Raw genomic sequence first — 57,671 nt, 5'->3', positions numbered from 1 at the left:
GCGCTCCAGGGCTTTTTCCAGCCGGAACACCAGGGTTTCATGGTCAAAGGGCTTGGTGACAAAATCATAGGCCCCCTGCTTCATGGCCTGGACCGCGTACTCAATGGAGCCGTAGGCAGTCATCATGACAACTGTGAGTTCCGGCCATTTTCGCTTGATGAGTTCCAGCAATTCAAGGCCGTCCATGCCCGGCATCCGGATATCGATAAGGGCCAGATCAAAAGGGCTTTTTTCCAGGGTCTGCAGGGCGGACTTGCCGGAATCCGCGGTCCTGACCCGGCAGTTTAAATCCGGCTCCAGGCTCCGGGCCAGCAGTTCGAGCATATCGGGCTCATCATCAACGACCAGGATATGGTGTTCATCCATTTGCGCCACCTCCTTCAGAATCGGAGACAGGCAGCAGAAGCGTAAATACCGAGCCCTTTCCGACACGACTTTGCACGCGGATATCTCCGCCGTGGCTTTTGGCAATGCCGTAGCTTACCGCAAGGCCCAGCCCTGTGCCCTCGCCTGTGGATTTGGTGGTGAAAAAGGGATCAAATATACGGGTCAGATTCTTTTCCTCAATGCCATAGCCGTTATCGGCGATATCGATTTCCAGCCGCCGGTTGGATTCATCAAAGCGGGTGGCAATGGTGATGGTGCCGTCCTGCTCCACGGCATGTGCGGCATTCATCAAAAGGTTGACCAGCACCTGCTTTATCTTTTTTTCATCCATGCGAATGTTGGGCATATTTTGGGAAAACTCCTTGTAAATCCGGATGTTTTCCATCTTTGAACGATGCTGAACAAACACCAGCGTCTCCTCGATGACTTCGTGAATATTGAGATCGGCCATTTCCGGCTGAGAGCGGCGGGCAAAATTCAGCAAATCCTCCACAATGGATTTGCAGCTCTGTGCATGCTTTAAAATCACCTGCAGGTCTTTTCTGCGCTGGGAATCCTCGGATTCTCCCCGCAGCAGCAGCTGGGTATAACCCTGAATAACCCCCAGGGGATTGTTGATCTCGTGGGCAATTCCAGAAGAGAGCTTTCCGATGGAAGCCAGTCGATCTGCATGGGCCATCTGCTTTTCCTGGTGGATTAAGGCATCCGTGCGATCCTGAATCCGCTTTTCCAGATCCTGGTTTAACGCAAGCAGTTCCTGGTGTGTATCCTGAAGGGCCCGGCGGTCCATGGTGATTTGCTGATAGACGTGCCACACTCGGTTGAAAAACAATGTGGCCGCAGCCACGATGATGAGCAAAAAGGTATTGATGCCGCCGGCAAAAGGCCGCAGCCCGTCCCACAAATCCGGCCGGCCGGCCAGGGAGAAAAACTGTTTGAGGATATGGCCGCCGGAACGCGATACCGCAAACCCGGCCAAACAGCAGCAGAGCCACAACATATAAGTCCACACAACATTGTCTGCCTGGCTTCTGCGCAACCGGACAGCCCTGCGCACACACAAGAAGGAAAAAACAATCATCAAAGCTGAACCGATCATGTCCACCAGGCGGATTGGCACATCCGGTACAATCATGAGCTGCCTTCCTGGCCCGGGTCCATACTCCGAACCGGATCGGTCAGGCGCCGCAGCCCCATGTAAAGGAAAACCATGCCGGGCACACAAAGCAAATGGTCCAGCTTCATAAAATAGTACAGCAGGCCGAGCCAAGCCCGGTCACCTGCGGCGTAGATATGAATCTGCCAGTCCGAGGCCCGGGCAACCCGGATCAACTCCGTCTGCTCATCCATATAATGCACCAAGAAAGCATCCAGGGACCAGAGGATAAAAAATACCGAGGCATATTGGATCAGCCGCCATCCGGGCTGGCGCACCAGATGCCTGGATCGCAGCCAATAAATCAGGATACCCATGGCGACAATAAAAAAAATATGGGATAGCTGATGGGTATACAGACCTTCCGGGGCCCCGTGGGCCTGAGTGGCATAGGCCGGCGGGGCAAGCCGAAACAAAAAAATCCACCCCAACCAAAACAGCCTGTTTATCTTCATAACTTGCTTTCTCGCCACCCGGGTGCCATAATTATAGAAAGGGCCTGTCAGAAGCATCCCAAAAGCATTATTGTTGTTTGTTTGCTCAAGGCCTCGCAAAAAAACGAAGGACGGAATGATTTTGCTAAACATAGAAGCAATTTCCGTACCAAATTAGTATTTTTTCTATATTCGGACCCGAAAAGGGTTTTTTCCTTTGTTCACGGGCACCGGCATTGCAAAAACATTCCAGGACAGCCGGTTACCGGGAATTTTTTGCGCAACTTTTTTATTGCGATCCACAGGCAATGCCGGGGCATTTCAGGAGAAAAACCTTGCACAATTTTCATGGCATCGCAATAAAAAACTTGCATTTAATTTTGCCAACCCTCGGAAAGCCCCAGGCAAACGCAAATCAAGAAAGACACAATATGATATGATTTCAGACAGCTTTAACGCTTGCTGAATTATTATTGCACTCAAAGAACCAAACTTTAGGACGTTTCGCATGGTATGATTATTGCTTTCACACTTTAAATCTTTTTGGTTGCACCCATGCAACCCATGTTTGCGGAGCAGAAATCCGGATACGGCAATAAAAACAAGAAAAGCGAACAGGAGGTGTACATGTCGGTACGCAGAAACAGAATGCAAGTTTTTTGGATGGTGATTGCAGCCGCCCTTGTATGGTGCGCGCAGCCCGCCCTGGCACAGGTCCAGGCGGAAATTGACAAGCAGGAATACCTGGCCGGTGATACAGTTACCATTTCCGGCCAAATCGAGCCGGGAAAAGATTTATACATTGCAATCGCTTCCCAGCGCAAATTTGCTCCCAACGAGGCCGGCGGCGTCAATGAAATCAAAAGCCTGAACGCTGCTGTAGAGAAAAACGCTTTTGAGGCAGACACGTCAGTACCTGTATTTTACTACATGCTCACCAACAACCCCGACCAGTTCGGCACAGTGGAGAAAAAGCGCTTTGGCGGCCCCTCCTTTGTCAAGGGCATCTACAGCACCACCATGTTTAAGCTCGCTGACTGGCAGGGGCTGGACCAGGAAGCCAAAGGCATGCTCGGGCCCTTAAAAACCCCGGAAGAATGGGCTTTTTACAAATACAACCATGAAAACAGTTATGGGATCAACACCATTACCAAGGAACGCACCCAGGTGGGCAAAGTCACCATTTTTGCCAGAAGCGTGCTCACTGATTCTGAAAAAAGCGGCAATTACTGGGACGAAGGCACAACGATCGACCTGGACAAAACCACGGGCGAATTTACCGCCACGTTTGAGTCCTTCCGTCACACCCCGCCTGACACTGCCTTTAACGTGGTTGTCAACGGAGAAGAAATCGGCGAATATACCCTGGCCGGAAACGGCTTTTGGCTGTCTCTGGGCGGCCGGTACATGAACCCGCTCTGGATTATTCTCGGTGCAATTCTGGTGGGCGCATTTTTCTCGCTGATCGGGGCTGCCGGCGGCATGCTCATGGCCGCCTACCAGGTGATGGTGGTCAACACCATGGGACCTGTGGGCATCAACGCGGCCAACGTGCTTCGCCCCTCCAACGTGGCCCTGACCCTGTTTTCGCCCCTGGGCTCGTTTTACCGTTACGCGATCAAGGAACGGCGCGTGGCATGGCCCGTGGGTCTGTCCTTTGGCGTGGGCATTCTCATCGGCTCCATCTGGCTGGGCAAGTACGTAACCGAGGTGCTGCCACTTGCCTCTTACAAGGAATGGCTGGCCGTGCTGGTGGTACTCATGGGCCTCCGGACCCTGTATGAGCTCACCCCCCAGGCCATGAAAAAACGCCAGAACATCAAGGCCATGACCAAGAAGTTCAACGAGGAAGTCCAGAAGGCCAAGGAAGAAGGCCGGGCTGCCCGCATGGGCCGCATTGAGCCCATGTCCACCGGTGCCAACAAACTGTTTAACTACCAGTTCAAGTTCTGGGGCGAGGAATTCAAGATCAACCCCTTGCTCTTTGGCATCATCGGCCTCGGTATCGGCATCGTGGCCCGGGCGTTTGGCATCGGCGGCGGCTTTTTGCTCACCCCGATCATGACCATGGTTGGCGCGCTGCCCATGTACGTGGCCGTGCCCGTGGCCCTGGTTGGAACCTGCTTTTCCAGTATCGGCTCGTTTATCGGCTACCTGTTAAACGGATACCTGCCCGACCTCTGGATCGCCATCGCCATTATCATCGGCGGTTTTGTGGGCGGATACCTCGGCAGCCGGATGCAGAAGATGTTTACCGAAGTACAACTCAAGGTCATCCTGGCGGTTGTGCTGTTTTTCCTCTTCTTCCGGTTTTTCAAAATCGAAATCTGGATCTAGGGTGTTTCAGCAATGATGGACACACTCTGGATGTTTATTGTAACAATGGTACAGCATGGGCAGCAAGGGCTGAACATTTTGTTCGGCCCCCTGCACATGCTGGGCCCGACCGCTGCTGTGGCCGGCATTGCCGTGCTCACAGCAGCGGTTACCAGGGTGTTTGGCAAAAAGTTCAAGACAAAGCGTTACAAGGAACTGGAGCAGGAGTTTTATTACTGGTATGATGTCAAGCAGCAGGCGCTTCAGCTAAAAGACGCGGATCCGGAAAAGGCCAAACAGCTCGGGCGCAACATCGACCAGGGGCATCTCAACAAGGTCTATTACGACTTTTTTTTCGAAGGTTTTTTAAAAAACCTTTTGACAATGTATATTCCTCTGTTTCTGATGCTGGGATACGTCAATGCCACCTATGCGCCTGAAGCGCTGGAAGCCATGACAGGCAAAAGCCACCTGTTTATCCTTCCCTGGTTCAACGGGCAGCAGTATCCCATTGGCGCTGTTTTCTGGTTTGTCTGCTGTGTTTTGTTTTTCTATGTCGCCGCATTCGTTATCCGGATCAGACTTGAAAAGAAACAAAACAGCACCGCTTCGGCGGAAAAGGCAGTATAATGCAGTCTGTCCGAATGTTTACAGAATGGATGGATGCGGTATTTCCCGATTGGTATGCCCTGTTGTCCGCACTTCTTATGGGCGTCTTTGGCGTTATTGCCATTGGTATTGTGGTATGCGGCCTTGCCCCGGACCTGTTGTTTGCCTGGCTCCCCCCTGTCACGGCCTTTTGCGGCGCTGCTGCAGGCTACAGGTTCCGGGAAAAACGTTTTTCAGCCAGCAGCACAGCCAACCGGCTGCTGACCCTTGGCGCCGGAACAGGGCCGGCAATCGCTGCAGCCGTTCTGCAGGTCATCGTGGACCGGAATTTTTTCGGCACCCATCCATCCTTATCTCTGCTGGCCGTTTTTTTTGCCTGCGGAATTTTCGGCGCGGCCGGCGGGCACTGGCTGTACCGCAAATATGAAATGATTGACCCAAACCGCCCGGCAACAAAGGAGTTACCAAAATCATGAGCAAATACTACCTCTTTCAGGATCAAAAACGATGCATCGGGTGCATGGCCTGTGTGGCGGCCTGCAAAAGCCGGCAGGCCCTTCCCAGGGGCCCGTTCCCATCCCTGGTGGTTGCAGTCGGCCCCCGGCGGGTGGGCAACCTGCCCAGAACCGCTTATACCTTCATGCCCTGCTTTCACTGTGAAAATCCGTGGTGTGTGGCCGCCTGTCCCACAGGTGCCATGCGCCCCCGCACAGAAGACGGCATTGTCACAGTGGATCCGGATCTTTGCGTGGGATGCAAAACATGCATATCCGCCTGTCCATGGGGGGCGCCGCAATGGAATCCGGAAACCGGCAAAGCCGTCAAGTGCGACTACTGCTACGAACGGGTCGAAGCGGGTCTGGAACCGGCCTGCGTGACGGTGTGCCCGACAAAATGTCTTTATTTCGGCACCCCGGATGAAATCCCGGAAGTCAGGCGGGAACGCTATGCCAGGGCCCGGGCCCAGGATTTATAATTAGGACTTATAACCGGACCAGCACAAGGCGGTTGAAATGGATTCCCAAACCTGCAGTGTCAAAAAACTGCACGATCAAATCGAGCAGACCTTAAACAACGGATCGCTGTCCCATCCCCGCTGCCGGCAGCGGGCCACTGAGATTTTCGACCTGGTCCACGATGTTTCCCAAGGCCTGGCCGGCGACGATCATTTCGACAGCATCCTGGAACTTGCCCAAAACATGGTGAATGAGGGGCTGACGCCCTCCTGCCGGGAATTTGGCGAGCATGTGGCGTCATTTGTGGATCAGCACCAGGAAGAGTTTATAAGCCACATCCGCACCCATACCTGCCCCACAGGCCGATGCCCCATGCTGACTCCGGCGCCCTGCCAGATGGCTTGTCCTGCAGGCATTGACATTCCCTCATATGTGACCCTGGTGGGTCAGGGCAAATATGCAGAAGCCATTTCCGTGATCCGCAGGGACAACCCTTTCCCCTGGGTTTGCGGACTGGTGTGCACGCATCCCTGCGAATTCATGTGCGTGCGTGGCCGGATGGACAAATCCATTGCCATCATGGACTTAAAAGGATTTGCAGCCGAAAAGGCCATGTCTGCCCAGAGCTATCAGAACCCGGAACCCAGTCCGGACAACGGGCGCAAAATCTGTATCATCGGCGCGGGTCCCGGCGGGTTAACCGCTGCTTATTATCTTGCCCTTCGGGGATATCGGGTGACGGTGATCGAGGCCCTTCCAGTGGCCGGCGGCATGATGATGGTCGGGATTCCCAGATACCGGCTGCCCCGGGAGGTCATTGACCGGGAAGTGGCCATGATCGAATCGCTCGGAGTGGAAATCCGCCTAAACACCCGGCTGGGAAAAGATGTCACCATTGAATCGCTTCGCTCCGAGGGGTTTGAAGGCTTTTTGCTGGCCATTGGCGCTCACGGTTCCTACAAGCTGATGATTCCAGGAGAAGACGATTATGAAGGCGTCATTCCGGCCGTGTCGTTTCTGCGGCGCGTAAGCCTTGGCGATCACCGGCGGCCCGGCAAAAAAGTGGCCGTGGTCGGCGGCGGCAACGTGGCCATTGACGCGGCCCGTACCTGCCTGCGCCTGGGCTGCGAAAGGGTGACCATTCTTTATCGTCGGACCCATGATCAGATGCCGGCCCATCACGAGGAAGTTGTGGAGGCTGAAGAAGAAGGCGTTTCCTTTTCTTATCTGACCATTCCCAAGCAGGTCCAGGGAGCCGAAGGCCGGGCCACCGGCATTGTCTGCGTGCGCGCAGAACTGAGCGAACCGGATGAATCCGGGCGCAGGCGTCCGGTCCCGGTGGAGGGAAGCGAGCACGTCATTGAAGCAGACGTGATTATCCCGGCCATCGGCCAGGAAATCAGGCCCCAGGGCCTTGAAGCCTTTGAGGAGGTGGACTGGACCCGGCGCAATACCATCCGGGTCCATACCGTGACCATGCAAACCAACCAGCAGGGCGTTTTTGCTGTTGGCGATGCGGTTACCGGCCCGGCAACCGTTGTGGAAGCCATTGCCGGCGGCAAAAAGGCCGCTTCGGCCATCCATCGCCACTTTGAAGGCATTGCCCAGCCCGCCCTGCCCCGGGTTCCGGTCCGCCGCAGGCGCCTGCCGCACTTTGACCTTCCTGCTTCTTTGAAAATGGACCTGGACCGGCCGAAAATGCACCAATTAAGCAATGACCGGCGGCGCATTACGTTCCAGCAGGTACACCTGGGATTCAATGAGCAGCAGGCCCACGAAGAGTCCAAGAGATGCCTGCGCTGTGACATCTGCATCCGCTGCGGCCGGTGCGTGGAAATCTGCCGGGACAAAATGGGCATTGAAGCCCTTCGCCTGGGATATCTGGATTTCGACAACCCCGGCCCCACGGATCTGCGCATCACTGCCGAGCGCTGCATCGCATGCGGCGCCTGTGCCACCAACTGCCCCACCGGGGCCATGCAGATGACAGACCGCGACGGCTACCGGGAGCTTTCCCTGTGCGGAACGGTGCTCAACCGTCTGCAGCTTGAATACTGTGAAGTCTGCGGTGCGGTTCTTGGCCCGGCCCGATACCATGATTATATCGTCAAACGCGTGCGGGATGTCAGCCCCACGTCAAACGGCAGACGCATATGCCTGGAATGTGCCAGGCGTCAAAGCGGCGGGCAGCATGCGGAAATCACTCCGCCGCCCAGATAGTCAAACTCGGCAACTTGCCCGCAATCCCGTCAGGAGGTAAGGATCATGACATTTCGACAGGGCCAGAAAGTGGAAATTTTTCAACGCTCCACCGATGAGAGCTGGGAAGATTACATGGAGGCATTTATCGGGCTCCACGGCATTATCACAGATCCGGATGTCAGCAAAAACGACCCGGATGCGTTGATCGAGGTAAGCCTGGATGAAAAAGGCACGCACCGGCTGCCCCAGGACTGCCTGCGCATCATTGAACAATAGGCACGCACCTGCGGGGGGAAAAACAATGGTTGAAATCACTGTCAATAACCAAAAAATCCAGGCAGATCCGGAAAAACGACTCATCGATCTCCTTCGCAAACAGGGCATCGATGTACCGGCCTTATGCTACCATCCGGCCCTTTCTCCTGCCGGGGCCTGTAAGCTCTGTGCCGTGGAAGTGATGGTTCCGGGCAAGCCTTCCCAGGTCAAACTTTCCTGCATAGCCAAGCCTGTTGAAGGCATGGAGGTGAACACGGACAACGAGCGCGTGCAAAAAGCCCGCACCACGGCCTTTCGAAATCTTGCCAAATATGCGCCCGAAGCACCTGCGATATGGAAACTGGCAGAAAAGCACGGCATTGACATGGGCTCACCCCCGGATGAATGCATCCGATGCCGGCTCTGCGTGCGCGCCTGCAAGGAACTGGTGGGTGCCAACGCCTTAAAAATGGAAAAACGCAACGGGGTCTCCTATGTTGTGCCCAGGCCCGAAAACCAATGTATCGGGTGCGGCACATGTGTGAACATATGTCCCACAGGCGTGATTCATCAGAAGGATGAAAACGGGCTTCGCATCATTTCCATCCGCGACGAGGTGATCGGTCAGAACCCGCTGCTGCAATGTGAAGCCTGCGGCCGCTATTTTGCCACGCCAAAATTCATGAGCCGGGTGGAGAACAGAACCGATGATCATCCACACGTCAAGGAACATCACCGATACTGTCCAACATGCGCGAAACTGTTGTCCGACCGGATAAAAAGCGCTTCGCGCATCAAACGGATGTAACACCGGAGGAAACCATGACAGAGGTCAGCTGCAGATCCATGCACGATGTGGTGGCATTTGCCATCAGCCGGGAAGAAAAGGCCCGGGACTTTTACCGTGACTGTGCAAATTCTGCCACAAACAAAGGCATTAAAGAATTTTTCCGGGAAATGGCCGAGGAAGAATCGCGGCATCGCCAGCTACTGGCCGACCTGGACCTGAGTGCGGAAAAGCCCTTTTCCGACCTGGATGAACACGGCAACGTCAGGGACCTGCACCTGAGCGATTTTATGATCGATGTCCGGTTTTCACCGGATATCGGCTATCAGGAGGCCCTTGCCATGGCCATGAAAAAAGAGGAAAAGGCGCATGCCTTTTATGAAGCCTGGAAAGGCCGGTGCGCCAGCGAAAAGTCCGAAAAGCTTTTTTCGTTTCTGGCCGAAGAGGAACTCAGGCACAAACGCCGGCTTGAGGAAATTTATGACAGTGAAATCCTTCAGGAAGGATGACATACTGAACAATTTGAGCGTTTGCGGTTTTATGGACAAAAGGAGACAATTGATATGACAACAGAGAACGTTTACACAATCTGCGGGATGTGCACTGTTCGATGCCCCATGGTGGCGGAAGTGGAAAACAGCAACATCCGGTTTCTTCGCGGCAACCCCAATGCCTCTGGTATGAAAACCTCCCTTTGCGCACGGGGTGTGGCCGGAAAAGCCCTGATCAATGATAATGAACGCATCCGCCATCCCATGATCCGCGACGGTCAGCGGGGTGAGGGCAAGTGGCGGAAAGTCAGCTGGGAAGAGGCCCTGGACTACACCGCAGAGAAGTTGCAAAAAGTGGTGGATCAGTACGGCCCCCGGGGCGTGGCCTTATCCGACCGGGGTGGTCCGTTTCGGGATTTCCACCGGGCGTTTTTAAGAGGCCTGGGATCGCCCAACTATGTCAACCATGATTCCTCCTGCGCCCGCAATGTCCAGCACGCCGCCAAATCCGTCAGCGGCGCGGGACGCAAGGAAGTGGCCTATGATTACAGAAACGCCAAGCACGTGATTCTGCAAATGCGCAACGTGTTTGAAGCCATAGGGGTCCAGGAGGTCAACGATCTGACCGATGCCATGAATGAAGGCTGCCGGCTGACCGTCATTGATATCCGGGCCAATGTGTCGGCCACCAAGGCGGACCGGTTTTTCATGGTTCGGCCGGGAACCGACTATGCCTTTAACCTGGCGGTCATCAACGAACTGCTCACAAAAGACCTTTACAACAAGGATTTTGCCCGCAAATACATCCAGGACCTGGAAGCCCTGAAATCCTTTGTCAAGGATTACACACCCCAGTGGGCGGAAAAGGAAACCGGTGTGCCGGCGGCCCAGATTTCGTCCTTTGTCCATCAACTGGCAAAGGACGCTCCGGCCGTGCTCTGGCATCCGGGCTGGATGATGGCCCGGTATGACACCACCTTCTATTTGTGCCGTTCCATTTACATCATCAATGCCCTGCTGGGCTCCTACGGCGCCAAAGGCGGCCTGCCCTTTGTCAACAAACCCAAGGATGCGGGCTATTCCGGGTTGAAAAAATTTATGGATCTTTTTGAAAAGCCCAAGGAAAAACGCGCCGATGGCGTGGGGTGGCGATACACCCACTTTGACGAGGGCCCGGGACTGGCCCACCTGCTCTACGAAGCCATGGAAACCGGAGATCCGTACCCGGTAAAGAGCTATATCGCATTCCGGCACGATCCCTTGATGGCTTATCCCGAGCCGGACCGCCTCAGGCAGATCTTTGACAACCTGGATCTGCTGGTATCGGTTACCTTTACCTGGTGTGACACGGCATGGTATGCTGATGTTGTGCTGCCTCTGTCCCCGTATTTGGAACGCGACAGCGTGCTTGCCGCCAAAAATGCCATCCAGCCCTATTTCTTCATGCGCCGCCGGGCGGTTGAGCCCCGGTTTGACACCAAGGCCTGCTGGGAAATCTTTTCCGGCCTGGCCCGGCGTCTGGGCATAAACGAACTGGCCTATGACAAAATCGAAGACGTCTGGAACTTCCAGCTCCAGGGCACAGGGGTCTCCATTGAGGATTTTAACGAAACCGGCATGGTCAAGTTAACCGAAGGGCCGGTTTACAAGGACCGGGATAATTTGAAATTCGGCACAAAGAGCGGAAAATTTGAAATTATATCCCAAAAGCTCGAGGACCTGGGAATGCCTTCCCTGAAACCCTATGAATCCGCTCAAAGCCCGCCGGAAGGCTCTTTCCGGCTCACATTCGGCCGCTGCGCGCAGCACACCCAGGGCCATACGGTCAACAATCCGGTTCTGGGCGAACTGGTGCCCGAAAACGTGCTCTGGATTCATACTGATGCAGCGGAAAAACTGCATATTGAAAACAATGAGACTGTCAATGTTTCAAATAACGGTTACACCGAACAGATCAAGGCAAAGGTGACCGATTTTATCCACCCGGAAGCCGTGTTCGTGCTGCACGGGTTCGGTCACAAGCTGCCAGTGGAAAGCCGTGCCTACGGCAAAGGACTGGCGGACAACAAGTTCATGCCGGGCGCGCTGAAAAAATGGGATCCAGTGGGCGGCGCTGTGGCCCTGCAGGAAAACTTCGTGAAAGTAAGCAAGGTCAAATAGATACTGCTCAATGGCCTGCCCGGCTGCGGGATGGGGAGGCCGGGCTCAATCTTCCGGCACACCCGTGTAACCGCATTTGCGGTCCACCTTGTCGGTGAGTCGATTGAGCTCGGCTTCCAGGTCCCTGCAGATGCGGGCAAATTGCTCATCTGTGGCATCTTCCGGGATTTTCACCGGCTCGCCGAAATCAATGACCACCTTGCTGAAGGGCTTGGGAATGATGGTTTTGTCCCATGCCCGTTTAAACGTCATCACCCGCGTACCCGAGCAGGCCATGGGCACGAACCAGGAGCCGCTTTGCATGGCCAGCACGGCCATGCCTTTTTTCATTTTCCGCGCCGGGCCCCTGGGACCGTCCACGGCGGTTCCGCAAAGCCGTTTTTCCCGCCCATCCTTCAGGTAATCCACCATGGCGGAAAGCGCCTGGATTCCCCCTTTTGACGAAGATCCACGCACCGGTGTATAACCCAGATGTTCGGCAATCCTGGCGGTAAGCTCTCCATCGCGGCTGCGGCTGATCATAATGCCCCGGGGCCCAAGGGTTCGGAAAAAATAAAACAAAAAAATCGCATGTCGATGCCAGGATCCGGCCACCACATTGCCGCTGTGTTCATCCCTGAAGTATTTTTCATACACCGGCCGGTTCAATATTTCCACGCGCACGGTGCCAAACCACAGGCGCACCAGGTTGACCGCCAAAAACGCGGTGACCTCCAGTTTGATTCTGTCCTTCCAGGAAAAGTTATTCATATTGCAGTGCTTTATCCTTTCACGAGAATATGATATAAAATTCGGAAAATCCGAAACAAGTACAAAAGGGTCCCGGTCATGGCTGACAATTATGAAAAAATCGTCATTGACAATCTCCGGCGCCTGTATGCGGACATGCCCGCCGATCTTGCCCGCAGGCTGCCTGCAGAAAGGCAGGGCAGCCGTTTCAGATTCCCGGCCTTCGGCCAAACCTGCACCATATCCCCTGAGGGCATTGACATGGACGGCCAAAAATGTCCTTCCGTGCTTGGAATTCTGATATCCCTGTATGCCATCAATGCCTGTGATGCGCCAATGATTGCCGAACCGTTTTGCGCTTTTAAGGAAATGCCCGGCAGCATGCCCTATTCAGGCGCATTTGCCACACACACCGAACAGATCCTGGTTGCCCGGGTTGAAGATCTGGATAAGGCCCGGCCCCGCATTCGGGATCAGCTCTGCGGCCGGGATGCACCACCGGCAGTGAGCGGCGATTTTGCGTTCGTGGTACAGCCGCTTCCCAAAATCGCCTTGTGCTATATTGTCTATAAAGCGGACGAGGACTTCCCGGCTTCCGTGACCTGCCTGTTTTCTGCCAATGCCCACCGGTTTCTGCCAACAGATGCACTGGCGGACACAGGAGAATATACGTCCAAAAAAATTCTTGAGATCACAGACCAATAGTCCGGGGCCGCCATGAACGACTACCAGATGGAACAGCGCGAGACACTGCAAATCGTACGCCGGCATCTGCATCAAATTCCGCTTGAGGATCTTGAAAAACAGATCACCGCGTACCTGGACTTCCGGCAAAAAACCGCCCGGTTCTACAATGCCCACATAGAGCCGGTGTGCGAAAAAAAATGCTTTACAACCGGCATCAGCGGCTGCTGCACCAAAGACGGCATTATCGTGTTTTTTGCCGACGTGGTCATCAATGCGCTCCAGTCCACAACCCGCCAGCTCGACCATCTCGAGCTGGCCATCGACTCTCCGGCCCCTGGCGGAAAATGCATTTTCCTGACCCAAAGCGGGTGCGCCTGGCAGGTCAAACCCATTGTTTGCGAAATGTTTATCTGTCATCCCGCCAGACAACAGGCATTTGCCCCCAGCCCGTCCAAAGCCCAGGAGTGGAAGGCCCTGGAACAGGAACGCAAAACCTTTACCTGGCCGGATCAGCCGGTATTGTTTGAACGCCTGGAGAGCGTTTTTTTAAACCTTGGCCAGCGCTCAACACTCATGCACATCCACAAAAGCCCCGGTTTGCTGCGGGTCAAACAGAATCGCGACCGCTAAACCCCCGCTGGTCCGCTTTTGCTGCCAGCCCGGCGGACCGGTCTTTTTCCGGATCAGACCGATTCAATCTCCTCATAGAGAGTAATTTCAGGCTTTGCCGCCCCGAATTCAGCCACTTTGGACATAAACGCCTTGAAATGCGGAGTGGAACTATGGGCGCTTACCGCCTCCATGTCTTTGTAGCGCTCAATAAAAACCAGGGTATTGGGATCCTGATCACTGACATTGACACTATAGAAAAGGGTGCCTTCCTCGTTGGCCACTTCCTTCATCAAATTCCGGATCACTTCCAGGGCCTGCTGCTTTTTTTCCGGCACAACCGGAATTTTGGCGATAACGGCAATCATTTCGACTTCTCCTTGGCTTTGCGTGAAAAGGATTCTATTTCCTGAATTGAGGCATCTATTGGCTGCTGGCCTGCTGCGAATTAGCGTCAGCGTTGTTAAGATCATTTCTCAAAATATGCCGGTATTCACGAATGTTTCGCACATAGCGCACCGGTTCATATCCCCGGGCATAACCATATTTCAAATCTTTATAATACTCCTGATCGGCCAGCAACGGCAACACCTGCTTAAGATCCCGCCATGAATGCGGACTTAGACCCAATTTCCGGGCCAGTATCTGGGCATCGTGCAAATGACCCCGGCCCACATTGTAGGCCGCCAGGGCCAGCCAGGTCAGATCCGGTTCGGTCACTTTTTCGCTGAAGCTTTTTTTGAGCCGGGCCAGATATTTGGCGCCGCCGAATATACTTTGCCTGGGATCCAGGCGGTTGGACACGCCCATTTCCCTGGCTGTTGTCAGCGTCAGCATCATGATGCCGCGAACACCCGTGGGGCTGACGGCATGCGGATTCCAATGGGATTCCTGGTAAGCCTGGGCCGCGAGCAGATCAAAGGGCAGATCATATTTTTCCGCAGCCTGGCGGAAATACTCCCGGTACTTTGGAAACCGTGCCTGGATCCGCCGCAGATACCGCATGGTGTCCACGTAATCAAAGGCCTCAAAAAACCCATAGTATTTTTCATGGACATGATCCATCTGCCCGGTCTGCTCAAAATCCTTCATCCATTTGGCAATGGCCCGGGAAAGATCACGCCTGCGGGGTGCCATGGCCCATCCCAGCTGCTGGGCGCGTCCCAGGTTGATGGGGGCCATAAGCTGCGGGTAATAACGCCGGTTGATATCCACGATATTGGAATCGGCAATGGTGCAGTCAATATTGGCCGCCCACACATCAAAAAGGAGCTGCTCGGTGGCCAGATCCTGAGCCTCCTCCCACTGCAGCTCCGGATACTCGGTGTCCCTGAGATGGGCCAGCCGTTCAGCATAGCTGCTGCTGGCAATGACAACAATTTCGATACCCAGCAGGTCTTCAATGGATTCAGGCTGAATGCGGTCCCGCCGGGTGACCACCTGGGGAGTGATTTCCTGGTACGGCGGAGAGAACCGGAACTTTTCCTCCCGGGCCTCGGTTATGGTCAGACCGGCGGCGGCCAGATCTCCCTTTCCCTGTTCCAGATCGGTCAAAACCTGATCAACAGTTTGGCAAATCTGATATTCGACATCCACTCCGAGAAATTCTGCAAAGGATTCAACCAGATCATATTCCGGACCAGTGGGTTGGCCTGTTTGATCAATGTAATAGGTAGTGGGGGCATTGCGGGTTAACACAACCAGCTTGCCGCTGTTTTTGATTTCCGCCAGGGACCGGGATGGCATGGAGCCGGTTAATTGATCGCAGCCATATGTCCACAATACCAAAATGCCGCAAAAAACTGCAATACTGTACCATATCCGGCTGTTGAACAAAAACAAACACGCCTCCTTTGCGGACGCAAAAGCATCAATGGCTTCTGCTGGTTTTTCAAAATTGATGCTCTCGTAAAAGTCTGATTTTAGATGGTGCCGTAAAAGTTCCCGTATTTTTATTTATACCCTGTCCTGCCCTGATTTTCAAGCACGCCGTAATTTTACTCTTGTCCTGAAACCGATTTCACCCCCGCAACCGCCAGAGATTTTCCTCTCTGGAATTATCTTTGTATTTTTTTGTATACGTAGTTGTATATTTCCATACAACAATCAGGGCGTTTTTTTGCCTTTTTTATCAAAGTATCCTTTGAAGAAATTTTTCTGCCGTACTACGATAACAAATCGAAATAAAAGAAAATAATTTATATTGATTATTATGTCCTCACCTGAAAATCCCACTTGGCACATGCCTTGCTAACATTACCCGCGGAAACCTGACACAACTTTATCAAACCGCTTGAAAAAGGCAATTCACCTGAAAAGGTGAGACGCAAAGGAACCGGCCTAAGTCCTTTCAAAGGATACGGCGGCGGGCCTGCCGGGCGGATGCTCCACCTCCTTGAAGGTGTTGGTATCTCCACGGCTCAAACAACACCTAGGAGGCTGGAATGCGCACGGACAAACACAGAACAAAAAGTTTTACTTTAACAATCGGATTATTTTTTTTATTTTCCCTTTTATCCTCAACTGCCTTTTGTGCTGAAATCACCCTTTCCTGGAGCCGGCCGGATGACGACCGGGTTGCCGGGTATAATATATATCACGGGGAAACCGGAACCAACTTCAAGTCAGCGCCGGGCCAAAGCATTGACTCCCCGGATATCACCAGCTGCACCATTTCAGAGCTCAAAGAAGGGCAGACATATGATTTTGCCGCCACCAGCCTGGATGGAAACGGCAATGAAAGCGATTTTTCCGAAACCATCAATCATACCGTAGGCTCCACGGAAACCACAGACGACGAAAACCAGCTACTGGTATTCGGAGATACCGCGGATGCACATGAGCTCGGGACCCTCACCGATACCTTTATCAACATCAATGAAGAAACCAATAGTGCCAGTGAGCAGCTAAACACCTATACCTGGCCGGAAAATACGCCGGCCAACGCCATTTTGCTTAAGGCCGATCTTTCCGCACTGCCTGACGGGGCAGAGATTCAAAGCGCCGTGCTGCATCTGTATCAAACTGCTGCCGGCGGGGACGGATCCTATGACCTGTCCGTACATAAGATCCTCAACCACAACCCGGAATTCAACGGCGCCAACGGCTACACCTACGACGGGGTCAAGGAGTGGACCGCCAACAGCGACTGCTACAACGACATCCCCCTGGCCCAGGCCGATATTACCGCAGCAGAAGATGTCAAGACCCTGAACCAGGAGCCCGGATACAAGCAATGGGACATTTCCGGCATGGCCAAGGCCTGGGTGGACAACCCGGATGCCAATTACGGCCTGATGATCAACTCGGATGACTCGGCTGCAGCCAACAGCCACCGCTATTTTGCCGCATCCGAGGCAGCTGACGCCAATACAAGACCCAGGCTGGAAATCACATTTACTGTTGACCCGGATGACGCTGACAATGACGGTGACGGCTACAGTGTCAACGACGGGGACTGCAATGACAACGACGCTTCTGTTTATCCCGGCGCAGAGGAAATCTGCGGCGACGGCATTGACCAGAACTGCGACGGAACCGATGCCGCCTGCACGGAAGAAAACGACGATACCAGTAATGACGGCTCGGATTCGGAATCCGGAGATGATGGCAGCAGCGATGATGGCAGCTCGGATGCAGACTCCGGAGACGACAGCGATAATACAGATGACCAAACCGACGGCACCGTATCCGAAGACACCCAGTTCGGGGATGTCACCCTTTCCTGGAGCCGGCCGGATGACGACCGAATCGCCGGATACAACCTCTACTATGGAAAGTCCGGCACCGACTTCAAATCCGCACCCGATGTCACCATTGACGCTGCAGACACTACCAGCCACACATTCTTTGATCTCGAAACCGGATATGAATACGCATTTGCCGCCACCAGCCTGGATGGAAACGGCAATGAAAGCGATTTTTCCGAAACCATTTATTATAGCGTGGACCCCGAAGATTCCAACGAAACTGACAATGACGGTTCGGATTCGGAATCCGGAGATGATGGCAGCAGCGATGACAGCAGCTCGGATGCCGACTCCGGAGGCGACGGCGACAATACAGATGACCAAACCGACGGCACCGTATCCGAAGACACCCAGTCCGGGGATGTCACCCTTTCCTGGAGCCGGCCGGATGACGACCGGGTTGCCGGATACAACCTCTACTATGGAAAGTCCGGCACCGACTTCAAATCCACACCCGATGTCACCATTGACGCTGCAGACACTACCAGCCACACATTCTTTGATCTCGAAACCGGATATGAATACGCATTTGCCGCCACCAGCCTGGATGGAAACGGCAATGAAAGCGATTTTTCCGAAACCGTTTATCATACCGCAGGATCCACCGATGAAACCTCCGATAATACAGCGGACACAAGCGATGATTCCGGAGAGGACACCACAAATGAGCAGGAGACAGACAGCACCGATCCGGAATCGGACAGCGGTACTGACAGCTCTGATGATGAAAGCACAGATGAGCAGTACATCTCAGAAGATGTCTTTGAAGACTCCATAGAATTTGCAGAAATCGAGATCAATCATGAATGGCAATCCGTGATCTTTGAAAAAATCTTCTATGATCCGGTGATCGTGGCCAAGCCCATGAGCTTAAACGGAAGCGATCCCGGGGTGATCAGAATCAAAAATCTAAACTGGGAAGGTTTTGATATCCGGATTCAGGAATGGGAATACCTTGACGATTGGCATGTTAATGAAAACGCCAGCTACCTTGTCGTTGAGGCGGGCAGACATGAACTGCCAAACGGCATCCAGATGGAGGCGGCAACATTTGAAACCAACAGCACCCAAAACGTCAGTTTCAGCCGGCCGTTTAACCAAAAACCGGTTGTCATCTGCTCAGTAACGACTGAAAATGAAAGGACTGCGGTCACAGGCCGGATCCATAATATAACCAAAGACAGATTCGACTTTGACCTTCAGCAGCAGGAGGCCAATAAAGACGGCCATAACGCCCTGGAGACAATCTCATTTATCGCCTGGGAACCGTCCTCTGACACCATCGCCGGCATCAGTTATATCGTTGATACAACCTTTGACGAGGTCACCGATGAACTGCATGCCATCACATTTTATCCGTCATTTGAAACCAGCCCTGTGTTTGTGGCAGACATGCAGACCAAAGACGGCAGGGATACCGCCAACGTCAGATGGCAAAACAAAAACGCAGGCGGAGTAGAAGTGTTAATTGACGAGGAACAGTCCAAAGACAGTGAAGTGAAGCATATAACTGAAGCGGTGGGCTACATGAGCTTTAGTCTTTCCCCATAATAATGGACAAGGCCATGTGACCCTGGATATCAACTGCCGGGACACAAAAAACACCAAAGGGGCGGACACACAGTGTTCGCCCCTTTGGCTTTCAGCACCGCTTATCCGGTTTCTCCCCGGATCTTTTGGAGAAGCTCTCTGGCTTTTTCGCGTTCAGGGAATTGCTGCTCAGATGCCAGGCACTCTGAAAGCGCCTTTTCCGCAGCTTGTTTCTGCCCGTCTTTGTAGAGTGCAAGGGCCAGGTGATATCGCAGGATCGGAAGGTCAGGCCTTTTTTCAACTGCAGTGCTGAACTGGGTCAGGGCCAGTCCGTAAGACCCCCTCTTGTAATGCACCCACCCGAGTGTGTCTGCAATAAACGGATCATCCGGAAAGGCTTCCTTGGCACTCATGGCCAGGCGCATGGCCTCGCCCAGATCCGGCTCTGATTCGTTTGCCATAAGCCATGCCAGGTTGTTGGCTGCAGCGGCAAAATCCGGTTTTTCTTCAAGAGCATTTTTGTAAGCAGCCTTGGCGCCTTCAATATCGCCTGTCTGCTCCAGCAGGGTGCCCAGGGCCATATGGCCGGCAACAAAACCCGGATCTTTTTCAGTTGCCTCCCTGTAAGATTTTATGGCTTCATCGATCCGGCCGGTACGGGCCAGTATTTGCGCTGAGGCCGCGTAAATCCCCGGATTTTCAGGGTCCGCCTCCCTGGCCCGCTCCAGCAGTTCCAGTGCCCTGTCAGGAGCATTTTCAACCCTGTCGTAAAGCCGTGCCAGCAGCATGAGATTTTCCACGCTCTCCGGGGCAATCTCCACCTGCTTTTCAGCCCTGGAAACCGCAAGATCGGCCCTGCCCTGCCGGAGATAAATACCGGCAAGCATGCCCAGCGCCGGGTTAAATCCCGGCCGTACTGAAAGAAGTTTTTCCAGGGTTTCAATGGCCTGGTCCGCATTTTCCTGCGCCATATAAACATTTGCCAGATTATACAGGATCTCGGGGTTTTCAGGAATCTGCCGGTTGATTTCCTCAAAAAGGGCTGCGGCATTGTCGGTCTCGCCGGCGGCCAAAAAGGATTTGCCCAAAATAACAGCAGCGCGGATATTTCCGGGATCGAGCTTAAGCGCCCTGCCTGCATGCTCTTTTGCTTCTTCTTCGTCCCTTTTCATCAGCATGTGCTGAGCCATGAGCGCCCAGGCCTCTGAACGATTCGGGGATAACTTGAGCGCCTCTTCCGCGGAGCTGAACGAAAGCTTTGTATCCCCCAGATTCAGACGGGCCCTGGCCTTTACGTAATGGGCCATCCCCATTTTGGGGTAATCTTCGGTGAGGCGTTCGGCTATCCGGAGGGCATCCGGGTTTCTACCCTCCCGGATGAGAAGCCTGGCCTGGACCAGGCTGGCAAGAGGGTGGCCCTTATTGATCGAAAGCGCTTTGCCGGCCATTTCAGATGCCTGCTCCATTCTGCCCGTCTCATAGTAGAAGTCGGCCAGTTTTGCCATTGCATCGTCTGCCTGTTCTGATTTTTCAACCGCCTGGACATATGCCTTCTCTGCTTTTTCAAGCTCCCGGATACCGCGGTAGAAATTGCCCAGCAGGGTATGGACGTGCGGCGAATCAGGATTTTTTTCAACAGCCGCCAGAAAATTTTCCTCTGCCTTTTCCATTTCTCCCAGAGACAGGTAGAATTTTGCCAGTTCCAGGTAGGGTTCAGAACTGTCCGGATCCAATCCAGCCAGTTTTTTTATGGTTTCTTCAGCCTTGTCCTGCAGACCCCGGCTTCTGTAGAAAGATGCGAGCTCTGTCAGGGCAGTGATGTCAGGATCGAGTTCAACGGCTTTTTCCAGGGCCTGGCCGGCTTCTTCCATGCGCTCCTGCCGGCCCATTACCCTGGCTTTGATAATGTGATACCGGCTTTCTTCGGGTTTCTTTTCAAGCGCCTTTGCAATCAGGCTTTCGGCCGCATCAAGGTTGTTGTCCACAAGTTCGAGCTGGGCCATTAAGGCCAGAGCGCCGGGATGGTCTTTTTCGGTTTCAAGGACCTGTTTCACCGTTTGCCTGGCCTCGTCCGGATGCCGGGACATAAGATACATTTCCGCGGTTTTCATCAGGGCGTCCGTGTTTTCAGGATCCAGGCTTGCCGCCCTTTGCAGCTCCCGAAAAGCCCTTGCCGGCTGGCCTGTCTCCAAATACGCAAGCCCCAGCTGATAGCGGGCATCTGCAAACCTGGGATCAATTTTGACGGCATTGCGAAATTCGATTACGGCTGAATTGTAGTTTTCTTCCTCGGAATACTTCATGCCCTTATTATAATGTTCGATCTTTTTTCCCTCAGGAGAACTGCAGCCGGACACGATGATCACAATGAAAAGACACAATGTTGCAAAACAGGAGCTCTTTTGATAAAATTTCATAACAATGTCAGCCTTTGTTTACAGGGTTCAGTGCATGCAAGTTTTTAATTTACTTTAATGAAGGTTTTCTTTTATAATATATTCTGCAGAAATAATGCCAGGTTTCTTGATTTTCGTTTTCTTAAAATCAACCTTAATTCCATCCCCAGTCAGGAGCAAACAGAATCAAAAAGATTTTTTTGTTCCGGCATCGGCCCGGAGCGGTAATTGCATTGAGTGCATACAGCAGTTAAAGTTGGTCAAACGAATTTTCAATCTTTTCTACATCAGGGAAAGGGAGGATGGCCCATGGTTTTATCAGGACGCCTGAAAAGTATGATTTTTCTGTTTCTGGCGCTGTGCCTGATCAGCACCCCGCAGGCTGGAGCCCAACAAAACGCGGAGGCGGGGGCATCATCGGGGCAGTATATCATTGGCGCCGGAGATGTTCTCGACGTCATGGTGTACAGTGAATCGGAGCTTTCCAGGGGTGTATTTGTCAGAATCGACGGCAATATTTCCCTGCCCCTTGCAGGAGAGGTCGAGGCCGCGGGGGCAACGCCTGCAGAGCTTGCCGAAAGAATAACGGCAAAACTGGGGCGCTTTTTGGAAGATCCGGAAGTTACCGTGATTCTTGCAGAAAGCAGGAGCAAAGTCTACTACGTGCTCGGCCAGGTAGCCAGTCCCGGAGAGTATTCCATCACCCGTCCGGTCACGGTGATCCAGGCCATCGCCAGGGCCGGGGGTTTTGGCGAGTGGGCCAAAAAAGACCGGATCATGATTGTAAGCGGTCCGGGCGAAGAAGAGGAAAGCGTTTCTTATTTCAATTATGACAAGTTCTTAAAGGATGAGGCCGAAGGGCGGAATGCGGTTATCCAGCCCGGGGACACAATTGTAATCCCCTAAAACAAAAGGAAATAATTGAGATGATTTCCCTGGGAAAACAGGGCAGGACGCTGCCCCTGGTTTTTGTCTTTTTATTGCTGTACGCATCTGCAGCCCTTGCTGAAAGCACTCTTCGCGGCGGGATTTCCCTGGAGCACGGATATGATTCCAATATCAACCGGGAACCGGATAATGAGGTGGATGAATCAACCACCACTTTGTCCCCGAGCCTTGATTATACCCTGAAAAGCCGGCGCTCGAATTTTTCCCTCGGATATTCCCCAGGCTTTGTTTACAGCTATTTAACAGATGACGTGCGGACAGATCACTATGCTTCTGCGCGATATGATGTCCAGGCATCAAAGAGTTTGACACTGAACTTCAGTGACAATTTTGTCAGAACCCAGGATCCTTACGAAACAGACGAAACCACAGAGAGCGAGATTGAGATATCAGACCGGCGTGGGCGGCGGACCTACTGGAGCAACAGCTTTTCCGCAGCTGCTGCCTACACCTACGGCAGGGAAAGGGTGCTGAAAATCGGCTATCGCAACCGGGTGCTGGAAAACAGCGACGATCAGTATTCCGATTATGTCCGGCATTCTCCGTATGCCTCTGTTAACCACCGGATCAATCACCAGTGGGAGGCGGGACTCAATTACAACTTTTCCAGGGGCGATTTTGACGAGCCCGATGAATCCGCCCTGTCCGAAGACCTGACCACAAATTCCGGGGACTTTTATCTGTATTACAGGCTAACCCGGAAAACCCGGATTTTCGGTCATCTCGGGTATACGCACAGCGACTATGATGAAGAGCCCAATGACTACGAGGTCTATACCGCTTCGATGGGCATAGACACCCAGTATTCCCCCAGCCTCAACCTGAGTGTGAATGCCGGGGCGTCCAGGGTGGAGCGGGAGTTTTTTTCAGATGAAGATGCGCTGTATCTCAGGGGGGAAATGGAAAAAAGCTGGCGGAGAACCTCCTGGTATTTCAGCGCCGAAAGCGGGCTGGATGCCAGGGAGTACACAGGAGTCGACAATCTGGGCCTTTCCCGCTACTGGACCGCAGCCACCGGTATGGACCGGACCCTGCTCCGGGACCTTACGATCAACGTTGATATCCGCTACCGGGATGACACATACCTGGAGCGCGAGCCAAGCGCAGATGAGCAAAGATTTGTGGCTTCAGCCGGCCTGTCATGGGCATTTTCCCGCTGGTACAGGCTCTACGGGAAATATAGCTTTGTTGATAACAATTCGGATATTGAAAGAGACAATTATGTGGACCACCGCGGCAGCATCGGAATTTCCGCGGAAAAGGATTTATTCCGGTGGCAGTAAGTTGAATCAAAACACCATCGATTTTCAAAACAGGAACATTTTCTAAATGGAAAAAGAACAGCCCCAGCAGGAAATTTTCAAGAGATACCTCAACCTGATCTTCAGCCGCCACAAGTTTATTTCCGCCTGCGTTCTGCTGGCGGTCTCCGCGGGACTGTTTTATTATATCTCCCAGCCGGAAATTTACCAATCCAGAGCCTCTATCATGTACCAGCAGCAGCGGATCAACGTATCCAGGTCTATGGGAGACGATAAAAGACAATTCGATGAGATGGTAAAGACCATAAGCCAGCAGGTGTTGAGCCGAAACAGCCTGGAAAAAATCATCAAAGAAAATGACCTGTATTCGGGGATGCGGCAGGAAGTTCCCATTGAAGACGTGATTGAGCAAATGCGGGAAAAAGACATTGTCGTAAGGCTGGAAAAAGACAGGGGCAGTGTTTTTACCGTTTCTTTCAAGGGGCCTGACCCCCGCAGGGTGGTGCGGGTTACCAATTCGCTGGCGGCCCGGTTTATAGAAGAAAACCTGCAGTTAAGGGAGGAAAGAGCCAGTGAAACCGCCAGCTATATCCAGGATGAGCTGGAGATGGCCAAGGAGAAGTTAAACAGGCAGGAAGCCCAGATGCGGGATTATAAACAGAAACATTACAACGAGATGCCCGAGCAGCGCAGCGCCAACATGAGCCGTTTAAACGCGCTGCAGGAGCAGTACCAGGCGGTTCAGGGCAATATTAATGAACTGGAAAATACCCGATTTCTGGTGGCCGAGCAGCTTGATCTCCGCCGGAAAATCCAGAAAAAATCCGGCAACTCCGGAGATTTTGAAGCCGAAGGCGCCGGGGAGGAACAAAACAGCCTTGCCGCAGCGCGAAACAGGCTTCAGCAGCTTTTGACCCGCTACAAAGACGACCACCCTGCGGTAAAGCGTCTGAAAAAGCGGATAGAACAGCTTGAATCAGAACAGGGGGAAATGGCTGCAGGCGGCCAGGATCAAGAGGCCGGCTCCGGTATTCCGGACAGCAGGGCCGGACAGCTTGCCGCTCAGTTAAAAAAAATCGATGCCAGCCTGAAGGACAAGCGCAGGGAAGCCGAAGAGATCAGGAAGAAAATTGCGAAATACGAGCAATGGATCGAGGCGGCCCCGAAAAGGGAAGCCGAATGGTCGGCCCTGACCCGGGATTATGGCAAGTTAAAGGAATATCATGACAAGCTTCTTGCCCAGAGCCTTTCTGCAGACGCCTCCCAGAGCCTGGAGGCACGTCAGAAGGGAAGCCAGTTTAAAATCGTGGATTCGGCCTATACGCCCAGAACCCCCATGAAGGGGACTTTTTCAAAAATCCTGCTGGTCTGCCTTGCCATGGGGCTTGCTGCAGGCGCAGGATTGGTTCTGGGAGTAGATCTCATGGACACCTCCTTTAAAAGGGCAAATGAAATCGAGGCAGAATTGGGTGTGCCGGTGGTATGTGCCCTTCCCCTGATTGTCACAAGAAAGGAACAAAAGCGCAACAGGATCAAAAACGCTGCATGGTATTTTGGACTGGCAGCCTGGCTTGTCGCCCTTTCTGCAGCAGCGCTGTATTTCTGGCTGCAGGGAGATATCATTATATAAATCCCAATACCGAAATCCGAAACAGTAAGAGCATTTACATGAACAATCAGCATCAGGACAAATAACATGGGAAAATTTTCAAAAGCGCTGGAAAAATCCGCTGATCAGCCAGGCCCCAAAATGAGCCGCATCACTTCCGGGCCTGAGCCGGGGCAGCCGGCAGAAGAAAATACATCCGGGCGGGAGCAGACATCGCCGGCCCCGGAACCGGCCGCGGATTTTGTCAGGGAGCGCTGGGACAGGCGGCTGCAGCTTTCCGCAGACCCGAAATCGGAATATTTTGAAAGTTTCCGGCGTCTCAGGTCATCGATCGTGTATCCCGCATCCGGCAGCCCCCCCAAAACGCTTTTGGTGACAAGCACGGTTCCCCACGAGGGAAAGGGTTTTGTCTGCGCAAACCTGGGCGTGGCCCTGGCCCGGGGAATGGAACATCACGCCATGATGGTGGACTGCGATTTCAGGAACCCCACCCTGGCAGGGCTCTTCGGGCTTTCAAACGAAACCGGCCTTGCAGACCATCTCCGGGAACAGGCGGATCTTTCCCTGCTTATCAGAAAAACCGGACAGCCCAAGCTTTCCCTGCTGGCCAGCGGCCAGCCCCCGAAAAATCCCGCGGAAATGCTCTCATCCACCCGGATGGCAGCACTCATAGACGAGATGGCAGAGCGCTACCCGGACCGCATTGTCCTGTTTGACAGCCCGCCTGATGTGATCGCATCGGAAACAAGTGTGCTGGCAAAGCGCATTGACGGTGTAATTCTGGTGGTCCGCTACGGGGCTTCAAAAAAAGAGGACATAAAAAAATTCGTGGAAGCCCTTGGCAGGGAAAAGATCTACGGCGTCGTGTTTAACGCCTTTCCGGAAAACACCATGGAAGACTTCCTCGACCGGAGGATGGGACACGGATACGGCTATCACAGGTACTCGTACAAGGGTTATTAGGTTAACAACAAAAACGCTGATATCCCTAAATGGCGAAAATGGCAAGAACTTATGGAACTATAAAAAGGATGTTTTCCTTATTTCTAGTTTCCAGTATATAGTTTCCAGTATATAGCTATGCCCTACATTCTTCAAAAATATTATCCCTGGCGCAATATTTTGTTTGTTTTAAGCGAGGGAGCGCTTATTTTTCTAATCATAAACGCAGTCTTTCTGTCCTGGGCCGGTGCGGCCGAGTACCGGGAATTTATCGGGGTGTATGTTTTCCGGGCGCTTGTGGTCACCTTTGTGTTCCAGCTCTGTTTTTATTTCTTTGACCTTTATGACCACACGATTATCCCCAGGTTCCCGGACCATATGCTCAAGGTGCTCCAAACCTTCGGACTCGGATGCATCGTGCTGGCGTTTATTTATTACCTGTTCCCGGCGCTTATTATTTCCACCCGGGTCTTCTGGACCGGGCTGTTTGCAGTGGGCCTGGTGATTCTGATCTGGCGGTTTACTTATTTCAGGCTGCTGGAGCACAGGATATTCGATCAGCCGGTGGCCCTGGTGGGAACCGGCCGGTTTGCCAGCCAGGTGGCTTCGGCCATAGAGGGAAAAAAGGACTCGGGTCACAGGATCGTGGCTTTCGTGGGAAACCCGCAATCCCCGGTCGCCAGCGGGGGTCAGCCGGTTTACCAGGAGGTCAAAGAACTTTATCCGCTTTGCGCAAACAGGGATGTTGAAAAAATCGTGCTGGCCCTGGATGAAAGGCGTGGCACCATGCCCATGGGCGATCTGATTCAGTATAAATTCATGGGCATTGAGATCCTTGATGCAATGGGGTTTTACGAAAAACTCACCGGAAAAATCATGGTTGAAAGAGTCAATCCATCCTGGCTGCTGTTTTCAGAAGGCTTTTATGTAGGCCGCCTGACGCGGACACTAAAGCGGTTAATGGATATCTTTGCAGCAGCCGGTCTGCTGGTTGTATCTTCCCCGGTTTTTCTTTTGACAGCACTTGCTGTAAAATTTGAATCGCCCGGAGGCGCTTTTTACCGACAGGAAAGGGTGGGGCAAAACGGCCGGGTGTTTAACATTGTCAAGTTCCGGTCCATGTACAATGATGCGGAAAAAGACGGGCCGGTCTGGGCTTCTGCCGGCGACAGCAGGGTCACCCGGGTGGGCGGGTTTATCCGCAAAACCCGGATAGATGAGCTTCCCCAGCTGATAAACGTCATCCGCGGGGACATGAGCTTTGTGGGACCGCGCCCTGAGCGGCCGGTTTTTGTCTCTGAGCTTGCCGAAAAGATACCGTTTTATACCATCCGGCAGGTGGTAAAGCCCGGAATCACCGGCTGGGCCCAGATTTGTTATCCCTACGGCGCATCCGCAGAGGATGCGCTTCGCAAGCTCGAATATGACCTTTATTACATAAAGAATCTTTCCATCGGTATGGACCTGGCCACCATTTTTCAGACCGTTAAAGTGGTGCTTTTCCAAAAAGGGGCCAGGTAGCCGCGGATGGTCCATCATTTTTGAAATAACGGAGTGTTATCATGCAGAAGGCCCTTTCAGATCCGCAAAAGGAAGTATTGCGGCTGGCGCATAACAACCGGGCCTTATTTGACCTGTTGCCGGATATGCTTTTTATTATAAAGGATGATTTTATAATAGAGCATATGAATCATGCTGCGATTAAAAGGTTTGGCAAAAAAGACGGCAGCAGCTGCCATCAGGTGATAAGCGGTTCTGGCACCCCCTGCGATCTGGATTTATGCCCGCTTGGCTGCAGGGACACTGAAAAAAATCACGGTCAGGTCTCTGAAAGAAAGCTAAATGATGATTTTTACGTGGAATATGTCCATATCCCGTTTCAAGGCTACCGCCAGGACCGGCTCTTTCTGCTCATCCTGCGCGATATCACCCAGAAGAAAAAGCAAAAGCTGGAACTGGAAAAATACAGCAAAAATATCGAGCAGGTCCTGAAAGAAAAAATCGCCATCCTGCGTGAAAGTGAAAAAGAACGCGAGCAACTGTCCCACGAACTCAATCACCTGAAAAAAGAAACCGAAAGACTCACCTCCTCTGACAGTCAAATGCTTGGGGACAGCAAGCCCATACGCGAGCTAAGGGAGATGATCTACCAGGTGGCGGCATCCAGTGCCACGATTCTGATAACAGGCGAGTCCGGAACCGGCAAGGAACTGGTGGCCGACCTGCTGTACAAGCACTCTGACAGGGCTGATAAGCCCTATCTGAAGTTTAATTGCGCCGCTGTCACAGAGACCCTTCTGGAAAGCGACCTTTTCGGTTATGAAAAGGGCGCGTTTACCGGGGCGAATGCCGCCCGCAAGGGCAAGTTCGAGGAGGCAGACGGCGGCACGATATTTCTGGATGAAATCGGCGCCATCAGCCCCAGGATGCAGACGGCCCTTTTGCGGGTGCTTCAGGACGGCGAAGTAATCCGCGTGGGATCAAACCACAGCATTTCCGTGGAGGTCCGGGTGATTGCCGCCACCAACTCCGATCTTGCAGCAGAGGTTAAAGCCGGCCGATTCAGGGAAGATCTCTATTACCGTTTAAACGTGATCAACCTCCGCCAGGTCCCTTTGCGGGAGCGCAAGGAGGATATCGTACTGCTGGCCACCAACTTTTTGGTAAAATACCGGGAACGCTTTAAAAAGGAGGTCACCTACCTGCCAAACAGTGTGGTTGAGACGCTTCTTGCCTATGACTGGCCCGGCAACGTGCGCGAACTGGAAAACGTCATCCAGCGCGCCGTGCTCATGTCCAAAAACGGCATGATCACCCCCGGGCACCTGGGCATCGGTTTAAACGGCAGCCCGGGCAAGGCGGGCGGCAGCAGCAGTACTCCGGAGTCAACCCCTTTCACCAGCAGATCGCTAAAGGAAAGCGTCAGGCTCTTTGAGGCTGAAGTCATTGCAGGCGCTGTTAAGGAGCACGACGGGAAAATGGACGAAGTGGCCCGGCAGCTCGGTGTTTCCAAAACCACGCTATACGATAAATTAAAGCTCTACAACCTGACACCCAAACAGCTTCTAAAGGATTAATGGCCTGTTATTTGCAGGAAACAATATTAAAATTTTGCTCCTGCTTATCTGAGCCTTTATGAGATTGGAAAATATAATGGATGACACATCCGAAAACGGTCCGCACGCAGGCTGTCCTCATTTCCTGCACAATATGCAGGCCTGCGGGCTGCATACGGATGGGATCTACCTGCCGCCCAGGGCTCACGTGCTGACTTTCTGCCTGACCCCGCACTACAAAAAATGCACCACATATGAAAACTATTGCTTTTTCCAGGAAAACGAATCAGACCCATCCTCTGGCGATGGTGCCGGCCGGCGCCGCTTTGCCCGCATTGCCGGCCGCCGGCAAGTTCGGCTTCGAAGCTGCGATGATCTTGGCATTGTTACAGGAGCGTTTGAGGAAAAAGCCACCACCGTGGATTACAGCCGGGGCGGCATGCGCATTATTACCGAAAAAGCAATCCCCCGGGACAGCTTTGTTCTTTTCGATTTTGGCGAGGATTTTCTCATTCCCGGCCTGCAGGGCGTGGCCGAGCTGAGCTGGCACAGGCCCTACCCGAACAACTCCCGCCGATTTGAGGCCGGACTGACCTTTAAGGACCATTTCAGCGGGGCAGCCCTTGCCCTGGAGCTGGAAAAGTAATCCCTCCCTTCTGTTTTTTTCTGCAAATTCTTCCGGAATTCCGGATAATTCATTCCGGATTTCCGGAATTGTTTTTTTCTGCCCTTTCTGTGCATCTGCGGGTCTTCCGGGCCACTTTGTTGTTCCGGGTTCCCGGAACAATCCCTGAAAATTCCGGTTAGCGACTTCTGCTGCACCCGGGAAGCGGCTCTTAAAAGCCGTATTTGTGAGGGATGAACAAATTCCGTCTATATGGCACAAGCCTTGCAATATCTGTATCCAAAAAAGTCAGGAGAAGCTGGCTGCTTCAAAGGTATAAAACTGATACTTGTGCTTGCCTGACATTAAACGACAAATAAAGGAGAAGAATTATGAAACAGATCAAAGTCAGTAAAATTATTTTATCTTTCTCGTTGCTGCTCTTCTTAGCTCTGCCGCAAAGTGCGCTGGCATTGAGTATTGACGCCTATCAGGTGGGTGTTGATGACACTGCTATCACTGATTGGTTAAGCAATTATGGCAGCTCCAAAGTCGTAGAAGACTTTGAGGGTGCAACCCCTGGCTGGTACCAAAGCCTTGGTACCAATATCGGTACTTTTAGCATCACGGAAAACACCCTGCCCGGAACCGGAAACACATCATACAATGTGAAAGTGGAAAATTCTAACGAGCCGTTTTTCGAAATCCGTAATTATGACGCAGACGGCCGTTTCAACACCACACCCGAATCGGGTGGTGAAGGGTATCTTGATTCAGCAGATATCACAGAAATCAAGCTCGCCTTGGATAGTGGTTATAGGGCCCTGTATTTCTACATGACTGATCCTGGCGATGTCGGGGCATTTACCTCCACATCTGCTGATGGTGTTACTAAAACCATTGGTCCGGGCCAGGATAATGCATCTCTGTGGTTTGTTGGGATTGACGCCGGGCTTGACAACATTTCAACCATAACATGGTCAACCAATGACCATACCAATGACGGTTTTGGGCTTGATGGGTTTACCCGGGTGCCCGAACCCGCTACCCTGCTTCTTTTTGGTGCCGGCCTTGCAGGCCTTGCCGGTTTTGCCAGGCGCAGGAAATTCAACAAAAGCTAATATACAAGTTATCAAGTTATATTGTAATTCAAAAAAATCGTTCTGCAGGAAGCTGCAGAACGATTTTTTTTCCATAAAACCGAGTGCATAAATCCCATAAACATGTTATATGTCACCTGTCCGGGTCAATCTATACCTTATGTAGGCCTGCGGAAGTCTTCATTAACGGCACGACTGTTGCTTTAACCTGAAACGGTCATATGAAAAATTTCCTTACCATAGATGTTGAAGACTATTTCCAGGTGGCGGCCTTTGCAGACATTGTTTCCCCGGATAACTGGGACTCCATGGAGCAGCGCGTATCCGCTCCGGTGGAAAGGCTTCTGCAGACCCTGGACAAACACGGCGTTAAGGCCACCTTCTTTATCGTGGGTTGGACCGCGGAAAAGCACCCCGGCATTGTCCGGGCCATTGCCGCACACGGCCATGAAATAGGGTGCCACAGCTACTGGCACCGCAAAGTATACGAGATGGCCCCGGAAGCTTTCAGGGCGGATACCCGCAGGGCCAGGCAGGTGCTGGAAAATCTTTCCGGCAGAAACATCACGGCCTACAGGGCCCCCAGTTATTCCATTACCGCCAAATCCATGTGGGCCATAGACATTTTGAAAGAAGAAGGCTTTACAGCGGATTCAAGCATTTTCCCTATCGTCCACGACATGTACGGAATCCCGGATGCCCCACGCTTCAGATACGAACTGCCCCAAAAGGGCATAGAGGAATTCCCCCTTTCCACTGCGGTGATTTTCGGCCGCCGGATTCCGGTTTCAGGGGGCGGATATTTCCGGCTGTTTCCCTACTGGTTTACAAAAACCGCGCTTAAAAGAATCAACCGGCAGGAAAACCAGCCGTTTGTTTTCTATATTCATCCGTGGGAGCTTGACCCGGGCCAACCCAGGTTTAAAAACGCCCGGCTGCTGTCCCGTTTCCGGCATTACAACAACCTGGGCAAAACCAGGGAGCGCTTTGAGCGCCTGCTTTCTGATTTTGATTTCATTCCCCTGCCTTCCAAAAACAGCAGGGGAAATCCATAAACGACTTTGCCGCAAGCGGCATTTTCGGCCTGATCTGAATAGTTAGTGCCCGAACGAAAACCAGGATTTTTCGTCAAGGTCAAGGACGGTGAAAATTTTAACCGCAGGAATACTCGACGTATTTTGAGGATTAAAATTTGAGCCGGACGCAGAGATTGGCGCAAAAGACGGTTTTCGTTCAGGCACTAGTTAAAACCCTGTAGGGACCGGCGGCAAAAAGCTGCGCTGCCCCCGAAAGGGACGGAGTGCGCCCAGCCTTGTTTTAAAGAATCGGAGATCATGACGGCCAGTCGAATTTCCCTATACTTTCCCGTATATTTGCGGCATGCTGTTTTTTTCGCTGCATTTGCGGCCGCATTTGCGCTTTTGTACCATTCGGCCATTGCGCACATGGTAAAAGACTGGAGCACGCCTGACGGCTCGCACGGGCCGCTTATCCTCGGGGTGAGCCTTTACCTGGTCTGGCTTAAAAGACACGAGCTCCGCCAGATTCGACCCGAACCCGCCCTGCTTCACGGAGGCCTGCTTCTGGCAGCCGGCTGCTTTATGCATTTTGCGGGCGTCATCAGCAGCACCATCCTTGTCCAGATGATTTCAATGGTGCCCGCCCTTCTGGGCGCAGTGCTGCTTTTCGGGGGCTTTTCCTTTTTCAGGATTTTATTTCTGCCCGTGGGCTACCTGGTTTTTCTGACAGGGCTTGTGGAGCAGGTCCTGGGCGGTTTTGCGATCTATTTCCAGAATTTTGCGGCATGGTTTGCCGCCCTGTTTTTCCGCCTCATCGGCATGCCGGTTTTTCATGACTACACGATCATCGAACTGCCCCATATCACCCTGGAAGTGGTGCGCGCATGCGCGGGCATCGGCCATCTCGTGGCCCTGTTTGCACTGGCTGTGCCGCTTGCCCACCTGGCCCAAAAGACCTGGCCCAGGAAAATCATACTGGTGTTTTCTGCCTTTTTCATCGGCCTGGCAGCCAACGGCTTTCGTATCGTTTTGATAGGCCTGTATACCCGATTTTTTCCGGGACAGGGCGTTCACGGGCCTTATGAGAGTTTCCAGGTGGCGATAATTTTCCTTCTGGGGCTTTTGCTGCTCCTTGTGCTAAGCAGTCTTCTGGATAAAAAACCCGGCGGAAACAACCCCGGGAAAACAGGTAATGACGGGCATGACAATCCCGGAGACCCGCCGGCAGACCTGAATCCCAGCGAAAACCGCCCCGCACGCCCCAGGCTGTATTCTTCCTACGTCATCGGCGCGATAATTTTGGCGGTGACGCTCGGGTTTGTGCATTTCTACACCCCCAAGGCGGTTGCCCTGCAGCGGCCGCTTGACCAGTTTCCGAAACAGATTGCAGGCTTTGTTGGAAAAGACATCAAAAGCATTCATCAGCAGCTAAGACCCTTCCCGGCAGACGCCGAGCTTCTGAGGCGATACGAAAACAATGAAAACCATGAAGCCGAGGTTTACATCGGCTATTTCAGGCTCCAGACCCGAAAGAGAAAAGTTATTGATTGGCGCCGCGACTGGATGCACGCGGAAGCCACAAAAGTACAAGTTTCATCCGGCGACAACGAGTTTGTCATAAACCACACCCGCCTCAAAGACAAAGACGCCGCTTCGGACGTATATTTCTGGTATTTGATGAACGGCCGCATTGTAACAAACCAGTATGCCGGAAAGCTGATCACATTTCTGAGCAGTTTTTTTACAAGAAGCAACAACGCCGCCGTAATCGTTGTTGCCACCACCAGCACGGAAAAAGAAATCCTGCCGCTGCTCTCGGGCCTGGCAGAATCAGCCCGAAACCATCTTGACCCCGACGTTAATGACTGAAATCCGGCTAATAGACTCATCTGAGGACAACACCTGGGATCAGCATGTGCTGTCACATGACTTTTCCGGCCCGTATCTTTTAACCGCCTGGAAAAATGCAGTTGAAAGCGCCTACGGACATGATACTTTTTACCTGGCCGCCTGCAGCGGAAATGAAATAACCGGAGTGCTGCCGCTTGTTAAAGTCAAACCTCCCCTTACAAACGGCGTGCTGGTCTCCCTGCCGTTTTGCGACTACGGCGGAATACTGGCGGACGGCCGCGATACAGAGAAAGCCCTTCTGCAAAGGGCCGTGGAACTGGCAGACAAACTCAAAACAGCCCTTGAAATCCGGACCCCGGCCAGGTGTCCCGCAATCGAGGAAAACAAAAAGTTCATCCAGGTAACGGATAAATGCCGGATGCTCCTGGAGCTTCCCGGAAATTCGACGGTTTTATGGAGCGGTTTGAAGTCAAAGCTGCGCAGTCAGATAAAAAAGCCCTTAAAAGAAGGGCTCACCGCCAGACTGGGCAGCCGGGAAATGACCGGGGATTTTTACAGGGTTTTTTCCCGCAACATGCGGGATCTGGGCTCGCCTGTTCATTCCCGCAGATGGATTGAAACCGTCGTAGATACTTTCGGCGAAAACGCCTGCATCGGCGTGGTATACAGGGACAGTCAGCCGGTGGGCGCGGGCATCATCCTCTTGCATGAAAAAAACATAACAATTCCGTGGGCCTCAACCCTTAAGGAGTTCAACCGGTTTAGCCCCAACATGCTTTTATACTGGACGTTTCTGGAATTTGCCGCGGACAATGGCGGCCGGTTGTTCGACTTCGGCCGCTCCACGCCCGGCGAGGGCACATATGCGTTTAAAAAGCAATGGGGCGCCCTGCCCGCCCCGCTGTTCTGGTACCGGTATAACAGCCGCGGTCTGCCTTTAAAAAATCATTCTTCTGAAAACGGCCGGCTGCGAAGCGCCCTTGAAGGCGCCTGGCAGCGGCTTCCGCTCCAGGCGGCAAACGCCCTGGGGCCGCGCGTAAGAAAATATATCGACAAATGATGCCCTATGCCCTCCCGCCTGCTGAAACAAGGCTGTCCGCACACGCCCTTGCCGGCGGGTACCTGGAAAGTTCCTCGGATTTTGCCGAAACCCTGAACCGGCTTCTTGGCGTGAACAACTGCGTGCTGGCAAACAGTGCCAGGACCCTGCTCTATCTGCTGTTTTGTTTTCTGAAAAGCCGCGCCGGCACGGAAAAAACAGAGGTGCTGATCCCCGGCTACACCTGTTACACGGTACCTGCTGCTGCTGTAAAGGCGGGCTTAAAGGTTTGCCTGTATGACATGGACCCGTATACCTTCCAGCCGGACGCAGATGATGCGGCAAAAAAAATGGGCCCTGCCACCCTGGCCGTGGTCGGCCAGCACCTGCTCGGGATCCGTTCGGATATGGCAGGGCTTGCAAAAGCAGCCCGCCAAAACAATATATACTGTATTGAAGATTCTGCCCAGCTTCTCAAAGCCCAGGGCCCGGAAACGCAGCCCCAACCCGGCCCGGATTTTACGCTGTACAGCTTCGGCCGGGGCAAGCCCCTGCCCCTGGGCGCTGGCGGTGCGCTGACTTCCGCAAGATCCAAAGACTTAACAAAATTTACCGGCAGCCTGAAAGCCGACTCCCGGACAATGCGGGACGGCTTTCTGCCCTTTGCTGTTCGGTTTTTTTCCCATCCGCGCTTATACTGGCTGCTGGAAAAACTGCCCCTTGGCCTGGGCAGCACAATATACGACCCGGATTTTGCCGTGGGGCCCATGCCCCGGCTGTACCGACGCATGGGCGTAAGGGCTGTAAAAGAGCTGGAAAATCTGAACAACCACCGGCAGGCCATCAGCCGGATCTACCGGGATTTTTTTGCAGGTAAAACCAGCTCCGGGCCGGCTGAGCCTGTTTCAACATGCCTTAGGTACCCGTTTTTTGTGCGCAATCAAAAAGCCGCACCCCGGCTTTTTAATCTGGGTGTAAGACAACTCTATCCCCTTGCCCTGTGCGATCTGCCCGAACTGCAGAAAAATACAGCGCCGCACAGGGCAGACACGCCCGGCGCCCGCAAAATCGCCGAAAAACTCGTCACCCTCCCGACACACCTGGCGGTAAGCAGAAACCAGGCGCTTGAAATCGCTGACAGGGCCGGGAAAACCTTTACCCTAAACTGAGCGATTTTCAAGTTTTAAAGCTGAAATTGATTGAAAATCTCTAAAGTAATAAAAAAACAAAATCTTTAAAAATTTGAAACGCTCAGTTTAGGTTTGCAATAGAGTCGATATGAAATTTCTTTTCTGGTTGTCATTATTTGCGATTTTTTATGCGTACTTCGGCTATGCCCTTGTCCTGCTGGCAATGGATTCAGGCCGCAGGCTGCTTAAAACCCGGCAACGCAAAACGTCTCAGCCGGCCCAAGAAGGGAACTTACCAGACCATTTATTGCCGCAGGTCTCATTCATAATCACCGCCTATAATGAAGAGCAGCGCATGGCCGGGAAAATCGAAAACGCCCTTGAGCAGATATATCCCAAAGAAAAACTGGAAATCATCGTGGCCTCTGACGCCTCCACAGACCAGACCGACGACATCGTGCGGCAGTATTCAAACCAGGGGCTCAGGCTGGTCAGGGCCCCTGAAAGAAAGGGCAAGGAACATGCGCAGATGCATGCGGTCCGCGCCGCTGCAGGCGATATCCTGGTTTTTTCTGACGCAGCCACGATTCTGAAGCCGGACGCGCTTCGACGGATCGCTGTCAATTTCCACGACCCGGATATCGGGTGTGTGTCAAGCGAGGACCGCTTTATCGACCGGGACGGAAACGTAAGCGGCGAAGGGCTTTATGTCAGATACGAGATGTTTATCCGCGCGCTTGAATCCCGCGTCAACACGCTCGTGGGGCTCAGCGGATCCTTTTTTGCCGCCCGCAAATCCGTATGCCGCAACTGGGCCCCGGATCTGCAGAGCGATTTCAACACGGTTTTAAATGCTGTCCGGATGGGCTTAAAAGGCGTTTCAGACCCGCAGACCAGGGGCTATTATGAAAACATTGCAGATGAGCGCAAGGAGTTCCAGCGAAAGGTCAGAACAGTGCTGCGCGGCATAACCGTGCTCATGCGAAACCGGGAGTTTCTAAATCCACGGAAGCACGGCCTGTTTGCCTGGCAGCTCATAAGCCACAAGCTTTTTCGCTGGCTGGTGCCGTTCTTTCTCATCATTGCCTTTGCGGCAAACATTGCCCTGTTATCCGCCGGGCCCTTGTATATCGTTTTCTTTGCAGGCCAGCTCGTCTTTTACGCATCAGCACTTGTTTATAGCCTTCAGGCAGTACCGGCCCAAGGCAAAAAAAGAGCAAATTTGCAAGCCTCCCAAAGCCAGGCAAAAGAAAAGTTTCCTGCCCTGGAAACTTTAAAAAAAATATTTCTCCGGCTCTCGGGCATCGCATATTATTTTACCTCGGTGAACGCCTCCATTTTAATAGCCTGGTTTAAATTTGCCGCCGGCAAAAGGGCAACCACCTGGGAGCCGTCCAAAAGATGACCCCCAAACCGCTGCATAAAACCATATGAAGCTTGTCGTCACAATCGATACAGAAGAGGACAACCAGGGGCGCTACAGCGCCGTGGACAATCCTGTTAAAAATATTGAGCGCCTCCCTGCTTTGCAGAAGCTCTTTGACAAGTACGGCATAAGGCCAACTTACCTGATATCCTACCCGGTTGCTTCCAGTTCAAAGTCAGTGGCGGCCCTAAACGAAATCCTGGCCGGCGGCAGTTGCGAAATCGGCATGCACTGCCATCCCTGGAACACACCGCCTTTTCATCCAAATGAGCCCGTGGCAAAGCGCGACACCATGCTTTGCAACCTGGACGAGAACCTGGTGCACGCAAAGCTGGGCTTTCATCACGAGACCATACAAAAGAATTTCGGGATAACCCCGGTTTCGTTCAGGGCCGGGCGGTTCGGCTTCGGCCCGGCGGTTGCCAAATCACTGCTTCATCTCAACTATCGGGTAGACAGCTCTGTAACCCCTTTCGTGAGCTGGGAAAAACATTATGGTCCGGATTTTACAAATTTTTTTCCGGATATCTTCAGGTTTTCCGCCCACGGCCTGGCATATAAGGAAGAAAAAGGCCCCTTGCTGGAGGTCCCTGTAACCATAGGTTTTCTGCAGAACGATTTTGCAGCCGCCAACCAAAGGCATAAGGCCCTGGAAAAGCCGTTTGCCGGTAGGCTCCATATACTTGGCATCCTTGGAAGTCTGGGTTTGTTAAACAAACTGTGGCTGTCGCCGGAAGTGGCAAGCGCAAAAGAGATGATCCGGCTTGCCCGAAAAATGGAGGAAAAGCAATACCCCTTAATAAATCTAACGTTTCATTCAACCAGCCTGAGGCCCGGTTCAGGGCAATTTGTAAAAAACAGCCATGATGAATTTTTGTTTTTTGAAAAACTCAGCACATTTCTGAACCATGTATATGATGCCGGGTGGGACAGCCTGACGTTGGCAGAATTAGACGGAAACATGGATTTATATACAGAAAAACCAGAATCTCTCCAAAACCTTTCCAATTATTCCCGACCAGCCGCCATACATGCCCGAACCGAATATGCCGCACCAGGGTCTGAAGGCTGCGGTTTCGATGGAGGACTGCACCAGCAAATTAAAAGCCTGTTTCCCCGGTCGCTTAAGCGGAAATCGAAAACTGGTTTTCAAAATGTTCTCCAATCAGCAGGTTACCGATGGTCCCGGAAGCGAAATGCAATGAAAAAGGCGGATCATATTGTTTTTGTCTGCAAGGGAAACATCTGCAGAAGCGTTTTTGCCGAGCACGCCCTGAAAAACATGCTCCCCCGGACCGGGATAAAAGTAGAATCCTGTGGCCTCGATGTTGACCGGCAGACACCTTCCCCCCAGGAGGCTGTAGAAGCCGCAGGGAAATTCGGGGTTGATTTAAGGGGCCAGCTTTCAAAAAGACTTGAAAACTGCAATTTGCAAAATGCCGACCTGATCGTGGCCATGGAGTATGACCAAATTGGGCGCCTAACCGGCTTGTACCCGGAATATAGAAACAAAACCGTCCTTTTGCGCGAATTCGCCCCTTTTCCTGTGAATGTGGTATGCAACATTAATGATCCCTATGGACTGGAGCCCAAAGAGTTTGCACGCTGTTTTGGCCTTATAAACAAATCCCTCCGGGGATTGATTTCCCGCACAAAGCTTAAACAATGACCGTCTCAACAATCGATCTTTATAAGCTCAGGCCCGGGAAAATCTGGCGGGCTTTTGCAACAGAAGGCTTTGCCTTCTGGATGTCCTGTCTGTATCTTTTTTTCGAGTATGTGCGGCCCCAGGCGATATGGGAGGGTTTGGACGCCTATCCCTACTGGGCGCGCACTTTTGTAATACTCGCATTTATCGGATGGCTGTTTGACACCAAAAGGCAGTTTGTCTGGACCAAAATCACCACGGGCGTATGCGCCTTTATGTTCCTGATCGCCATGTCCTCGTTTACCGCCTATTGGCCGGCGACTTCCTGGGAAAATTTCATGAAATCATTTAACTGGGTGGTGATTTTCTTTGTCCTGACCCAGACCGTCACCACGCGGCAGCGCTTTTATATTATGCTTCTGATTTTTTTTCTGGCAAGTTTCAAGCTTTCCCAGCACGGTGCAATCGTTTTTGCCAAAAGAGGATTTTCGTTTGCAAGCTGGGGAATTCGGGGGCCTCAGGGTTTTTTCGAAAATCCCGGCGAACTTGCTATTCAAATGGTTGTTTTTGCACCGATTGCGCTGTTTTTTATCCAGGGGATCAGGGAGCACTTAAAGCGCTGGCAGGTATATGCCCTTTATCTGATGCCTGTAACCGCTGCTCTTACCACCCTTGGCACCAATACCCGGGGCGGCCAGCTCGCCCTGGCCGCCCAGGTGCTGGCCCTGATTTCGGTGACAAAGCACCGGTTCAAAATGCTGCTTGCAGTCGCCCTGATTGCCATTATCGGGTTCCAGCTGCTCCCGCCTGAGCAAAAAGAACGTTTCGAAAATATCGGCAAGGACAGCACCTCAATCCAGAGGCTTCTATACTGGGAAAACGGCTGGCAGATGATGAAGGATCACCCTTTGCTGGGGGTGGGGTATTTCAATTTTATACCGTATTATAACCGCTATTATCCAGAAGATCTTGTATTATCTTACAGAAGGGGAAAAGGGGCGGAACTGCCCCACAACATTATAATCCAGGTCGGCACGGATACCGGTTTTGCAGGCCTTGCGGTGTATATGGGCTTGATTGCAGCAGCTTTTTTTCGTATGCGCAGAATCGGAAAAGAGGCCGAGAAGGCCGGGGACACTTTTATTTCAAACCTCTGCAAAGGAATGAACCTGTCACTGCTGGGCTTTTTCGTGGCGGGCCAGTTCGTAACCGTGGCATATTATCCTTACCTGTGGATCCACCTGGTTTTTGTCACAGCAATTTATACCTTTTGGCAGAAAGAGAAAGCTGAGCAGCAGGCAAATGTTGGCAGAGAAGCTTTAAGTTAAACCCTATCAATTTTTCCATTCAAGTTTATGTTCATATCCGAAAAACTGGTCTTTACAGAACTTCACAAAACCGGGGGCACCCATATCTGCAGTTGGCTGGAAAAGCTTGTGGGCGGGGAAAAGGTCGGCAAGCACAACCGCATACCTCCCTCGCTTTGGGACAGGTTTATTATAGGCTCCATCCGCAATCCATGGGAATGGTATGTATCCCTCTGGGCTTACGGCTGCGGGGGCGAGGGAAGCGCGTACCATCAGACTACACGCCGCGTTAATCTTAACTATTTAAACAGGCAGCTTCATGGTGAAATGGGCCTGCGGCGTCTCCCGCCTTCCTGCTGGGCTTTGCAGCTCTGGCACGATATAAGGAAACCGGTGGTTTCCTGGCGTTCAGTGTATGGGGATCCCTATGATGCAGGGGCTTTTCGAAACTGGCTCCGGCTCATGCTGAATCCCGCCAGGCGCTTTGACATGGGGGAAGGATTTGGTTTCAGCCCGGTTTCCATGGGTTTCGGCCTTATGACCTACAGGTGTTTGAAGCTTTTCACCCGGTTACGGACTGCATTATACAAGGACCGCTCCCTGGCAAAGCCGGAGGGGATTCGAAGAGCACTGGATGAAGAACGGCTTGTCTGTTTTGTTATCCGCAATGAATGCCTGGAAAAGGATCTGCTGGAAGCACTTGCTCTGGCCGGATGCGAAGTGTCTGACAAGGACAGATGCGCCCTTTTTTCTGCCAGGAACAACAAAATCAATACATCCAGACGATTTTCCGCTTCTCATTATTACGACCGGGAGACCGTTGAACTGGTGGCAAATCGGGAGAAGGTGATAATCGAGAATTATGGTTACACACAGCCGGAGATTTGAGGCAGCACATGGATTCAATGCGGAAGATGTATCATGCCCTGATACCTTATGAAATGCGCTTCTGGCTGTATAAAGCCAGGAATCCGGAAGAAATCCGGACCCTGCGCAAAAAGGTGCACCCTTCGCCCAGGGGAGATTTTTCGCTCAGAGCCTTTGACCGTTACTGCTGTTTATTCATACATATTACCAAATCAGCCGGAACATCTGTGGCCAAAAGTCTTTTCGGAGAACTGCCGTATCATTATACGGCTGTTCAGTACCGGGTTATCTTCGGCCGCAAAGATTTTAACAGTTATTTCAAGTTTGCGTTTGTCCGCAATCCCTGGGACCGCCTCTACTCTGCATATTCATATCTGGCGGCAGGCGGCTGGGACGACAAGGACCGGCAATGGTATAAAAAAAACATCAGTCACCTGCCTGATTTTAACTCATTTGTCCTTGACTGGTTGGATGCCCGGCGTCTGTACAGCCATTTGCACCTAAAACCCCAAAGTCATTTCATCTGCGACCCCAGGGGGCGCCCCATGCTTGATTATCTGGGATACTTTGAAACCTTGCCGGATGATTTCGCGCATATTTCGAAGGTTTTGGGCATCGAGGCAACTCTGGATCATGTAAACGCCTCCCGGAGAAGTGACTACCGGAATATTTACTCTCCCGAGGCCATTGACAAGGTACGCGCTCTTTATCGACAGGATATTGAAAAACTGGGCTACGGTTTCGAGGGCCTGGAAAAACGGATGAAAATCAGAAACCGCAGATTTGTTGCCCAATGAAATCATTGCTACTTGTAGCCAATTATGATTCGGGGGTGGGCTACGCGTGGTGGTTAATGGAAAGCTACTGGACCGTACTGGCTCAGCACTACAGCCCATCTAAACGGGTCATCCTGGTTTATCCGGTTATCAGCCAACTGCCGCAGGATGTAGCAGACGCGCCCCTGGAGGCAGTGGAGCAGGATTTCAGCGGTACAAACCCGGGACAGGTGCTAAGGCAGTGCCGGTTTCTGCGCAGGCACCGGGTATGGGCCGTGTACTTTTCAGACCGGCCGACCTGGCACTGGCGCTATATCCTCTACCGCCTGTGCGGAGTCCGGCTGATCGTGGTACACGACCATACGCCCGGTTTGCGGACCCCGGCCCGGGGACTCAAAGGGATTTTAAAGCGCCTGATTCACAGGCTGCCATGGCTGAGTGCGGACGGCGCAGTCGGTGCCACGGATTTCGTCCGAAAGCGCCTAATCGAGGTCAATGGAATGCCGCCGGCAAAAACCTTTGCCGCGCCAAACGGACTGCCGGATGCAGACCATCCCCCCGGAGCTGTAGACCCGCACGCGCTTTTTAGCATCCCGGAAAGCCGGAAGATAATTGTCATGACCGCCAGGGCCAACCGCTACAAAGGCGTGGATTTTGCTTTAAAGTGTTTTGCACGGCTGCGGAACACGGGAAAGCAGGACTTTCATTTCCTGTTTATCGGAGACGGCCCGGATCTGGAGGATTTCAAAAAAGCCGCAGAGGATTTGATGGTTCAGGATCATTGCACCTTTGCCGGAAAAAGAGACGACATTCCGGCACTTATTGCGGGAGCAAATCTGGCCTTTCATCCCTCCAAAGGGGAAGTGGGTTATTCCCTGTCCATACTCGAGTATATGCGGGCCGGCCTCCCGGTCGTGGTTCCGGATAATCCATCCGTATGCAGGGCGACAAATCATGGAAAAAACGGCATGATTTATCCCCCCGAAGATGTGAACGCCGCTTCTGAAATGATAGACCGGCTCCTGTCGGACGACAGCCTGCGAAGCGCCCTGGGTGTTCAAGCGCGCACGGATGCCGGAAAATATAAACTGGAAACATCACATCTTGCCCTGTTGAATGCTTTTGAAAAAATAGCTCACAAGAGCGGCAAAATCACAAAATAAAGGATTTATGTTTAATACTTACAAAAAAATCTACTCCCTTCTGGATGCACGCGAGCGCCGCAGAGGGGCCATCGTACTGGCAATGCTGATCATAGTGGCATTTGTTGAAACATTAGGCGTAGCCTCAATTATGCCCTTTGTATCCGTGCTCTCCAACCCGGAGGTCGTGGAAACCAATCCTTACATAGCTGCGATATATGAATTTTTCAACTTTGAATCCCGAAGAAGTTTTCTGTTCTTCCTCGGGCTTGTCTTTTTTGCCGTCCTGATCTCCTCTCTGGCCTTAAAGGCCCTGGGGATCTGGGCACAGCTCCGGTTTTCCCACAATCGTAACAGTGCATGGGGCACTCGGCTGATTGGCGGCTATCTTCGTCAGCCCTATGAATGGTTTTTAAACATGCACACTTCCAACCTTGCCACTTCGGTGCTTTCCGAGGTTCAACAGGTAGTCACCGGTTCCTTGTTTCCGGGTATGCAGATCATTGCCAACGTACTTGTTGCAATTTTTCTCCTGGCCCTTTTGATCGCGGTTGATCCTATGCTCTCCGTTGTCATGGCCGGCTTGCTCGGCGGCGGATATATACTGATAGAACGGACTCTGCGCCGCCGCCTGAAGCAAATCGGCCAGGAGCGCAGGCAGGCAAATCTCCGGCGATACCACATCGCCCAGGAGGCGTTCGGCGGTATCAAAGATGTCAAGATAGCGGGTCTTGAGGAATCTTTTGCCGGGCAATACAGGGGCCCCGCCCAGATGCTGGCCACCCGGCAGATCGCCGCCGGCGTGATCGGACAGCTCCCCGCGTTTGCCATGCAGGCCCTGCTTTTCGGCGGAATGCTCCTGGCGCTTTTATACCTGATGGCAGTGCATGGCAGTTTTCAGGGTGCTGTGCCCACTGTGGCTTTATACGCATTCGGCGGCTATCGCCTTATGCCGGCACTGCAGCACATCTATCAGAATGTATCCAAAATCCGGTTTTCACAGCCGGCTTTGGATGCGCTTTGTGACGATTTTGCCACATTGCAGCTCACTCCGTCACATGACAGACAAAAGCGAATCAGTGTCGGCCATTCCAGGCTGCACCTTACAGGGGATCTGGAGCTGCAAAAGGTCACTTATGCATACCCGGGTGCAGAGCGCAGGGCTGTAAGCAACCTTTCTCTTAACATCCCGGCGTTCAAGCAGGTTGGATTCGTCGGGGCCACCGGCTCGGGCAAAACCACCACCGTGGACCTGATTCTGGGGCTTTTGCGCCCCCAGGAGGGAAGCATCAGAGTGGATGGAAAAGAACTCACAGACGATCTGCTTCGTTCCTGGCAGCGCTCACTCGGCTACGTACCCCAGCATATTTTTCTTTCAGATGACACGGTAGCCGGGAATATCGCCTTTGGCATACCTGAAAAAAAAATCAACATGGAGGCAGTGGAGAAGGCTGCAAAGGTTGCCAATCTCCATGAATTTGTGATGGAAGAACTCTCCGAGGGCTACAATACATTTGTGGGCGAACGCGGCATCCGCCTGTCCGGAGGCCAGCGGCAGCGCATCGGCATCGCCCGGGCGCTCTACCACGACCCTGACGTGCTGATTCTCGATGAGGCCACCAGCGCACTGGACAACCTGACCGAACAGGCGGTAATGCAGGCTGTGCACAATCTCGGCAGCCGAAAGACAGTTATTATAATCGCCCACCGGCTCAGCACCGTCCGTTCCTGTGACTGCATTTACCTGCTAGAGCATGGAGAGCTTGTGGCTTCAGGTAGTTATGAGGATCTGATTGAAAACAGCAGGCGGTTCAGGGATATGGCGGAGGTGGTTTAATAATGGATATGTTAACCCCAAAAAATATCTTAAAACGTTTGTTAATAGCTCTTATTAATCGGCAGATTTCTGAAGAGAATATCAGCATGATGTTCATTATCGGTCACATGAGATCAGGTTCAACGCTTTTGGTCCATTTATTGGCGAATCATCCTATGATTTTGGGTTATGGTGAAACTCATCATAACTATCAGACAGTCAAAGACTTTGGTGCGGTTAGTTATAAGATCCTTCGAAAATTCAATCGTTACTTACCCAAAGAAGATTATATTTTGGACAAAGTTTTGCATGAGGAAAAAGGCCTTACAAGCAGGCTTACCAAGTATAAAAAAACAAAAGTTATTCTATTGGTTAGAGAGCCAGAAAGAAGTATAAAAAGCATATTGAGTTTAGGCCTTGATAAGACAAGCTCCGAAGCAAAAGCATTAGAATATTACAAAGAACGTCTCAAAACAATCGAAGAATTTGCAACAAGGCTTAGCGGTGATCGCTGTTGTTTTCTTACCTATGAGCATTTGGTTGAAAATTCCTTAAGCACATTGAAAGCTTTAACCAATTTTTTGAACTTATCCTCTCCCTTGAAAGATAAATATGAAAGCCTTTGGAGCACTGGTATTAAAGGCCTCGGAGATAGTTCCGATTCAATAAGGACTGGAAAAATAACTAAAGCAAAAAAAAATATAAATATTGCATTGAGTAAGAACACAATAGAGGAAGCAAATAATGCTTTCGATAAATGTCTTCAACAATGTAGGACTTTATCATTGGTATAGTGCCAAAATTCCTATACGTTGACGGAAGTTAGCTTAAAATCACTTTTTTAATAAATATCCCCGTTCGATGAAAACATTAGAGATCTTTTACAGTGCTTCGCAATGTAGTCAAACAATGCCGAGAGGCCGTAAGCAACTTTTCAGGGTGCACAATAAGATGCCCCCTAAAGAGGTGTAGTCGTTTAGCCAAATTCCCTTTCACCAATTTAAGGACTCCTTATGGAACCTGAACACTTCCAACCACTGGTATCTGTTATCATACCCACTTATAATCGGGCAGAGTTGCTCCCTGACGCAATTGAAAGCGTAATGCAACAGACCTATCCGGAGTTCGAAGTAATTGTGGTGGATGATGGTTCAACAGACGATACCGCTGCGATAATGTCGCAATGGTCTGATAGGATTACCTACATTAGGCGTGAAATAAATGAAGGTAGGTCCGCGGTGGTTAATTTGGCTGTTAATATAGCTCAAGGCAATTTTATAGCGATATTGGACTCTGATGACGTTTGGCTGCCGCACAAGTTAAAACGGCAGGTGGAAGTATTTAAGCACTTTCCCGAGTGCGGTGCGGTTGGCGGTGGTGCTATGTATATGGATCTTTCAGGCAGGCCTTTTGGAAAAGCAATGATTCCCAGTGAAATCATCGAGTATAAAAAATTCGCTGTTTCAATGTGCCTGCCGGGATCTCATTCAAACGAAATCATGCGGCGTGAAGCTTTTGAAAAGGTCGGTGGATTAGATGTGGCCCTTCGCCGCGCACAGGATTATGATTTCTGGCTGAAGCTTATACGGCAGTATCCCATTCGGGCCGTACCGGAAGTTTTGATGTATAAGCGTGCGCATCAAGGTAAAAGACCATATGCGGACATAGAGACGATTGTAAAATGCAGGAAGTTGATTGCCAGTCGAATACCTGAACCTGAGCTCAGGCGAAAGCATCTAGCCTGGATGTGGTTTCAGGTAGCACGTAAATCATTTGCTTCTGGGCGTGTAGCTAATGGATCCAAATTTGTGGCTCGTTCGTTTTTTACTTATCCTTTTTTGATTTCGACAAAACACCGAAGATTAAAAAGGCTGTTCTGGCTGATAGAGGAAAAAGTTCTCTAAAGAAGACCCTGATCGGGCCGATTTAAAAAGGGCGATTCTGACCATTAAGGTAGTATACCTTTGACTTCCTGTGAGGAGGGAGAAATTTTTGAATTACACCCAATCCCGTAAGGTCTTAAGAGAAAATTTAGGCAATATTTTCCGGGAGGTGAAAGTTGCGCTTACGCCCGTGCCTCGACCAGAGCGCTGGCTGTTTCTGGTCGGGTGCTATAATTCCGGGACGACTTTGCTTTCCAAAATGCTGGGCCGTCATCCTGGTATCTCGGCACTGCCCACAGAAGGCCATTTCATTACAGATCAATTCGTAAAGGACTATGAAATGGGCTTGCCCAGGATGTGGACCCAAAGGGAAGAACTTTTCCGCCTGACTGAAAAAAACACGGGCCCGGACCCTGTGCGCATAAAAAAAGAATGGGGCATGCGGCTGGATCTGTCCAAACCTGTTTTACTGGAAAAGTCCCCTTCCAACAGCGCTAGGGTCAGATGGCTGAATCATCACTTCCGGCCCGCATGCTTTATAGCCATCATCAGAAACGGGTATGCCGTAGCAGAGGGGATAAGACGCAAGGCTGATCCCAAGCATTTAAGGGACGGATGGCCGATAGAAATGGCAGCCTATCAATGGAAAAGGACCTATGAAGTGCTTGAATCAGATTCGGTTTATCTTAATCGGTTCTTGCTTATCAAATATGAGGATTTGGTGCGGGAGCCGGTCAATGAACTCAACCGTATAACTGATTTTATAGGCATAAAGCCTTTCAGTAAGTTCAACGACCTGATGAATGTCTCCATACACGAACGCAATGAGCCTATAAAAGACTTGAATCCTTACAGTATCAGCAGGTTAACACCTGAAGATATAAACGCCGTAAACAATGTGGCCAAAGACACCCTGCTGCGCTATGGCTATAATGTAATCGGCGGGGATTCGTGAAGATATGGGGGAACACCAGCCCGTTATACTCGTGGTAACCAGCAGGTTTCCAAGCATAAATCAGCCCTGGATAGACACCTATCTGGAGCAGCTTCTCAAACACTCCTTCGGCATAAAAATTTATTCAGGCAACAAGAACCCGCAGGCCTATCACCGGAAAGTAGACCGGCTTCAACTGCGCAGGCTTGTAATTGATTTTAATTTAAAAAAATCATTTTTTATTCGTTCCTTTTTTAAAACAGGCCTGTTTCATCCTGTAAAGCTGTTTCAGGCTGTTGTAAAAGCAGGGAAAATCAGCAGGCGATTGCACAATGACTATAGTATTGAAAGATGGCCTTCATTTTTAAAGCTTTTGAGATTCGGATTGGTCAATCAGGACCTGGACAGGGTGGATATCATCCATGCCCACGGTGAGGCTCTTGCTTTTCAGTCCATGCTTTTGTCATTGATGAGAGACCTGCCCTTTGTTTACACCTTTCACGGGCTTTTGCCCGGAGGGCTTGCGCCCATACCGCGAAATAAACGGGAAGCCGTTAATGGAGAGGTATCAAGGGTGTTGGTGAATACCCGGTTTGCCATGAATCAGGTAAATAAGCTGGGCTGCCAGAAATCCAAGGTATCCATACTGCCCCAGGGCCTTCCTCTTGAAGAGTTTGCTTTTGCCCCCCGCACGTGCCCCGGTGAAAAAGAAGAGCTCCATTTGTTGAGCATAGGCAGGTTTCACAGGGATAAGGGGTATGGATATTCGCTTCTGGCTGTGGCAAGGCTTCTGCAAGCCGGGGTAAAAGTGCATTACTACATGGTCGGGGAGGGGCCGGATAAAAACTGGATGCAGACCTTGATTGATAAGCTCAATCTTTCCGGACATGTTACCCTGTATGAAGCCATGCCATCTGATAAACTGCATGAGATGTATAAAAAGGCACATATTTTCATCCTGGCAAGTCTCGGCAACCGGTATGACAAGTGGGCCGAAACACAGGGAGTCGTCCTTCAGGAAGCCCAAGCAATCGGATGTATTCCTGTTGCAACCAATGTGGGAGGCATCCCCGAGTGCCTGAGCCACAAGCAGGACTCGATCCTTGTTCCTGAAAAATCATCCCGGGCCATATCAGATGCCGTGCTCTATCTGCTGGACCACCCTGAGGAGTGGTGCTCTTACCAGGAAAACGGCCGCAAAAACGTGGAGCAGAATTTTTCAGCCGATGTGATCGGCACGCGCATGGCTGAAATCCTGAAGAAAGTGGCCGGATCCGGTGACAAAAAAAATCAGGCAGCCGCGGCGGATAAATGACATTTAAACTTACAGTAAAAAATCAGGCTGCCGTTTTTTTCCATAAAACAGGCGGGTTCAGATTGCTGGGCCGGTATTTCAGGCAAGAAAATGCTTTCGTGTTAATGTATCACCGGGTCCTGGATGCACCTGAACAGGAAACCGTGTTTGTTCAGCCCGGGATGTATGTCAGAACAGAGACCTTCCGCCGGCATATCGCGTTTCTGAAAAACAGTTTCAGTGTCCTTTCCCTCTGGGAGATTGTCTCCAGGATACGGGAGGGGAAAAGCGTGGGGAGGTGCTGTGCAATAACTTTTGACGATGGATGGCGTGACAGCTATACCCGGGCTTTTCCTGTTTTAAAAGAATTCGGGGTGCCGGCTACCATTTTTCTTGCCACCGGGTTCATCGGCACCAATCGTCTTTTTTGGCCGGAGGAGTTTGCATATTATTTGCGACTGCCTGAGATCCGCGAAGCTGCCAGGCAAAAAAGCGATGTGCTTGACAAAACAATCCAAAGGCTGTCAGGTGCCGGCGAGGGGCGGATCCTGGATGAATGCATCTCAGCCCTCAAAGTTCTGCAGGCACAGGAAAGAGAAGAACTGCTTGCATACCTGAGAACCATCTGCCAGTCCCCTCCGCCAGAGCGTCTTCTTTTAAACTGGGACGAGGCAGGGCAGATGCAGGAAAGCGGGCTTGTCAGCTTCGGGGGGCATACGGCAGATCACGTGATCCTTGACCGGGTTCCAAAAGAAAAGGCCGAACAGGAAATCATGCAGTCATGCAGGGACATAAAGGAGCATCTTGGGGTGCGTCCGGACCTGTTTGCTTATCCCAACGGAAATTACAACCCGGAAATAAAGGCCCTTCTTGAAAAACACGGGATCAGGGGCGCGGTGACCACGAAAAAGGGGTGGCTGACAAAACAGACCGACCTGCTTGAAATTCCCAGGATCGGCATGCATGAGGATGTCGTTAGGACAATCCCCCTTTTTCTTGGCAGAATCTTTCTCAAGGGATTTTAGTTTGCAGGTAAGCGTTCTGATAACAGACGGTGAAAACCGCTCCTCCCTTGCAGCAGTACGTTCTCTTGGCAACAGGGGTTATCGCGTTGTGGTTGCAGGAAAAAACATCCCCTGTCTGGCATCGGTTTCAAAATTGTCCAGCCGGGCATACCGGGTACCCGATCCTGCAAAAGATCCAGTAGGGTGCAATGACGCCGTACTCAATATTGTAACAAGAGAAAACATAGATATTGTTTTTCCCATGACCGATCTGTCCGTGACCCTACTCAACCGGGTTCGGGAAAAATTTCCGGCAAAAACCACCCTTGCCTGCCCGCCTGCGGAAAAAACAGCAAAAGTGGCAGACAAGGCAGCCCTTTTCCGGCTGGCTGAAACCTGGGGCGTGGCTGTGCCAAAAACTTTTTACCTGTCAGGAGCCCAGGATCTTGCCCGGGAGATTCAAAAAATAAAAAGCTACCCGGTGGTCGTAAAGCCGGCAAGATCGGTTGTTGCAGAAAACGGGGAAGTGATTTCAGGGGGGGTGCGGTATGCCGGCTCTCCTTTAGAGCTGGAAAGCATTTATTCTTCAAGCCGGATTCTACAGTACCCCTCCATGATCCAGGAGAAAATTACAGGCCCCGGCACAGGCCTGTTTACGCTTTATGACAAAGACCGGCATCTGGCACTTTTTTCGCATCGCCGTGTCAGGGAAAAACCCCCCTCCGGAGGTGTTAGCGTGGTCTCCGAAAGCGTTGTCCTTGATCCCGAAATGGTTGAATATGCAGGCAGGCTTTTGTCAGAAGTTAAATGGCAGGGTGTTGCCATGGTGGAGTTCAAGCGCGACATCCGCGACGGAAAACCCCGCCTAATGGAAATAAACGGCCGGTTCTGGGGGACTCTTCAATTGGCTATTGCCTGCGGGGTGGATTTCCCGGCCCTGCTGGCAGATAAAATCCTTGGGAAAAATTCCGGGGTTCAGCCCGGCAGCTACAAGGTCGGGCACAAGTTGAAGTGGATTCTGGGCACCCTTGATCACCTTGTCATACGTTTGAAAAACGACAGCCGTTCTCTTAACCTGCCGCCGGATGCACCTTCAAGGCTCGGGGCGATAAGGGATTTTTTGAAAATCCGGGAGAAAAACTGCTCTTTTGACGTTTTTGATAAAAAAGATCTTCGGCCGTTTCTGCATGAAATAAAGGATTACGCAGGATCGATTATAAAATGACCACGGTGCTCCACACCATAGACACCACCGGCCCGGGCGGGGCGGAAACGGTTTTTATCAACCTGGTGAAAAGCCTGCCCGGAGACAACCCTGTTGTGGCCATAAGGGGGCCGGGGTGGGTGTGTGACACGCTTCGGAAAAACGGCATCGAGCCGGTGTTTGTAGACTCCAGGGGCGGCTTTAATGTTTCCTACCTTGCCGATCTTGTGAAAATAATCCGCAGATACCGGGTCGATGTCGTCCAATCCCATCTTTTCGGATCAAACCTTTACAGCTCCCTTGCCGGGCTGATCTGCAGGGTCCCGGTAATATCGGTGTTTCACGGGTTTGTGGACACCAACAAGGGCGAGCGGTTCTTGCCTGTAAAAGCGCGGATCATTAATTCCGGATCAAAAAAAATCGTGTTTGTCTCGGACCGCCTAAGGCAGCATTACATAAGTCAATACGGTTTGTCCGGGGCAAAGGCGACAACCATTTATAACGGGGTGGACACGGATGTTTTTTATCCCCGCAAAGACGACAGCATCAGGAAAGAACTCGGTCTCGGTCCTGAAAATGTCCTGATCGGGGCCGTGGGAAACATCCGGCCTGCAAAGGGATATGACAATTTTCTAAGGGCGGCCCGCATTATTCATTCCAGGCATCCCGAATGCCGGTTTGTTGTGGCCGGTCAGGGCTCAGGCGCCTTATACGATTCCCTGCTGGAGCTGAGACGTGAGCTGGGCCTGGAAGGGATCTTTTACTTCATAGGCTTCCGGGAGAATCCGCCTGCGGTGTTAAACAACCTGGACATATTTGTTTTGCCGTCTGTTTCAGAGGGGTTTTCAATTTCAACCATTGAGGCCATGGCCTGCGGTGTTCCGGTTGTTGTCACCCGCAGCGGCGGTCCGGAGGAAATCGTTGAAAACGGGGTAAACGGGCTAACCGTTGATTCCGGCCCTGAAGATATTGCCGGGGGCATTATGCGCATATTCGAGAAAGCCGATCTTGGGAATTCCTTAAAAAATACAGCCTTTGCAGAAGTCGAGGAAAAGTTCAGCCTGAGGGCCATGGTTGAACAATACAGGCTCTGCCATGGGCCGCAAAAGGAGATATCCGAAGGAAAAACGGATTATGCCGGCACTTGGTAAAAAACTGGAACTGATATACTGGCTGCGCGGCGAAGGGCAAACATTTCAAATTAGGCAACCTGGTCGCACGGATCAAATGCAGATGACTGAGAAAATGCAACGAAATAAAAAGCGAATTTGGATTGCCTGGGAAAGGCAACGAAGATCAATCGAGCTGGCTCGAACGGTTGGGGCAAAACTTTATATTTTTGATGTCGAAGGTAGATCCCGTTACCCTGTGTGTATTGCTAAAACTCTATATACCCTGTTTAAAGAAAAGCCGCATTTTCTGTTTGTTCAAAATCCTTCCATGATTCTTGCGGCAATGGCCTGCATATATGGATTGATCTCTGACACCCGGGTTGTGGTTGACAGGCATACGAACTTCAGGCTGAATAAGCCCCATACCGGTTCGCCCAGGATTTGGTTATTTATGCGACTGCATTATTTTACGCTAAGGTATGCGAACATAACCATTGTAACAAATAATTTTCTTGCAGGTCTTGTTAAAAAGGCAAAGGGTCGGCCTGTTGTCCTTCCTGACAAACTGCCTATTCTTTCTCCGACGGAAGCATATGAGTTGAAAGGTAAATTCAATATCTTGTTGATATCCTCCTTTGGCCTGGATGAGCCAGTATTGGCCGTTCTTGAGGCAATGCAGCAAATCGACAAAGAGATATGTCTCTATGTTACAGGCAACTATAAAAAATTTGACCCAAACTTGAAAAATAAAATCCCTTTAAATGTTCATCTTACGGGTTTCATCTCTGAGCAGGCTTTCGTGAACATGCTTTTTTCCGTTGACGCTGTCATGGTTTTGACAACATCCGACTATTGTATGCTCTGCGGGTGCTATGAAAGCGTGGCAGCTGAAAAGCCGCTGATTACATCTGACAAATCCGTCCTCAAAACGTATTTCAGTGAGGCACTTTTCGCTGATAATTCCGCAGAAGATATCCGACGAAAAATTCAAAAAACAGCAAATGATGTCAATAAATACACGAAAAACACAATTCAAATGAAAAGAGAGATTGAAAGGAATTGGGGTAAAATGTACCAAAGTTTTGAGGCCTCACTAAGAGATATAGGAAGTTAGGATTAGAAATTCTTATATCATGAAAAGGTATTAATGATAATGCTTTCCGAATCCCCGGCTTTTGTAAGACGTTGTTTACGCTTCCTTGCCCTTCCTCATTGCTACTTTTTTTATATTAACTGGAAGGCATGTGAAGTCGGGCGTTTGCAAGCAATATACGATCTATTCTATATCTTTTTTCGTCTGAAATTTTTTCCTGAAAATTATTCTTTATGCCGTTTATGGGAAAAGAGGCGAAGCGAGTGGAAGTATTATTACGGATCTGTTTATGATGCGCTGCAACGAAGCCGCCTGAGAAAAGAGGTCTTCCCCATAAAATATAGAATAATCTTTGATGATAAAAACATCTGCTACCAGCTTTGCGTTGCCAATAATCTGCCAGTGCCTCTGCAATATAACCTTGTTCAACCAAGCGAATTCAAGACCTTCCTTTCCAATTTATTCGCCGCTCCGGAGATGAAAAGCCAAAAAGTGATCATAAAACCATTATCAGGCCGCGGTGGAAAGAATATCCATATTGGATACTATCGGAAAGGCAGTATCTATCTAAAAGGCAATGATAATAAAGAGCTGCCACTCAACCAGTTTTCCTTGCCTGCTCTGTCCGTGGTGCAGCAATACATACAACAACATCCAAAGCTTCGGCAGATTTCTCAGTCTGTAAATACGATTCGAATCGTTACCCTCTTAACCCAAGTAAAAGAGGTCCTTATTATAGGTGCTTTCATGCGATTCGGTGTTCAGAACGTTTTCCTTGATAATACTAGTCAAGGTGGCATAAAGGTTTGTATTGACGTACACACAGGGAAATTTTTAAAATATGGTCATGATAAGAAAAGTCATATTTATGAAGCGCACCCAATTTCAGGTTTCTGTTTTGAAGGGTTTCAAATACCTTTTTGGAAGGAGGTCGTCCAACTGGCGCATCGGGTTCAGAAAACATTTGTTTATAACAAGATAATTGGTCAAGATATTGCAATTACAGCTAATGGACCAACGATCATAGAATTGAACGCGGAATATGACAATATTGGCCTGGAGCAGGTGTGCGGGCCAATTTTACGAGATTCCAAGGTATTGAAAGCTTTTGATGACTATGGTTTATTGTATAACGATAAGCAACGTTCATTGCTCAAAGCTTTTCCTCGATCGGGTAACAACTCGTTTCTAAAATAAGGGTCTATTGAAGCAAACGTAGCGATTTGCAACCTTTAAACCTTCCTAAGATGATTTTTCCGATGTGCTTATGAAGTCATTTCTTGAAAACATTTACATGGCTGTACCTTCGCCATGTCAAAATCTTTTGGTCTCTTTGTATGGAATCAAGCTTCAATTTAACAGGTACGGCGGTATCTATGAGACAACCCTTAATGAGGCAATGCAGCGGGAAAGGGTTGGCAGGGAGGCCGTGCTGGCCTACGCCGAGTCCATGTTGATACATACTATAGCAAAAGCAGTTAAGAATGTGCCATATTACCGAGAGCTTTTTAAAGAGCAGAATCTATCTTTAAACGATATAAAAAGTTTTGAGGATATTAAAAAAATACCCTTACTGGAAAAACAGGTTCTCCGGGAGAATCCTCAAAAATTGGTTGATGGGCACTGCAATGCAAAACGCCTTCAGGTTGTCCATACCACGGGCACAACAGGATCACCTCTGAAAATTTACTGCAATGATAGGGCCCGCCAAAAAAATTACGCATATTTTGATCGGTTTCTTATCAATGCCGGCATTGACCCAAAAGGGAAAAAAGCCACTCTTGGTGGAAGAGTAATTGTCCCGCCAAGCCAGGCCAAAAAGCCTTTTTGGAGATACAGTTACTATCAAAACAATTTATTGTTTTCCTCGTATCATTTAAGCGATGAAAATATTCCGCTTTATATTAAGAAATTATATGAATTTCAGCCGCATTATATTGATGCCTATCCTTCCAGTATATTTTTTATAGCTGATTATGCGGCCAGAAACTGCATTGATTTAACGGGGATTACTTCAAACATTGTGACCTCTGCAGAAACCCTGTTTGATGAACAAAGGGCAGTTATTGAGTCAGTTTTTGATGCGCATGTCTTTGATCAATATGGGGCGGCGGAAATGTGTGTTTCAATCGGACAATGCCAGTCTGGAAATTACCACGTTTATTCTGATTATGGTTTTCTGGAATTTCTTCGCGAAGACGGGAGTGATGCCCTGCCTGGCGAAGAGGCCGAACTGGTATGTACGGGTTATATAAATGAAGTGATGCCGCTTATTCGCTACCGCATAGGGGATAAGGGGGTCTTATCAACAAAGAATTGCAACTGCGGTAGTCCTTTTCCTGTTTTAGAAAAACTTGTCGGCAGGATTGATGATATGATTCTAACACCTGAGGGAAAACGAATTGGCCGCTTAAGTCCGGTTCTAAAGGGGTTCCCTGTCAGGGAGGCGCAGTATATTCAGGAATCCATTGATAAACTGGAAGTGTGGATAGTAAAAGATGAGCTTTATAATAAAAGGACCGAAGCTGACGTCTTAAAAGAATTAAGAAAACGGTTGGGCAATTCAATGGAAATTCAAATTAAATATGTTTCAGCTATTCCAAGGGGAAAAGGCGGCAAACTGCGTTCCGTGATTTCCCTTTTATGATCAAGGGGAGGTGTTAGTGAGTGCAAGACTACGTAAACCCATGTAGCAACCTCTATTATTCTGCATTACAGAAATGCTCAAGACGGAAGAAAAATCGGCCCGAATCCATCAGATTATTTTGCAAGCCATGGATTCAGGTTATAATTCTGCAAAGATATGGATTCCTATATGAAGGATACAATTTTTTCGGAAATCAAACGGGCATCAAAAGTTAAAAGCTTGTTTTTGCAAATTTTTGATATTATAAGACATAAAATAAAAATTAATACATCGCCTATTGATTATTACCGTTATGAATTCTACCGAAACGACATTACATGGGAAGAAAAATCCCGATACTTAGGCAAACGCTGTTCTAATTTCTATCCCTATCAAAACAATTCTGTAAGGTTTGTGTCCCTATTCGACAATAAATACATTTTTTCAACCATGCTCTCAGGGTTTGGAATTCCTCATCCAAAATTGCTTGCAACAATTGGGGAAGATTACCAAATCAAAACATTCGAGCAATTCAGAACATTTCTGGAAGAGAACAAGATGGACATGGTTTTAAAGCCTCTGGACGGAAGCGGGGGCCGGGGGGTTATTGTTTTGAATTTTAAAAACAATAACCATTGCGTCCTTGAAGGACCTTGTTCTTCTTCTGGTATGTGGGAACAAATAATGGCTGGGAAAAAGTCACCACATCCTTATCTGATAGAAGAGCGCATTGATCAGGATGACTCGGTATCTATGTTATACCCCTACAGTCTTAATACAATGAGGGTGATAACTGTAAAAACAAAGGATAAAGAATGGAACCTTTTGGGCGCAAGGTTACGTGTCGGACAGAAGGGGCAAGTAGATAACTTAGGTGCAGGTGGAATTCAGTTACGTTTTGATGATAGTGGCAAATCATGGTTCGCCTATGATTGGGCTTCGGGCAAAGAAATTAGCAGGCATCCGATAACAAAGGCAGAACTCATTGGTTTCCAAGTTCCCCAGTACCACGAAGCAATTGCATTGGCATTAAAAGCCTCTGAGAAGTTCTCTTTTATGGGCACGGTTGGCTGGGACATCGGATTTTCGAAACATGGACCGATGATTATTGAAGGAAATATTTTTTACGATTGTCTTTATTGGCAATTATTCGGCCAACCACCGTTGATACCACCCGATATTGCAGGAAAATTAAAGAGGCACAGATGGTGGCAACGGTGGGATAAAACTGCCATGTATCCTAATTGCAACCGTTATAAAATAAAGGGATAGGTCATACTCCAATGCCTTTTGTCCATGAAGGACAACCCGAAAGGATTTTGCTGAGAGGACCATGAAAATAGTGAAAAAGAAAATGATTTGTTCAAAGATGGATAAAGCAGCCAAAGTAAAAATTGTCCAGGAAACTTTGAACAATAACGAGATAATATGGGGACTCCTGAATAAAAATAAATATTTGATTTTATTATATTAGTATGCTATAGTACAAAATATAAATCCAAGCATATTCGGCACTACACCTTCAA

General features: G+C 50.9%; 49 protein-coding genes and 1 riboswitch (1 of these 50 running past the window's edge). Of the genes, 42 read left to right on the top strand and 7 right to left on the bottom strand.

What is annotated here, in order from left to right; genetic code table 11:
- The 3 genes in view from HNR65_RS16640 to HNR65_RS16630 are tightly spaced (each overlapping or abutting the next) and all read right to left on the bottom strand, a layout consistent with a single transcriptional unit that may run on beyond the window.
- Window positions 1-366, bottom strand: the 5' end (the start) of a protein-coding gene (locus tag HNR65_RS16640) for a sigma-54-dependent transcriptional regulator (protein WP_181552662.1). It extends 1,038 nt beyond the left edge of the window; the window shows 366 of its 1,404 coding nt (coding positions 1-366); it begins with the start codon at window positions 364-366; its stop codon lies off the left edge, out of view.
- The gene (locus HNR65_RS16635) at window positions 359-1,522 is read right to left on the bottom strand and encodes a sensor histidine kinase (RefSeq protein ID WP_181552661.1); all 1,164 of its coding nucleotides are present in this window, start codon (window positions 1,520-1,522) and stop codon (window positions 359-361) included. The genes HNR65_RS16640 and HNR65_RS16635 overlap by 8 nt, the downstream gene beginning before the upstream one ends.
- Entirely contained in the window at window positions 1,519-1,998 is a 480-nt protein-coding gene (locus HNR65_RS16630) for a hypothetical protein (RefSeq protein ID WP_181552660.1), read from the bottom strand. Before HNR65_RS16630 ends, HNR65_RS16635 begins: the two co-directional genes overlap by 4 nt.
- Before the next feature lie 627 nt (window positions 1,999-2,625).
- On the opposite strand from HNR65_RS16630, the gene HNR65_RS16625 reads away from it, so the two are divergent.
- Genes HNR65_RS16625 through HNR65_RS16585 form a run of 9 tightly spaced genes read left to right on the top strand, consistent with a single transcriptional unit; the run spans window position 2,626 to window position 11,753 of the window.
- The gene (locus tag HNR65_RS16625) at window positions 2,626-4,314 is read left to right on the top strand and encodes a sulfite exporter TauE/SafE family protein (RefSeq protein ID WP_181552659.1); all 1,689 of its coding nucleotides are present in this window, start codon (window positions 2,626-2,628) and stop codon (window positions 4,312-4,314) included.
- 12 nt (window positions 4,315-4,326) lie between these two features.
- Entirely contained in the window at window positions 4,327-4,923 is a 597-nt protein-coding gene (locus HNR65_RS16620) for a hypothetical protein (RefSeq protein WP_181552658.1), read from the top strand.
- Window positions 4,923-5,378, top strand: coding sequence for a hypothetical protein (locus tag HNR65_RS16615; RefSeq protein WP_181552657.1), 456 nt, complete (start codon window positions 4,923-4,925; stop codon window positions 5,376-5,378). The genes HNR65_RS16620 and HNR65_RS16615 overlap by 1 nt, the downstream gene beginning before the upstream one ends.
- On the top strand, window positions 5,375-5,878 hold the full coding sequence (locus tag HNR65_RS16610) for a 4Fe-4S dicluster domain-containing protein (RefSeq protein WP_181552656.1): 504 nt from the start codon (window positions 5,375-5,377) through the stop codon (window positions 5,876-5,878). Before HNR65_RS16615 ends, HNR65_RS16610 begins: the two co-directional genes overlap by 4 nt.
- A 37-nt stretch (window positions 5,879-5,915) precedes the next feature.
- Window positions 5,916-8,078 carry an NAD(P)-binding protein gene (locus tag HNR65_RS16605; RefSeq protein WP_181552655.1) on the top strand — a complete coding sequence of 721 codons (2,163 nt, stop codon included), beginning with the start codon at window positions 5,916-5,918 and terminating at the stop codon, window positions 8,076-8,078.
- Window positions 8,079-8,123: 45 nt separating this feature from the next.
- Entirely contained in the window at window positions 8,124-8,336 is a 213-nt protein-coding gene (locus HNR65_RS16600; protein ID WP_181552654.1) for a hypothetical protein, read from the top strand.
- A 25-nt stretch (window positions 8,337-8,361) separates the two neighbouring features.
- Window positions 8,362-9,123 (top strand): 2Fe-2S iron-sulfur cluster-binding protein, encoded by a 762-nt coding sequence (locus HNR65_RS16595; protein ID WP_181552653.1) that lies wholly within the window; start codon window positions 8,362-8,364, stop codon window positions 9,121-9,123.
- Between the two features lie 14 nt (window positions 9,124-9,137).
- The gene (locus HNR65_RS16590; RefSeq protein WP_181552652.1) at window positions 9,138-9,611 is read left to right on the top strand and encodes a ferritin-like domain-containing protein; all 474 of its coding nucleotides are present in this window, start codon (window positions 9,138-9,140) and stop codon (window positions 9,609-9,611) included.
- Between the two features lie 54 nt (window positions 9,612-9,665).
- On the top strand, window positions 9,666-11,753 hold the full coding sequence (locus HNR65_RS16585; protein ID WP_181552651.1) for a molybdopterin-dependent oxidoreductase: 2,088 nt from the start codon (window positions 9,666-9,668) through the stop codon (window positions 11,751-11,753).
- Window positions 11,754-11,798: 45 nt separating this feature from the next.
- Here HNR65_RS16585 and HNR65_RS16580 read toward each other — a convergent pair whose 3' ends face one another.
- On the bottom strand, window positions 11,799-12,503 hold the full coding sequence (locus HNR65_RS16580) for a lysophospholipid acyltransferase family protein (protein WP_181552650.1): 705 nt from the start codon (window positions 12,501-12,503) through the stop codon (window positions 11,799-11,801).
- A gap of 78 nt (window positions 12,504-12,581) precedes the next feature.
- Between HNR65_RS16580 and HNR65_RS16575 the strand changes: the two genes are divergently transcribed.
- Both HNR65_RS16575 and HNR65_RS16570 read left to right on the top strand, forming a co-directional pair.
- Window positions 12,582-13,187 (top strand): DUF3786 domain-containing protein, encoded by a 606-nt coding sequence (locus tag HNR65_RS16575; protein ID WP_181552649.1) that lies wholly within the window; start codon window positions 12,582-12,584, stop codon window positions 13,185-13,187.
- Window positions 13,188-13,199: 12 nt separating this feature from the next.
- Window positions 13,200-13,799 carry a hypothetical protein gene (locus HNR65_RS16570; RefSeq protein WP_181552648.1) on the top strand — a complete coding sequence of 200 codons (600 nt, stop codon included), beginning with the start codon at window positions 13,200-13,202 and terminating at the stop codon, window positions 13,797-13,799.
- A 53-nt stretch (window positions 13,800-13,852) separates the two neighbouring features.
- On the opposite strand, the gene HNR65_RS16565 is transcribed toward HNR65_RS16570, so the two are convergent.
- Together HNR65_RS16565 and mltF are read right to left on the bottom strand one after the other, a co-directional pair.
- Complete coding sequence (locus HNR65_RS16565) at window positions 13,853-14,146, bottom strand: putative quinol monooxygenase (RefSeq protein ID WP_181552647.1); 294 nt, start codon at window positions 14,144-14,146, stop codon at window positions 13,853-13,855.
- Window positions 14,147-14,201: 55 nt separating this feature from the next.
- Complete coding sequence (mltF, locus tag HNR65_RS16560; protein WP_269750900.1) at window positions 14,202-15,566, bottom strand: membrane-bound lytic murein transglycosylase MltF; 1,365 nt, start codon at window positions 15,564-15,566, stop codon at window positions 14,202-14,204.
- A gap of 503 nt (window positions 15,567-16,069) precedes the next feature.
- Window positions 16,070-16,157: riboswitch (cyclic di-GMP riboswitch) on the top strand.
- Window positions 16,158-16,222: 65 nt separating this feature from the next.
- Here mltF and HNR65_RS16555 point away from each other — a divergent pair.
- Window positions 16,223-19,078, top strand: coding sequence for a fibronectin type III domain-containing protein (locus HNR65_RS16555; RefSeq protein WP_181552646.1), 2,856 nt, complete (start codon window positions 16,223-16,225; stop codon window positions 19,076-19,078).
- Window positions 19,079-19,179: 101 nt separating this feature from the next.
- Here the strand turns inward: HNR65_RS16555 and HNR65_RS16550 are convergent, their stop codons facing one another.
- Complete coding sequence (locus HNR65_RS16550) at window positions 19,180-21,474, bottom strand: tetratricopeptide repeat protein (RefSeq protein ID WP_181552645.1); 2,295 nt, start codon at window positions 21,472-21,474, stop codon at window positions 19,180-19,182.
- Window positions 21,475-21,762: 288 nt separating this feature from the next.
- Here HNR65_RS16550 and HNR65_RS16545 point away from each other — a divergent pair, with 288 nt between their 5' ends.
- The 30 genes from HNR65_RS16545 to HNR65_RS16400 all read left to right on the top strand — a co-directional run bounded on the left by HNR65_RS16545 (window position 21,763) and on the right by HNR65_RS16400 (window position 57,417).
- On the top strand, window positions 21,763-22,359 hold the full coding sequence (locus tag HNR65_RS16545) for a polysaccharide biosynthesis/export family protein (RefSeq protein WP_181552644.1): 597 nt from the start codon (window positions 21,763-21,765) through the stop codon (window positions 22,357-22,359).
- Window positions 22,360-22,379: 20 nt separating this feature from the next.
- Window positions 22,380-23,684: a porin family protein gene (locus HNR65_RS16540; protein WP_181552643.1), complete on the top strand. Its 1,305-nt coding sequence runs from the start codon at window positions 22,380-22,382 to the stop codon at window positions 23,682-23,684.
- 46 nt (window positions 23,685-23,730) lie between these two features.
- On the top strand, window positions 23,731-25,293 hold the full coding sequence (locus HNR65_RS16535; protein ID WP_181552642.1) for a Wzz/FepE/Etk N-terminal domain-containing protein: 1,563 nt from the start codon (window positions 23,731-23,733) through the stop codon (window positions 25,291-25,293).
- Between the two features lie 66 nt (window positions 25,294-25,359).
- On the top strand, window positions 25,360-26,235 hold the full coding sequence (locus tag HNR65_RS16530) for a polysaccharide biosynthesis tyrosine autokinase (RefSeq protein ID WP_181552641.1): 876 nt from the start codon (window positions 25,360-25,362) through the stop codon (window positions 26,233-26,235).
- A 117-nt stretch (window positions 26,236-26,352) separates the two neighbouring features.
- On the top strand, window positions 26,353-27,735 hold the full coding sequence (locus tag HNR65_RS16525; RefSeq protein ID WP_181552640.1) for a TIGR03013 family XrtA/PEP-CTERM system glycosyltransferase: 1,383 nt from the start codon (window positions 26,353-26,355) through the stop codon (window positions 27,733-27,735).
- A gap of 41 nt (window positions 27,736-27,776) precedes the next feature.
- Window positions 27,777-29,291: a sigma-54 interaction domain-containing protein gene (locus tag HNR65_RS16520; protein ID WP_181552639.1), complete on the top strand. Its 1,515-nt coding sequence runs from the start codon at window positions 27,777-27,779 to the stop codon at window positions 29,289-29,291.
- Window positions 29,292-29,367: 76 nt separating this feature from the next.
- Window positions 29,368-29,916, top strand: coding sequence for a PilZ domain-containing protein (locus HNR65_RS16515; RefSeq protein WP_181552638.1), 549 nt, complete (start codon window positions 29,368-29,370; stop codon window positions 29,914-29,916).
- Between the two features lie 350 nt (window positions 29,917-30,266).
- Complete coding sequence (locus HNR65_RS16510; protein WP_181552637.1) at window positions 30,267-30,995, top strand: PEP-CTERM sorting domain-containing protein; 729 nt, start codon at window positions 30,267-30,269, stop codon at window positions 30,993-30,995.
- A gap of 200 nt (window positions 30,996-31,195) precedes the next feature.
- Window positions 31,196-32,029 carry an XrtA system polysaccharide deacetylase gene (locus HNR65_RS16505; protein ID WP_181552636.1) on the top strand — a complete coding sequence of 278 codons (834 nt, stop codon included), beginning with the start codon at window positions 31,196-31,198 and terminating at the stop codon, window positions 32,027-32,029.
- Between the two features lie 279 nt (window positions 32,030-32,308).
- The gene (xrtW, locus tag HNR65_RS16500; protein ID WP_181552635.1) at window positions 32,309-33,862 is read left to right on the top strand and encodes an exosortase W; all 1,554 of its coding nucleotides are present in this window, start codon (window positions 32,309-32,311) and stop codon (window positions 33,860-33,862) included.
- Window positions 33,840-34,904, top strand: a complete 1,065-nt coding sequence (locus HNR65_RS16495; RefSeq protein ID WP_181552634.1) for a FemAB family XrtA/PEP-CTERM system-associated protein — start codon at window positions 33,840-33,842, stop codon at window positions 34,902-34,904. Before xrtW ends, HNR65_RS16495 begins: the two co-directional genes overlap by 23 nt.
- A complete protein-coding gene (locus tag HNR65_RS16490; RefSeq protein WP_181552633.1) occupies window positions 34,901-36,052 on the top strand; it encodes a DegT/DnrJ/EryC1/StrS family aminotransferase in 1,152 nt (383 codons plus the stop codon). The genes HNR65_RS16495 and HNR65_RS16490 overlap by 4 nt, the downstream gene beginning before the upstream one ends.
- Before the next feature lie 109 nt (window positions 36,053-36,161).
- Window positions 36,162-37,418, top strand: coding sequence for a glycosyltransferase family 2 protein (locus HNR65_RS16485; RefSeq protein WP_181552632.1), 1,257 nt, complete (start codon window positions 36,162-36,164; stop codon window positions 37,416-37,418).
- Between the two features lie 25 nt (window positions 37,419-37,443).
- Complete coding sequence (locus HNR65_RS16480) at window positions 37,444-39,108, top strand: arsenate reductase/protein-tyrosine-phosphatase family protein (RefSeq protein WP_181552631.1); 1,665 nt, start codon at window positions 37,444-37,446, stop codon at window positions 39,106-39,108.
- A complete protein-coding gene (locus HNR65_RS16475; protein WP_181552630.1) occupies window positions 39,105-40,415 on the top strand; it encodes an O-antigen ligase family protein in 1,311 nt (436 codons plus the stop codon). Before HNR65_RS16480 ends, HNR65_RS16475 begins: the two co-directional genes overlap by 4 nt.
- Before the next feature lie 27 nt (window positions 40,416-40,442).
- Window positions 40,443-41,282, top strand: coding sequence for a hypothetical protein (locus tag HNR65_RS16470; protein ID WP_181552629.1), 840 nt, complete (start codon window positions 40,443-40,445; stop codon window positions 41,280-41,282).
- A gap of 8 nt (window positions 41,283-41,290) precedes the next feature.
- Window positions 41,291-42,058 (top strand): sulfotransferase family 2 domain-containing protein, encoded by a 768-nt coding sequence (locus HNR65_RS16465; RefSeq protein WP_181552628.1) that lies wholly within the window; start codon window positions 41,291-41,293, stop codon window positions 42,056-42,058.
- Window positions 42,055-43,200, top strand: a complete 1,146-nt coding sequence (locus tag HNR65_RS16460; RefSeq protein ID WP_181552627.1) for a glycosyltransferase family 4 protein — start codon at window positions 42,055-42,057, stop codon at window positions 43,198-43,200. The genes HNR65_RS16465 and HNR65_RS16460 overlap by 4 nt, the downstream gene beginning before the upstream one ends.
- A gap of 7 nt (window positions 43,201-43,207) precedes the next feature.
- Entirely contained in the window at window positions 43,208-45,016 is a 1,809-nt protein-coding gene (locus HNR65_RS16455; RefSeq protein WP_181552626.1) for an ABC transporter ATP-binding protein, read from the top strand.
- 2 nt (window positions 45,017-45,018) lie between these two features.
- The gene (locus HNR65_RS16450; RefSeq protein ID WP_181552625.1) at window positions 45,019-45,789 is read left to right on the top strand and encodes a sulfotransferase family protein; all 771 of its coding nucleotides are present in this window, start codon (window positions 45,019-45,021) and stop codon (window positions 45,787-45,789) included.
- A 219-nt stretch (window positions 45,790-46,008) separates the two neighbouring features.
- Window positions 46,009-46,899: a glycosyltransferase family 2 protein gene (locus HNR65_RS16445; RefSeq protein ID WP_181552624.1), complete on the top strand. Its 891-nt coding sequence runs from the start codon at window positions 46,009-46,011 to the stop codon at window positions 46,897-46,899.
- Window positions 46,900-46,987: 88 nt separating this feature from the next.
- Complete coding sequence (locus HNR65_RS16440) at window positions 46,988-47,833, top strand: sulfotransferase family protein (protein ID WP_181552623.1); 846 nt, start codon at window positions 46,988-46,990, stop codon at window positions 47,831-47,833.
- Window positions 47,834-48,137: 304 nt separating this feature from the next.
- Window positions 48,138-49,127, top strand: a complete 990-nt coding sequence (locus tag HNR65_RS16435; RefSeq protein ID WP_181552622.1) for a glycosyltransferase family 4 protein — start codon at window positions 48,138-48,140, stop codon at window positions 49,125-49,127.
- 104 nt (window positions 49,128-49,231) lie between these two features.
- Entirely contained in the window at window positions 49,232-50,131 is a 900-nt protein-coding gene (locus HNR65_RS16430) for a polysaccharide deacetylase family protein (RefSeq protein ID WP_232364818.1), read from the top strand.
- 1 nt (window position 50,132) lies between these two features.
- The gene (locus HNR65_RS16425) at window positions 50,133-51,335 is read left to right on the top strand and encodes a carboxylate--amine ligase (protein ID WP_220128424.1); all 1,203 of its coding nucleotides are present in this window, start codon (window positions 50,133-50,135) and stop codon (window positions 51,333-51,335) included.
- The gene (locus HNR65_RS16420; RefSeq protein WP_181552620.1) at window positions 51,332-52,465 is read left to right on the top strand and encodes a glycosyltransferase; all 1,134 of its coding nucleotides are present in this window, start codon (window positions 51,332-51,334) and stop codon (window positions 52,463-52,465) included. Before HNR65_RS16425 ends, HNR65_RS16420 begins: the two co-directional genes overlap by 4 nt.
- Window positions 52,449-53,540 (top strand): glycosyltransferase family protein, encoded by a 1,092-nt coding sequence (locus tag HNR65_RS16415; protein WP_181552619.1) that lies wholly within the window; start codon window positions 52,449-52,451, stop codon window positions 53,538-53,540. Before HNR65_RS16420 ends, HNR65_RS16415 begins: the two co-directional genes overlap by 17 nt.
- 39 nt (window positions 53,541-53,579) lie before the next feature.
- Window positions 53,580-54,716 carry a sugar-transfer associated ATP-grasp domain-containing protein gene (locus HNR65_RS16410; RefSeq protein ID WP_181552618.1) on the top strand — a complete coding sequence of 379 codons (1,137 nt, stop codon included), beginning with the start codon at window positions 53,580-53,582 and terminating at the stop codon, window positions 54,714-54,716.
- A gap of 70 nt (window positions 54,717-54,786) precedes the next feature.
- Window positions 54,787-56,166 (top strand): phenylacetate--CoA ligase family protein, encoded by a 1,380-nt coding sequence (locus tag HNR65_RS16405; RefSeq protein ID WP_181552617.1) that lies wholly within the window; start codon window positions 54,787-54,789, stop codon window positions 56,164-56,166.
- A 168-nt stretch (window positions 56,167-56,334) separates the two neighbouring features.
- Complete coding sequence (locus HNR65_RS16400; RefSeq protein ID WP_181552616.1) at window positions 56,335-57,417, top strand: sugar-transfer associated ATP-grasp domain-containing protein; 1,083 nt, start codon at window positions 56,335-56,337, stop codon at window positions 57,415-57,417.
- Window positions 57,418-57,671 lie beyond the last annotated feature (254 nt).

It is taken from the genome of Desulfosalsimonas propionicica, from assembly GCF_013761005.1.
GTDB lineage: Bacteria > Desulfobacterota > Desulfobacteria > Desulfobacterales > Desulfosalsimonadaceae > Desulfosalsimonas > Desulfosalsimonas propionicica.
This window is presented reverse-complemented; position numbering and strand designations above follow the sequence as displayed.

What these genes read in the sequence shown, in the direction of transcription:
- HNR65_RS16635 (WP_181552661.1), bottom strand. Translation starts at nt 1,522, where the DNA reads ATGATTGTACCGGATGTGCCAATCCGCCTGGTGGACATGATCGGTTCA.
- HNR65_RS16630 (WP_181552660.1), bottom strand. Translation starts at nt 1,998, where the DNA reads ATGAAGATAAACAGGCTGTTTTGGTTGGGGTGGATTTTTTTGTTTCGG.
- HNR65_RS16625 (WP_181552659.1), top strand. Translation starts at nt 2,626, where the DNA reads ATGCAAGTTTTTTGGATGGTGATTGCAGCCGCCCTTGTATGGTGCGCG.
- HNR65_RS16620 (WP_181552658.1), top strand. Translation starts at nt 4,327, where the DNA reads ATGATGGACACACTCTGGATGTTTATTGTAACAATGGTACAGCATGGG.
- HNR65_RS16615 (WP_181552657.1), top strand. Translation starts at nt 4,923, where the DNA reads ATGCAGTCTGTCCGAATGTTTACAGAATGGATGGATGCGGTATTTCCC.
- HNR65_RS16610 (WP_181552656.1), top strand. Translation starts at nt 5,375, where the DNA reads ATGAGCAAATACTACCTCTTTCAGGATCAAAAACGATGCATCGGGTGC.
- HNR65_RS16605 (WP_181552655.1), top strand. Translation starts at nt 5,916, where the DNA reads ATGGATTCCCAAACCTGCAGTGTCAAAAAACTGCACGATCAAATCGAG.
- HNR65_RS16600 (WP_181552654.1), top strand. Translation starts at nt 8,124, where the DNA reads ATGACATTTCGACAGGGCCAGAAAGTGGAAATTTTTCAACGCTCCACC.
- HNR65_RS16595 (WP_181552653.1), top strand. Translation starts at nt 8,362, where the DNA reads ATGGTTGAAATCACTGTCAATAACCAAAAAATCCAGGCAGATCCGGAA.
- HNR65_RS16590 (WP_181552652.1), top strand. Translation starts at nt 9,138, where the DNA reads ATGACAGAGGTCAGCTGCAGATCCATGCACGATGTGGTGGCATTTGCC.
- HNR65_RS16585 (WP_181552651.1), top strand. Translation starts at nt 9,666, where the DNA reads ATGACAACAGAGAACGTTTACACAATCTGCGGGATGTGCACTGTTCGA.
- HNR65_RS16580 (WP_181552650.1), bottom strand. Translation starts at nt 12,503, where the DNA reads ATGAATAACTTTTCCTGGAAGGACAGAATCAAACTGGAGGTCACCGCG.
- HNR65_RS16575 (WP_181552649.1), top strand. Translation starts at nt 12,582, where the DNA reads ATGGCTGACAATTATGAAAAAATCGTCATTGACAATCTCCGGCGCCTG.
- HNR65_RS16570 (WP_181552648.1), top strand. Translation starts at nt 13,200, where the DNA reads ATGAACGACTACCAGATGGAACAGCGCGAGACACTGCAAATCGTACGC.
- HNR65_RS16565 (WP_181552647.1), bottom strand. Translation starts at nt 14,146, where the DNA reads ATGATTGCCGTTATCGCCAAAATTCCGGTTGTGCCGGAAAAAAAGCAG.
- HNR65_RS16555 (WP_181552646.1), top strand. Translation starts at nt 16,223, where the DNA reads ATGCGCACGGACAAACACAGAACAAAAAGTTTTACTTTAACAATCGGA.
- HNR65_RS16550 (WP_181552645.1), bottom strand. Translation starts at nt 21,474, where the DNA reads ATGAAATTTTATCAAAAGAGCTCCTGTTTTGCAACATTGTGTCTTTTC.
- HNR65_RS16545 (WP_181552644.1), top strand. Translation starts at nt 21,763, where the DNA reads ATGGTTTTATCAGGACGCCTGAAAAGTATGATTTTTCTGTTTCTGGCG.
- HNR65_RS16540 (WP_181552643.1), top strand. Translation starts at nt 22,380, where the DNA reads ATGATTTCCCTGGGAAAACAGGGCAGGACGCTGCCCCTGGTTTTTGTC.
- HNR65_RS16535 (WP_181552642.1), top strand. Translation starts at nt 23,731, where the DNA reads ATGGAAAAAGAACAGCCCCAGCAGGAAATTTTCAAGAGATACCTCAAC.
- HNR65_RS16530 (WP_181552641.1), top strand. Translation starts at nt 25,360, where the DNA reads ATGGGAAAATTTTCAAAAGCGCTGGAAAAATCCGCTGATCAGCCAGGC.
- HNR65_RS16525 (WP_181552640.1), top strand. Translation starts at nt 26,353, where the DNA reads ATGCCCTACATTCTTCAAAAATATTATCCCTGGCGCAATATTTTGTTT.
- HNR65_RS16520 (WP_181552639.1), top strand. Translation starts at nt 27,777, where the DNA reads ATGCAGAAGGCCCTTTCAGATCCGCAAAAGGAAGTATTGCGGCTGGCG.
- HNR65_RS16515 (WP_181552638.1), top strand. Translation starts at nt 29,368, where the DNA reads ATGGATGACACATCCGAAAACGGTCCGCACGCAGGCTGTCCTCATTTC.
- HNR65_RS16510 (WP_181552637.1), top strand. Translation starts at nt 30,267, where the DNA reads ATGAAACAGATCAAAGTCAGTAAAATTATTTTATCTTTCTCGTTGCTG.
- HNR65_RS16505 (WP_181552636.1), top strand. Translation starts at nt 31,196, where the DNA reads ATGAAAAATTTCCTTACCATAGATGTTGAAGACTATTTCCAGGTGGCG.
- xrtW (WP_181552635.1), top strand. Translation starts at nt 32,309, where the DNA reads ATGACGGCCAGTCGAATTTCCCTATACTTTCCCGTATATTTGCGGCAT.
- HNR65_RS16490 (WP_181552633.1), top strand. Translation starts at nt 34,901, where the DNA reads ATGATGCCCTATGCCCTCCCGCCTGCTGAAACAAGGCTGTCCGCACAC.
- HNR65_RS16485 (WP_181552632.1), top strand. Translation starts at nt 36,162, where the DNA reads ATGAAATTTCTTTTCTGGTTGTCATTATTTGCGATTTTTTATGCGTAC.
- HNR65_RS16480 (WP_181552631.1), top strand. Translation starts at nt 37,444, where the DNA reads ATGAAGCTTGTCGTCACAATCGATACAGAAGAGGACAACCAGGGGCGC.
- HNR65_RS16475 (WP_181552630.1), top strand. Translation starts at nt 39,105, where the DNA reads ATGACCGTCTCAACAATCGATCTTTATAAGCTCAGGCCCGGGAAAATC.
- HNR65_RS16470 (WP_181552629.1), top strand. Translation starts at nt 40,443, where the DNA reads ATGTTCATATCCGAAAAACTGGTCTTTACAGAACTTCACAAAACCGGG.
- HNR65_RS16465 (WP_181552628.1), top strand. Translation starts at nt 41,291, where the DNA reads ATGGATTCAATGCGGAAGATGTATCATGCCCTGATACCTTATGAAATG.
- HNR65_RS16460 (WP_181552627.1), top strand. Translation starts at nt 42,055, where the DNA reads ATGAAATCATTGCTACTTGTAGCCAATTATGATTCGGGGGTGGGCTAC.
- HNR65_RS16455 (WP_181552626.1), top strand. Translation starts at nt 43,208, where the DNA reads ATGTTTAATACTTACAAAAAAATCTACTCCCTTCTGGATGCACGCGAG.
- HNR65_RS16450 (WP_181552625.1), top strand. Translation starts at nt 45,019, where the DNA reads ATGGATATGTTAACCCCAAAAAATATCTTAAAACGTTTGTTAATAGCT.
- HNR65_RS16445 (WP_181552624.1), top strand. Translation starts at nt 46,009, where the DNA reads ATGGAACCTGAACACTTCCAACCACTGGTATCTGTTATCATACCCACT.
- HNR65_RS16430 (WP_232364818.1), top strand. Translation starts at nt 49,232, where the DNA reads ATGTATCACCGGGTCCTGGATGCACCTGAACAGGAAACCGTGTTTGTT.
- HNR65_RS16420 (WP_181552620.1), top strand. Translation starts at nt 51,332, where the DNA reads ATGACCACGGTGCTCCACACCATAGACACCACCGGCCCGGGCGGGGCG.
- HNR65_RS16415 (WP_181552619.1), top strand. Translation starts at nt 52,449, where the DNA reads ATGCCGGCACTTGGTAAAAAACTGGAACTGATATACTGGCTGCGCGGC.
- HNR65_RS16410 (WP_181552618.1), top strand. Translation starts at nt 53,580, where the DNA reads ATGCTTTCCGAATCCCCGGCTTTTGTAAGACGTTGTTTACGCTTCCTT.
- HNR65_RS16405 (WP_181552617.1), top strand. Translation starts at nt 54,787, where the DNA reads ATGAAGTCATTTCTTGAAAACATTTACATGGCTGTACCTTCGCCATGT.
- HNR65_RS16400 (WP_181552616.1), top strand. Translation starts at nt 56,335, where the DNA reads ATGAAGGATACAATTTTTTCGGAAATCAAACGGGCATCAAAAGTTAAA.